The organism is Iodobacter fluviatilis, from assembly GCF_004194535.1.
GTDB lineage: Bacteria > Pseudomonadota > Gammaproteobacteria > Burkholderiales > Chitinibacteraceae > Iodobacter > Iodobacter fluviatilis_A.
Genome location: NZ_CP025781.1, coordinates 3,629,259 through 3,686,657, shown reverse-complemented (window position 1 = coordinate 3,686,657; position 57,399 = coordinate 3,629,259). Strand labels below are relative to the sequence as shown.

The following is a 57,399-nucleotide window of genomic DNA, read 5'->3' as shown; positions in this document are numbered from 1 at the left end:
AGGGCGATATGATGAATAAGATCATGAGCAGGTGCAAAGCCATGAGTAAGAATCCCTCCTCCCACCATAAACATTGCAATGGTGCCTACCACGGTCAGCGTTTTCATTAAATAGGGCGCGCCAACCAAACATAAGCGGCCCACTTTATGCTGCACTTGCAGCCACAGGCCTTGGCCGGTTTTTTTGCACAGATAAAGACCTGCGTCATCCAGCTTAACAATCCCAGCGACCAAACCATAGACCCCAACGGTCATTACAGCTGCAATCAGGCTTAATACGGCGAGTTGAGATGCAATCGATACCCCAGCAACAGTTCCAAGGGCGATAACAATAATTTCTGCTGACAACACAAAGTCAGTACGAATAGCCCCTTGAATTTTGTCTTTTTCATAGGCAACTAAATCGACCTCAACGTTATGTGCGGCAGCAAGCAGCGCTTCTTTATCCGCGTGCTCCTCACTACTATGCAAAAATTTATGCGCCAGCTTTTCAAAACCTTCAAAACATAAATAGCATCCACCCAGCATCAATAAAGGTGTAATCAGCCAAGGAGCCACGGCACTGATCCCTAATGCCGTGGGCACTAAAATCAATTTATTGCGTATTGATCCTTTTGCCACCGCCCACACCACGGGGATCTCTCGTTCCGCACGCACGCCAGAAACCTGCTCGGCATTAAGGGCTAGATCATCTCCCAGCACCCCAGCGGTTTTTTTAGCCGCCACCTTGGTCATGAGGGCTACATCATCTAAAACTGCGGCAATATCATCGAGTAATACTAAAAGGCTGCTACCGGCCATAAGGTGATCTCTACAAAATATCTAAGGGGATTTTTAAATAACGCTGACCATCAGCATCAGGAGAGGGAAACTCTCCCGCACGAATATTGATTTGAATAGCGGGCAAAATCAACTGCGGCATACCAAGGGTTTGATCGCGCGCCTCACGCATCGCAATAAAATCTGCCTTTACCACCCCAGCATGCAGATGAATATTACCCGCTCGCTGCTGCGCAACGCTACTTTGCCACTGCACAGCTTGGCGATGCTCTGGCAGATAATCATGACAAACAAATATCCTTGTTGCATCCGGCAGGGCTAACAGTTGCTGAGTTGAATCATAAAGCATCGCCGCATCACCCCCTGGAAAATCACAACGAGCAGAGCCAACATCAGGCATAAACAGCGTATCCCCCACAAACAGTGCATCCCCTACCCAATAGGCAATATCTGCTGGCGTGTGCCCCGGCACAAACAGCACTTTGGCGCTAAGCTCACCAATCTGAAACACGGCGTTAGCCGCAAACAGCACATCAAACTGACTGCCATCCACAGCAAAATCATGCCCCAAACCAAACATCGGCTTAAAAATAGTTTGCACTTGATTAATATGCTGGCCAATCGCCACCTTGCCGCCCACTTTGCGCTTTAAATATGCCGCGGCAGATAGATGATCGGCGTGAGCATGGGTTTCAAGGATCCATTGCACGGTTAATTTTTTTGCCGTGACAAAATCAATCAAACGATCAGCGCTATGAGTTGCAGTGCGCCCCGATTTAGCGTCGTAATCAAGCACAGTATCTACTAAAGCGGCGCAACCACCCTCGAAATCAAACACCACATAACTCACAGTACAGGTGGCAGAATCAAAAAAAGCTTCTACGTTTGGATGCAACATCAGCACACCTCATCAATAAATATATTTGAAAATATTATATACAAAACTATAATGATTAGAACCGTTACCAACACTGACCAAAAGAGCCGTTTTACCCATGAATTCAGAACAAATCACCGCCATGCGCCAAGCCGCCAACGGCGCAACACGTATTTTAAAAGTAATGGCCAATGAAGACCGCTTATTACTGCTCTGCCAAATGGTGGATAGCGAAAAATGCGTCTCTGACTTTGAAACATTGCTAGATATTCGCCAGCCCACGCTCTCGCAACAACTCACCGTGCTGCGCAAAGAAGGCTTGGTCAACACTCGCCGTGATGGCAAAAGAATTTACTACAGCTTAGCCAGTAATGAGGTACAGCAGCTACTGCAAGTACTGTACTCACTTTATTGCCCCTCTGATTTAAAGGACGCTAACGATGCAAATTGATTGGTTGCAGTTCACCCCGTGGAGCGCTTTATTAGGCGGCGCACTCCTTGGCTTAGCCAGCGGTTTACTTGCCCTGCTCGCAGGGAAAATCGCGGGGATTAGTGGCATTTTAGGCGGTCTACTCAATGCACAAAGCGATATGCAATGGCGCGCCGCGTTTTTATTAGGATTAATATTCACCCCGCTATTTTGGATGGCTTTTAAGACACCAGCCGATATTCAAATCACAGCAAATACACCAACGCTTATCATCGCAGGGCTCTTAGTTGGTCTTGGCACACGCTATGGCAATGGTTGCACTAGCGGCCACGGCATTTGCGGACTATCTCGGTTTTCTATCCGCTCCCTCGCCGCGGTTGCCAGTTTTATGACTGCAGGCTTTATCACAGTATTACTGACCCACCATCTTTTTTGAGGCCCACTATGCAAACAATCGTTGCCTTACTTACAGGGGTCATATTTAGCCTTGGCCTGATTATTTCAGGCATGGTCAACCCAGCTAAAGTCATTGGCTTTCTTAATTTAGCAGGGCAATGGGATCCAAGCTTAGCCTTAGTCATGGCAGGTGGCATTGCCACCGCCACACCTTTATTTATGTGGGCAAAACGCCGCCAACAAACGCTACTTACCCATGAAAAAATGGCGCTCCCCACAAGCACAATCATTGATCGCCCTTTAATCGGTGGCAGCCTGTTATTTGGTATTGGCTGGGGCTTAGCGGGTATTTGCCCAGGCCCAGGCTTAGTAGCCATGGCAATGGGTGAAAGCAAGGCGTTTATTTTTGTCATTGCTATGCTTAGCGGCATGTTTGTTTTCAGGCTACTCCCTAAATGACATCCCTCAAATCTCTAGCAAAGTTCTTCCCTATTTTGCAATGGCTACCGTCTTACCAAAAGCATAGCTTTGCTGGAGATTTAAGCGCCAGCCTGATTGTGGCCATATTACTCATCCCACAAAGCATTGCTTATGCTTTGCTTGCTGGCCTGCCACCACAAGCAGGGATTTATGCCAGTATTTTACCGCTGGTGGTCTACGCTTTCTTTGCCAGCAGCATGGTGCAATCGGTTGGTCCGATGGCGATCAACGCCATTATGACCGCCACGGCACTTGCGCCCTTGGCGGCAACGGGCTCCAGCCAATACATAGCCCTTGCCGCTAGTCTTGCCCTGCTCTCAGGGGTGTTTTTGACGCTACTAGGCTTATTTAAGCTGGGATTTATCACTCAACTCCTCTCTCACCCCGTCATTAATGGCTTTAGTAGCGGCGCGGCTATTTTGATCGTACTGGGGCAAATAGCGCCGTTACTCGGCGTATCGATCCAGGGCGAGCATGTTGGCCAGCTGTTACTGCAGCTTATGCTGGCTATTCCTGCAATGCAGCCCTTTGGCCTAGTCTGTTTAGGGCTACTCTGGCTGGCTGGCGGCCCTTTAGCCAAACGGCTACAGCATTTTAGCCACGGGCCTTTGCTGAGCAAAATCAGCCCCTTACTGCTCATGCTAGTCATCACCGCTACCGTCTATTTTTTGAATATCCAAACCAAGCTTATTGGGGCTTTTTCTGCCGGCCTACCCCGCTTATTTTGGCCACAGCTCAATCAAACTAACCTTGCCCAGCTTTGGTTGCCAGCCATCACCATTGGCCTAGCTGGCTTTTTACAGAGCATCACCATTGCCCAAAGTTTGGCCTTAAAAACAAAGCGCAGCATCGATAGTAATCAAGAACTGATTGGCTTAGGCGCTGCCAATATCGCAGCAGCAGCCAGTGGCGGCTTTCCGGTGAGCGGTGGTTTCTCACGCACCGCAGTTAACGCCGCATCAGGCGCAAATACGCCCTTGGCGGGAGTAATGACGGCGGTGTGGATTGCGCTAGCGGCGCATTGGCTCAGTGATTATCTAGCGCTACTCCCCCTTCCCCTTTTGGCTGCCACCATTATTTTAGTGGCGCTGCGTTTAATAGATTTTGATTTTTTCCTTAAGAGCTGGCGCTACGATAGCAGTGATGGCGCAGCCTTTATCTGTACTGCCATCGCTGTTTTAGCATTGGGAGCAATGTTAGGGATTGTAGCGGGAGTGGGCTTATCGCTATTACTTTTTTTATACCGCAGCAGCCAGCCGCATATCGCGGTGGTTGGCCGTATTGCTGGCACAGAGCACTATCGCAATATTCGCCGCTTTACTACACAAACGAGCGATCACATTGTGGCGGTACGCATTGATGAAAGCTTGTATTTTGGCAATATCGCCAAGGTACAAACCGAGTTAATCGATATTTTAAACAAGGCAAGCAATACGCAGCATTTACTCCTGATTATGTCAGCGGTAAATAGCATCGATTTTAGCGCTATGCAGGCCATCAGCTTGCTACAAGAAAACTTGCGAGCACGGCACATCAAAATCCACCTAGCCGAAATCAAAGGGCCAGTAATGGATCATTTACGCCGTAGTGAGATCTTAGAAAATTTAGATGGAGAAGTCTTTTTGAGCGCCCACTTAGCCATGCAAACGCTCAGCGGGATAAATGAAGATTTTTCTATTTAAACAATCAGAGCGGCTTGCTGCAGCTAGCATTGAAAAAGGCGCTGCAAACAACGCCCTGTTCAACTCATTAGATCTATTTAGCTGAAGCAGCTGGTGCAGCTGCCGCAGGCTTATCTGGCGTAGTAGGTAGCACCGCCACCTCATCTTTATTATCCGCCAAGATATTAAGCGTTACCCTACGGTTACTCGCCCGCCCCTCTGGCGTATCGTTGCTACCCTGTGGCCGAAACTCACCATAACCAATCGCCACCAAGCGCTGTGGTGCCACGCCCACGTCTACAAACAAACGCACCACACTGGCAGCTCTGGCGGCGGATAGCTCCCAATTAGAGGGAAACTGCCCCGAGCGCATCGGTAAATTATCGGTATTGCCTTCAATTTGAATCAGGTTATCGGTGTTTTTAACCATTTCTGCCACAGCAATCAGCGCGGTAGCCGATTCGGTGTGTAAATCGGCTTTGGCAGTATCAAACAAGACCGAATCGCTAATTTCTACAGCGATTCCACGCTTGGATTGCGTTACCCGCACCTTGCCTTGGTCAATCAAAGCACCCAACGATTTTTTTAAATCCCCAGCCATGCCCTGCATTTTTTGCGTTTGCTCAGCCACTTTGGGGCTTGGGGTTGGCGGGGAAACCGCATTAAGCACAACTAACTTATCTGGCGCTCCTGCTACAGGTTGATTTTGCTTGATGACTTCTTTGGTGGTGGGGGTTTGCTTAAAGGCATCGACCATCGAGTTCGACAGCACTTTATATTTGCCTTCATTGACCGAAGAAATAGCGTACATCACCACAAAAAAAGCAAATAAAAGGGTAATAAAATCGGCATAAGACACCAACCAGCGCTCGTGGTTTTCATGCTCCTCGTGCCTGTGTTTACGTGCCATGCTGAGTTCCCTGATTTGCAGAGTGGGCACGTGTTGTGCCCACGCGTAAAAGCAACATTGTGGGCACAAAGCCCACACCACCCGTTATCTAAGCTGTAAATTAAACTCAGAAACCAGCTTATTCGCAGCCGACACCCCAATCTGACGTGCTAGACGATCCGCATAGCTTGGGCGTGGCGTAAAATCAACGATGTCTTTTGCCTTAACCACATCACGTGCCACGCTATCTACCGAGCCTAAAGCATCCACCAAGCCTATTTTGATACTAGCAGCACCACTCCAAACCAAACCTGAAAATAAATCAGGATTATCTATCAGCTTATTGCCACGCCCTGCTTTGACTACGCCAATAAACTGCTGATGAATTTCATCCAGCATCACTTGCGCTTTATCACGCTGGCCTTGGCTCATCGGTGAATAAGGATCTAAAAAGCCTTTATTGGCACCAGCCGTGAGCAAACGCCGCTCAACGCCGAGCTTCTCCATTACACCGCTAAAACCAAAACCATCCATCAACACACCAATCGAGCCCACCATTGAGGCTTTATCTGCGTAAATCTTATCGGCACCAGCAGCAGCGTAATAGCAACCTGAGGCGCAGATTTCTTCAATCACCACATAAAATGGAATTTTTGGATGTAGTTTTTTCAAACGTGCAATTTCATCGGCCATCATCCCAGCCTGCACCGGGCTACCACCTGGACTATTGGCTTGCAAAATCACTGCCTTGGTATTTTTATCCTCAAACGCTGCCGTTAACCCCTCAATTAGCATTGAAGCATTCGCCTCTCCCCCCGCAGCAATGGCTCCCTCTAAACGCACTACTGCTGTATGTGGCCCAGTCATTTCATCGCCGGTTTTTTTGCCTACCCACCCCATCATCATGGCAATAACTAATATCACAATACTAAAGGTGACTAAGCGAAAGAAAATATTCCAGCGGCGCCTAATGCGGCGCTCTTTAATACCGGCATGCAGCAAACTTTCTAATTGTTCGCGTTCCCAAGATTCATTCATGCTGTGTTTTATCCTCAATCAAGCAAACTTGATCCGCGATTTCGCGAACCGGCAAAGAAATCAACTTGCGGCCAGGGCAAGGCCCGCCCAAGCAAAGACCCGTATTGGGCGCATAATATGCGCCATGAGTTGAACAAACAAGCCAAGAGCGGGATAAATCAAAGAGATCACCCGGATTAAAATCCATCTCAATTGGGATATGCGCACACTCATTGATATAAGCGTATACCCTGCCATCATAACGTAGGACAAACGCACTTCGCTCACGCCCTCCCCATTGTAGAGTAAAGCGCTGTGCCAAGCCGCGCTCAAGCAAATCACCACTCTGGCACAGCACACGATCAGGCATTGAGTAAAATCCAATCCCTTAAAGCGTGAAAATCATCAAAATGCGCCATAGGATGGCACGTTAATAATTCTGGTAACTTATGCGCGCCATAAGTTAGCGCCAAGCTTTGGGTGCCGGCATTCTGCGCCAGTTGCAGATCATGGGTGGTGTCGCCAATCATTACAGCACGACTGGCATCCACATGGCATTTATCCAAAATGTAATGCAGCATAGCCGGATGCGGCTTAGAAAATGCTTCATCGGCCGTACGCGTCATTTTAAAAAACGCCCCCAAGCCGCTAGACACCAAAACTTTATCTAAGCCAGCTCTAGATTTACCCGTAGCCACGGCAAGCTGAAATCCTGCCTCAATAAACAGTGGCAAGGCCTCAATTACCCCGTCATACAGCGCTATATTTTGGTCTTGCGCTAAATAATGGCGGCGATACACACTCACCACCTCGGTGATTTGGGTAGGCGTGGCATCAGGCGCAAGGTATTGCATTGCCTCATTCATGCCATACCCAATAACATATCGCGCTTCTTTATCTGATGGTATAGGTAGGCCTATATCACTAAAAGCCGCCTGGATAGCACGGGCAATAGTGCCCGTGCTATCCATTAAAGTGCCATCCCAATCAAACACCAGCAAATCAAACTGCTTAGGCATGCGGTTTATTCCCAAGAGATCGCTCAAGTTGATCGATATAAGATTGTAATTCAGGGGGAAGTGGCGCTTCTAATTCCAAAGGCTTGCCCGTAATCGGGTGATCCACAATTAAACGCCAAGCGTGCAAAAACATGCGGCGCAGCCCCTGCCTTGGTAATAATTTATTTAAAGCAAAGTCACCGTATTTTTCATCTCCCAAAATTGGATGATCGCTAGAGGCCAGATGCACCCGTATCTGATGGGTACGGCCTGTTTTAAGCTCACACTCCAGCAAGGAGCAATCTTTCCAGACCTGACGACGATTCACTACGGTGTGCGAAATCTTCCCTTCTGGCGAAACGCGTACACGACGCTCACCCTCTGCGGTGTTGTATTTCAGCAAAGAAAATTTCACGTGGCTGCGCGGATTCCCCCACACACCTTTCACCAAAGCTAAATAACGCTTATCAATACGATGATTGTCACGCAAGGCGTCTTGCAAAACGATTAAGGCAGAGCGCTTTTTCGCCACCATTAAAATACCGGATGTTTCCCGATCTAAGCGATGCACTAATTCCAAAAACTTTGCTTGTGGCCGCTGCGCACGAATCAGCTCAATCAAGCCAAAACTAACGCCTGAACCACCATGCACAGCCAAACCAGCTGGTTTATTTAAAATTAAAATAGCCTCATCTTCAAAGATGATTGGAATATCGATGCGATGCGATGCAGCCACAGCCGGTGCGGCGTCTGGTTTCTCTGCCACGCGCACGGGCGGCAAACGTAAAATGTCACCAGCCAGCAGGCGATAAGTCACATCACTACGGCCTTTATTTACACGAACTTCGCCACTACGCACAATGCGATAAATATGACTTTTAGGTACGCCCTTGAGATGTTTTAACAAAAAATTATCCAGCCTTTGGCCGGCATCTTCCTCATCTACAGTCAGGAACGTTACGGATGCTTTGCTACTGCCCTTCATCTTGACTTATACTCTCCGCACGCCACAACCCAGAAGGTTGTAGCAGGTTGGCCGTGGCGTTATAAACGCAACGGCAACGATTACCGCAAGGGCTTGTTTTGACATGGGTCTTTATAACAAACCCACCAAAACAAACACTGCGCAAGGTGGCATTGCCACTTTTAGGTCCCGCTCTTAAAGCATGCTGCCCGACGATACAGTCGGCGATTACCTTCCCGCCGTAGAGAAAAATACTCTACCCACTCCCCAAGGCTCAAAGCCTTTGTACAACAGGGAGCACAAGCGCGGGGCTCGCCTATCTGCCGTATGGCTGATGCAACAAGTTCCGGGAAGCGGTTATCTCGCTCACCGCAAAAAGCAGCGATGGTAATTGATTTATATATATAAAGCACTCATCGGATTCTTATTAGCGTACTGGCCTACTTTTACCGAGAAATAAGTAAAACCGCCGGTATGGACCGTTCGGCACCTGGTCACCTTGTAGCAGCAAAGACAAAATGGTGCAAAAAGTACCAGCAAGACAAGCGAGTTAAAATCCTAAATAAAAGCACCAACAAGGATTTTAGGCTCATTTCCAATGCGAGGTAGGACTTCAGCACCGTTTTGCAATACGCTGTAAAAAATTGCAAGCAATAGACTCATCGCCAGCGCCATCAATACCTTTTGAGCTTTAGCCGCAGACACAATGATGCCTGAGTTAAAGCTCCCCTCGGTTGCGCTGAGCTTGCCAGAACCTAATTCCAGCCGCGTGAGTGCGAGCCGGAGCACTGTTATGAAACGTATGTTATTTAATGCAACGCAAGCTGAAGAGCTGCGCGTTGCGATTGTTGATGGTCAAAAACTAGTCGACCTCGACATCGAAACCGTTGGTAAAGAACAGCGGAAATCCAATATCTACAAGGGCGTAATTACCCGTGTAGAGCCTAGCCTTGAAGCCTGCTTCATTGATTATGGCTGTGATCGTCATGGCTTCTTGCCGTTTAAGGAAGTGGCTCGCGCCTACCTGAACGACAATGGTGATGGTAATGGTCGCCCACGTATCGGTGATTCCCTTAAAGAAGGTCAGGAACTGATCGTTCAGGTAGAGAAAGACGAGCGTGGCAACAAGGGGGCTGCGCTGACTACCTATATCAGCTTAGCTGGTCGCTACCTTGTATTAATGCCAAACAATCCGCGTGGTGGTGGTGTATCACGCCGTATCGAGGGTGAAGAGCGCAATGAGCTTCGCGCCGTACTCGACCAACTCGAAACGCCAAATGGCATGAGCCTAATCGCACGTACTGCTGCGATTGGCCGTAATGCTGAAGAATTGCAGTGGGATTTAAACTACCTATTGCAATTGTGGCGTGCGGTTGAAGGCGCTGCCTCTACCCAGACTGGCGCATTCTTGATTTATCAAGAATCCAGCTTAGTGATCCGCGCAATCCGCGATTACTTCCAGCCAGAAATCGGTGAACTGCTGATTGATAAGCTCGATATTTACGAGCAAGCACGCCAGTTTATGAGCCATGTGATGCCGGCCAATGTAAACCGTGTGAAGTTCTATCAAGATGATGTGCCGCTGTTTTCGCGCTTCCAGATTGAGCATCAAATCGAAACAGCCTTTGCCCGCGAAGTGAATTTGCCTTCTGGCGGCGCAATTGTGATCGATAAAACCGAAGCGCTTTATTCTATCGACGTTAACTCGGCTCGCTCCACCAAGGGTGCCGATATCGAAGAAACCGCGTTGCGCACCAATATGGAAGCCGCTGACGAAATCGCCCGTCAGATGCGTCTGCGTGACGTAGGTGGTTTGATCGTGATCGATTTTATCGACATGGAAAACCCAAAGAATCAGCGCGAAGTCGAAAACCGCCTGCGCGACGCCCTGCACCACGACCGTGCTCGCGTTCAAACAGGCAAAATCAGCCGCTTTGGTCTGATGGAATTATCCCGTCAACGCTTGCAACCTTCCCTAGAAGAAACCAGCCACATCGCTTGTCCGCGCTGCCACGGCACGGGCTTCACACGCGGCATCGAATCTTCTGCGCTCAATATCTTGCGCATTATTCAAGAAGAGTCGATGAAGGAAAACACCGGTGCGATCCACGCACAAGTGCCGGTTGATGTTGCTACCTTCTTACTGAACGAGAAACGTGCAGAAATTTTTGCTCTTGAAGCTCGCTTGAAAGTAAGCGTGGTGCTGATTCCAAATACTCATCTTGAAACCCCAAACTACAACCTCTCGCGTCTGCGTCACGAAGACATCGGCAGCCATGAAGATATAGTGCCATCCTACAAGATGGTTGATCTGCCAAGTGAAACGGGCTATCAGCCAGGCAAGGTCAAAGAAGAGCAGACCAAACGTCAAGAAGCCATGGTGAAGGGTCTTACCCCTGATCAGCCTGCACCAATTTCGGCCCGTGATCGCATTGCTGCGCCTACCGATGTTGTTGCTACGCCATCGCTTTGGAAAAAAATTGTCACTTGGTTCCAAGGCGAGCCTGAGGCTTCTACAGAAGCACAGAAGCCAGTGGCTGCAGCACGCCCAAGCAATAACTCACGCAATCGCAATGATCGCGGCCAGCGCCCAGCGCGTGAACCACGTGAAGGCCAAGCGCCGCGCACCGAGCGCCCTGCTCGCAATGAAGAAACGCCTGCACAGCCACGTCGCGGCAATGGCAAGCCACGCATCGAAGAAGACCTGCAAAAAAGTCGTGAAAACCGTGAAGCGCGCGAAAACCGCGAGCCACGCGAACGCGCAGAACGAGGTGAGCGTAACGATAAAAACGAGCGTAGCGAAGCCACTGCCGAGCAACGCCCTCGCAATGAGCGCCCAGTCCGTCCAGAACGTCAGCCACGTAAAGAAGCACCTGCAGCCACTACAGAAGTATTGTTAATTACGCCTGCCGTAGAAAACAATAGCGATGAAGCTAGCGAGCAACAACGTAGCCGTCGCCGTCGCAGCCGTCGTGGTGAGCGTCGTGATCGCCCAGAAACTACAGGTGCGGAACCCGCTTTCACAGCGATCATTCCTGCGGCTCCGATCTTTGATATCAAGCCGATTACTCCTGTTGCAGCACCTGCCCATGTAGAAGCTTCTGCTCCTGTCTCCGCTCCAGCAGTAGAAATTACCGTGGTGGCTGGACCGGTAGCGACTCAGCTTGTTACCGTGGCGGAAGTGACCCCTGAAGTAGCCGTTACTCTAGCTCCTGTAACGACTACCCCAGTACATGTTGCAGCTCCTGCACCGATACCTGCTCCTGCTCCTGCTGCAGCGCCATCCCCAGTTGCAGCTTCTGCACCAATGCATGCTCCAGTTGCAGTATTTGCAGCTCCTGCTCCAATAAACTCACCGATTGAAGTGGCTCCGGTGGCAGTAGCAGCACCAGCTCAAGCAACCTTGGCGATTGGCACTCCAGAAGCAGCAGGCTTAGTCATGGTCGCAACGCGAGCCATAGCGCCAGAGAGCACACCAGTCGTTGAGGCACCCGCTCGCCGCCGCCGTCGCGACATTCAAACGACAACACAGGCCAATGCTGAAGTCTCCATGTTGCAGCAAGTTGAAACACAAACTACTGCAACTAGTATGGCCCTCGCTCCTGTTAGTGATGCGCCTGCACGGGCTAATCGACGTGATGTCACTGCTACACCAGCAGATACATCAGCCGAGCCGCTGGTACAGGTTCAAACTAAACAATTTTAATTTGAATTGAACCAGCAAAAGCCACCGATAAACACTCGGTGGCTTTTTTTTGCTTCAAATAAAATAATAAAAACATCGGTTCAAAAAATAACATGCTCAAATAAATAACCTATACATCAAGCTAAACCAGCAATGTGTAATCCCACCTATCCAAGTACATCTTTTAGAGCCATACCCCATACAATTAAATACCAATAAAGTTTTAAACATTTACCATTCATGCCCACGTAAAGAGTCATTATATAAATAGAAGATACTAGTTTTAATTACCAAACGCTTGAGCTTGTTTAAAACAGCCCAGATTAAGATTGCCAGTTGGGGAAATTCACAAGTATCGGCCATTATTATTCAAGGTTAATTTTCGCCCATAGATCTAGGGTCTGTTGAAGCGCTGAGCCGGAAAATGACCATTCACGGCGTTATGCTCCTCGACAATAACCCGTTATTGCCTTCGTCACATGCCTTGTGCTTGGCCGTTTTCCGGCTCAGCGCAATGGCGAATGAAACGTCAACAGACCCTAGTGTCTTATTTAATCGCATCTGCACTCCTCATATGGGCATACACACGTGGATATTTTTCTCCAGCAAATCTTTAACGGCTTGGTTGTCGGCAGTATTTATGCGCTGATTGCCCTTGGCTACACCATGGTGTACGGCATCATGCAGCTGATCAATTTTGCCCACGGCGAAATCGTGATGATCGGTGCTATGGTCACCATTACCTGTATCAACCTCCTACTTGGGCACAATGTATCGCTACCTGGCCCCATGCTGCTTTTAGTAGGCTTTATGATGGCCGTACCGGTGTCCATTATTTTGGGCTACGCTATCGAGAAAATAGCCTACCGGCCACTACGTAAAGCGCCAAGGCTTGCCCCCCTGATTACCGCAATTGGCGTATCCATCGTATTACAACAAGCCGCCATGCTGATCTGGGGCCGCAACTACCGCCCTTTCCCCGCCATTTTGCCAAGCACCGTGCATGAGATTGGTGGCGCAACCATTACCAGCTTGCAAATCGCCATTATTGGCCTCGCCCTTGCCTTAATGGCTGGCTTGTTTTTTCTGATTGAGCGCACCAAACTAGGCCGCGCCATGCGTGCCACTGCCCAAAACCCTGAAGTAGCGGGCCTAATGGGTGTGAATATCAATTCCATTATCTCGATGGTATTTATGATTGGCTCGGCACTGGGCGCAGTCGCAGGCGTGATGGTTGCCGCCAATTACGATCAAGCTCATGCCTATATGGGATTCTTAATCGGCCTGAAAGCCTTTACCGCAGCTGTTTTAGGTGGAATTGGCAATCTGGGCGGTGCCGTATTAGGCGGCCTGTTACTGGGCCTGATCGAAAGCTTAGGCTCTGGCTATCTGGGCGATTTAACCGGCGGTGCATTTGGTAGCAACTACAAAGACATCTTCGCCTTTATCGTACTGATTATCGTACTGGTGTTCCGTCCGTCCGGCTTGCTGGGCGAGCGCGTAGCAGACCGCGCTTAAGCCCAAGGGAAAAATCATGTTTCAAAAACTAGAAAATCCCCGCGCACGGCTGATCGGCATGGTTGTGCTGGCGGTAGTGATGCTCATCCTGCCCTTTGTATTAACGGGCAATTTTGAAAGCGGCAAGTCATGGATTCGCACCATTGACTTTGCCCTGCTCTATATCATGCTGGCACTTGGGCTCAATATTGTTGTGGGCTATGCAGGTCTATTGGACTTAGGCTATATCGCTTTCTATGCGGTAGGTGCTTATCTTTATGCCATCCTTAACTCGCCTCATCTAGCAGCAGTCTTGCCGACGTGGCTCATTTACCCTTCTTTTCCGGTCATGATTTTGTTAGCAGGCTTAGTCGCTGGTCTATTTGGCGTTTTACTTGGCTCACCCACCCTCAAACTACGTGGCGATTATCTCGCCATCGTTACCCTAGGGTTTGGCGAAATTATCCGCATCTTTATGAACAACCTTGATCGACCAATCAATATCACCAATGGCCCGCAGGGTATTAACAATATCAAGACCGTGCAAATTGCGGGTTACGATTTTGGCCGCCCTATTGAGTTTTTGGGCCTTTCGTTTGAAAAAGTCCACCTCTACTACTATTTGATTTTGGCCTTCTGCCTCTTGATTATTTTTGTCTCAATGCGCCTACAAAACTCACGGATTGGCCGTGCTTGGGTGGCGATTCGTGAAGATGAAATTGCCGCCAATGCGATGGGCATCAACACCCGTAATATCAAGCTACTGGCTTTTGCCATGGGAGCCAGCTTTGGCGGTGTATCAGGCGCTTTATTTGCCAGCTTCCAAGGCTTTGTTTCACCAGAATCATTTGTACTGATGGAATCCATCATGGTGCTGTGTATGGTGGTGCTAGGCGGGATGGGCCATATTCCTGGCGTAATTCTGGGTGCGATTATCGTATCGATCACGCCAGAGATTTTGCGTGATGTGATCAATCCACTACAACACGCCCTCGTTGGCCGCAAAGTGGTCGACCCAGAAAACTTACGTATGCTGATTTTTGGCCTTGCCATGATCGTGATTATGCTGCTGCGCCCTGAAGGCCTATGGCCATCACAACGCCGTAAAGCAGAGTTCCACGAAAAAGATGAAGAGGCAAAAGCATGAGCGAATTACTCCTAAAAATTGACGGCATTACGAAGCGCTTTGGCGGCCTGCATGCTTTGTCTGGCGTGGGCCTTACCATTAACAAAGGCGAGATTTACGGCCTGATCGGCCCCAATGGCGCGGGGAAAACCACCTTATTTAATGTGCTAACCGGCCTTTATCAACCCGACGAAGGCAGCTTTAGCTTTAATGGCTTGGATTTATTCCGTAAAAAACCCAATGTAGTGGTTGAATCCGGCATTGCCCGTACTTTCCAAAATATTCGCTTATTTGCCAATATGACGGCCCTAGAAAACGTGATGGTGGGCCAGCATGTACGTACGCACTCCGGCATTTTAGGCGCGGTATTCCACAGCCCTAAGGCGGTAAAAGAAGAAGCTGAAATCCATAGCAAAGCCGCCGAACTCCTCGCTTATGTTGGCATTAGTAAACACGCGAAAGAGCTAGCGCGTAATCTTTCTTATGGTGATCAGCGCCGCTTAGAAATCGCCCGTGCTTTGGCCACCCGCCCTATTCTCTTGGCGCTCGACGAGCCTGCGGCGGGGATGAACCCCAAAGAGACCGACGATCTTAAAAAGCTAATGGAAAAAATCAGAAAGGATGGTGTCACTATTTTGCTGATTGAGCACGACGTTAAGCTGATGATGGATCTATGTGATCGTATTGCGGTACTTGATTATGGTAAGAAAATTGCCGAAAACGTGCCAAGCATGATTAAAAATGACCCACGCGTCATCGAGGCTTATCTAGGCGTTGCCCCAGAATGAAACAGCCAGCCCAAACCAATAATTCGCGTGTTATGTATCAAGGAGTTGCACGAGCATGAGCGGCCCATTACTCCAAGTAAAAGACCTAAAAGTGGCCTACGGCGGTATCCACGCAGTAAAAGGCATTGATTTAGAAATTCATCAAGGCGAGCTAGTCGCGCTGATTGGTGCCAATGGTGCGGGTAAAACCACCACCCTAAAAACACTGATCGGCATGTGCAACCCTAGCTCAGGCGAAATCCTATTTGACGGCAAATCGACCGCTAAAAAGCCAATTTACGATTACGTTAAGCAGGGCCTGATTATGGTGCCTGAAGGGCGAGGTATTTTCAGCCGTCTGACCGTCGAAGAAAACCTCTTAATGGGCGCCTATACCCGCAACGATAAAGCAGGCATTTCCCACGATATGGAACGCGTTTACTACCTGTTCCCGCGCCTAAAAGAGCGAATGAAACAACTAGCCGGCACGCTTTCTGGGGGCGAACAACAGATGGTCGCAATTGGCCGAGCCATCCTTGGCCGCCCTAAGCTCTTGCTGCTGGATGAGCCTTCAATGGGCCTTGCGCCAATTATTGTGCATAAGATTTTTGAGATCATTAAAATGATCGCGGCCGAAGGCGTTACCATGCTATTGGTAGAGCAAAATGCCAAGTTGGCGCTGCAAACGGCCAACCGAGGCTATGTGATGGAATCGGGCCAAATCACCTTGGCAGATACGGCAGAAAACTTACTCGCCAATCCCAAAATTCAACAGGCCTATTTGGGCGAGTAATCGTATTAGCGCAAAAACGAGCCACATTGCTGGCTCGTTTTTTTTTATGCGCAGACTTTACCCCACGCACACAACTAGCTCGCCGCTTGCAGGCTAAGGCGCAGAGATAATCTACTAAAAATAACGCCATCACTAAACAATATCCCGTGTGATTTGCTTAGAAAACGTCGTTTTGCCAATACTGCCGTGAAACATCAGCGATATAATCCCCCACCTTCACAGCACTAGATCATTATGCACTTCGCCGTTCTCGCCAAAAATACGATTGCCGCATGGCTGCTTCCACCTGGGCTTTTTCTACTGCTTATTGCAGTTGGGCTAGCACTACTTTCCCGTAAGCCACGACTGGGGAAGGGGATCATCACGAGCAGTTTGATTACACTTACCCTCTTATCAATGCCTATCGTTGCCAATGCTTTACTTCGCCTAATTGAGCCGCCAGCGCTCACATCGATACCAAAAGATGTTGTTGCCCTTGTTTGCTTAGGTGGCGGCAAGCGTTTTGCGGCTTATGATCAAATCGAAGGCGAAACCATTAACAACGCCACACTTACGCGGCTGCGCTACACCGCCCAGCTTGCAAAACAAAGCCAGTTGCCGATTTTAGTCAGCGGAGGCAAGCCACTAGGTGGCATCAGCGAAGCTGAGCTGATGGCAAAAATATTGATCAATGAATTCAACACTCCTGTGCGCTGGATTGAAAACAACTCCGTTGACACACAAGAAAACGCTGAATTTAGCGCCCAGCTGCTACCCAAAGGGGCAAAAATTTTACTGGTTACCCAAGCAGTACATACGCCACGCGCAAAAATTGCATTTGAGCGCGCAGGTTTTAAAGTGGCCATAGCCCCCACCGACTATGCCAATCAAGAGCCTTTTTCTATCTTGTCCTTGATGCCTAAATCAAGCGCCCTCATTAACAGCAGCTTTGCCTTGCATGAGCTACTTGGCATGCTCTGGTATAAATTTCGCTTTAACGCATAAGCTAAATTTAGCTTCAATCTGCATCACCCATACCACGCCCAAAGTCTTATTCTATAAGGCCTTACTCCCCCCCCCCCCCTTTTTTTTTCAGGGGGATGTTGCTTTTTCCTCTCTCCGTTAAATATACAACAAAAAAGTAAATAATACGGTATTTCAATAAATTACCAAAATTCACAAAAATGCGCTAAACAATCAGCAAATCTAAAAAAATATCCATATATCCTATTTATTTGAAATTTTATATTAATAATTTTTTATTTTTGTGAAAAATTATTTATTGATAGCAATCAATAAACGTACTTAATCCAACATACTAAACAAAATACTGAGGGTAGAATCCGCATCAACTTATCAAGACAAGAAATTTTTATCATGCGTATCTCGATAGACCTAGACGCCCTTTCAGAGTTTCTCTCACAAGTGATGGGAGACTCGGTAGAAATTGCGGTGCACGATATGACCGAGCTAGAACGATCACTGTGCATCATAAAAAACCCCATTTCTGGCCGACAAATTGGTGCTCCAGCCACAGATTTTGCACTGCGTTTACTGCACGAATGTCAAAGCAGTGCTAAAGCGCCATTTCGCACTAATTACCTAGGTAAAACTCATGATGGTCATCGCATGCGTAGCTCTAGCATGTTGTTACAAGATGCAGCAGGCCAGCCACTTGCCATGCTCTGCATCAATCGCAACGACCATCACCTAAAGCATGCTGCCGACTTACTGCGTAATTATTTTCAACATGAGGAAAACAGCCCTAGCGAAGAATTACTCAGTCATTCAGTAGAGCAACTAGGAGACGACATTATCAACCAAGCGCTAGCTAGCTACCCCATCGAAGCCAAGCGCTTAAGCAGTACCGACAAAAAAACCATCGTGCAAACACTGGAACAAAACGGGGTATTTCTAGTGAAAGGATTTATTGCAAAAACAGCCTCTTTACTTGCCATTTCAGAACCCACGCTTTATCGCTATTTAAAAAACAACACCCACTAGAAAGATAAAAAACCAAGCACTCAACACACAACTAACCGCACTTAAAACAATTATTTTTATTTAGAGAAAACATCATGTCTGATACAACACTCAATGATCTAGCCATAACAAAGGGCAGCGCTTCCAATTGGACTAAGCAAGACACCGTCTGGATGCTTGGCCTTTATGGTACTGCAGTTGGTGCAGGGACTTTATTCCTGCCAATTAATGCGGGGATTGGTGGTTTATGGCCGCTGATTATGATGGCGCTTTTGGCCTTGCCTATGACCTTTTTTGCGCACCGTGGACTAAGCCGCTTTGTGCTTTCTGGCTCAACCAAAGACGGCGATATCACCGAGGTAGTAGAAGAGCATTTTGGTAAGGGCGCGGGCAAACTCATCACCCTGCTTTATTTCTTTGCCATCTACCCGATCCTCTTGGTTTACAGCGTGGCGATTACCAACACGGTGCTGTCCTTCCTTACCCACCAAATGCATATTGCCGTAGGCACTGATCTCGTCACTCGCGGCATTTTTGCGCTGTGTTTGATTTTAGGACTGATGTCTATCGTGCGTTTGGGTGGTGATTTCATTGTTAAAGCCATGAGTATCTTGGTCTACCCTTTTGTGATTGCTCTAATGGTTTTAGCGGTTTATCTGATACCTAACTGGAACAGCTCCGTACTTGATCACGCAGGTAGCTTAGGCGATGCACTGAGCAGCAGCTCTTTTTACAAAACCCTGTGGCTAGCGATTCCGGTGATGGTGTTCTCGTTTAACCATTCACCTATTATTTCTTCTTTTGCTGTAAGCCAAAAAAAGCTACATCCGGGCAAAGAAGACCAAGTAGCTTCTAAAATCCTACTCCGCAGCCACATCATGATGGTGTTGTCGGTGATGTTCTTTGTATTTAGCTGTGTATTTAGCTTGGCTCCTGCCGATTTGATTGCTGCTAAAGCACAAAATATTTCGATCTTGTCCTACCTTGCTAACCACTTCGATAACCCAGTTATTGCGTGGATGGCTCCAATCATTGCCTTTATCGCCATTACTAAATCCTACCTTGGCCACTATCTTGGTGCAAAAGAAGGTCTGCATGGCTTGGTGATCAAGCAATTGCGTGAAAAAGGTAAAACCATTTCAACACCTAAGCTTGAGCGTTACACCGCGATCTTTATGCTAATTACCACTTGGTTGGTCGCTACCATCAACCCAAACATCTTGGGAATGATTGAAACCCTCGGTGGCCCAGTGATTGCGGTACTACTATTTCTGATGCCGATGTATGCCATCCATAAAGTACCTGCCATGCGTAAGTACTCCGGTGTTGCCAGCAATGTGTTTGTTGTGCTGATTGGCCTGATTGCCATCTCTGCGATCTTCTTTAGCCTCTTTGCCTAAACATCCTCTGCTTTATACACAGCCTGCTTTTCAATAGATGGCAGGCTGTTTTTACAAGGAAATAGCCATGTTCAGCACTTTAGATATCTACAAAATTGGTATTGGCCCATCTAGCTCACACACCATTGGCCCCATGAAAGCTGGCCATCAGTTTTTAGCCACATTAAAAGAAACAGGTCAATTTGGTGCAGTTAATAAAGTGATCGTTGACTGCTATGGCTCCCTCTCTTTAACCGGCAAGGGCCACTGCACGGATCAAGCCATTATTCTAGGCTTATCCGGCAACTTGCCTGAAACCGTTGATTTAGAGAGCGTAGCGGGCATCGTACAAGACGTAGAGCAAAGCGGCACAATCTGCTTAGGCCGCACCCAACAACGTGTTGCTTTTAAGCTTGAGTTTCAAAATAGCAATCTAGCCCTGCACGAAAACGGCATGACCATACGTGCTTTTATTGGTGAAACCTGCTGCCTTAGCAAAACCTATTACTCGATTGGCGGCGGTTTTATCGTTGATGAAGAACACTTTAATGTGGGCAGTTGTAATGATCAGCCCGTGCCTTATCACTTTTTAAGTGCAGATGATTTGCTAGAAATGTGCGAAGAAAGCGGCTTATCCATTTCAGCCCTCGTGCTCGAAAACGAAAAAGCCTTCCACGACCAGCAAGATATTCATAGCCATTTCGCTAAAGTCTGGAAAGTCATGCAAAGTAGTATCGAGCGTGGCATGAAAACGGAAGGCAACCTGCCAGGCCCCATGCGTATTCCACGCCGTGCCCCTGCCCTGCACCATTTATTGACTAGCTCGCTCGATATCGCTAATGATCCGCTCAATGTGATGGATTGGGTGAATATGTATGCAATGGCGATGTCAGAAGAAAACGCCGCAGGTGGGCGGGTCATTACCGCCCCAACTAATGGTGCTTGCGGCATCGTTCCGGCCGTGATGTCTTACTACAATCACTTTATTCAACCGCTTACTGACGATAGCGCTCTACGCTTTTTCCTTGCGTCTGGAGCCATTGGCTGCCTATATAAGCTCAACGCCTCTATATCAGGCGCTGAAGTGGGTTGTCAGGGCGAAGTAGGCGTAGCCTGTTCTATGGCAGCAGCGGGGCTGGCAGAGCTAATGGGCGGCAGTCCTGCGCAAGTCTGTATGGCTGCCGAAATTGCGATGGAACACAATCTGGGCCTCACTTGTGACCCTGTAGGTGGCCAAGTGCAAATTCCTTGTATTGAACGCAACGCAATTGGCGCAGTAAAAGCCATCAACGCCGCCAGAATGGCCATGCACCGCAGCAGCACACCCAAGGTATCTTTAGATAAAGTCATTGCCGCTATGTACGCCACAGGTAAAGACATGGATGCTAAATACCGTGAAACCTCATGCGGCGGACTCGCCTTGCTCATCACAGCTCCTGCTGTAAAAACCATCGTATTTAAAGATAAAGCCCCTGCGTAATTGGGTTAATTACCCCATAAAAAAGCCCCGCTAGTTATTTAGCGGGGCTTTTTTATGGGCAGTCGATTTATAAAAAAATCGATAAGCACTCACTGAGTTGATTACTCAACTTTTGCTTTAGCGCGTAATTCTTCAACCATTTTTTGCACACGTTGGCCTTGCAACTCACGCATCAGTTCTGGTTTAACTTCTTCAAATGAAGGGCCTTTAGCTTCACGTTGATCATCTAATTTGATGATGTGATAACCAAATTGAGTCTTCACTGGATCAGAAATCTTACCCTTAGGCAATTTAGCCAACGCTTCACCAAATTCTTTCACGTAGTTAGCCGGTGTAGACCAACCTAAATCACCACCATTTACTGCGCTACCCTTATCTGAAGATTTTGCCTTAGCAAGATCTTCAAACTTCTTGCCTTTTTTTAGATCAGCCAAAACAGCCTTCGCTTCTTCTTCAGTTTTAACCAGAATATGACGTGCTTTGTATTCCTTGCCGCTGAAGTTGACTTTAATTTTGTCGTATTCTTTCTTCAGGTCTGCATCGCTTACTGGGTTTGCTTTTGCGTAATCATTCACATAAGCGCCAACCAGAATTTGTTGCTTGGCCATATCAAGACGTTGCTGTACTTCTGGGGTTTTTTCCACGCCTTTCTTTTGCGCTTCTTGAAACAATACTTCGTTGCGGATCAATTCTTCCTTGATACGTGCACGCAGTTCTGGGCTATCTTTCTGACCACGTTCTGCCACTTGCTTTAGAAAGAAATCAACCTTGCTATCAGGAATAGCAACGCCATTAACGGTTGCTACATTAGCAGCAGTTGCTGCAAATGAAGCGGACAAAAAGCAAGCAGTTAAAGCAAGAGCAATACGGTTCGGTTGGCGCATGTGTTCAGTCCTTTGTTCTCAAGTCAGTAAAGCTTCGATAGATTTCACAATTCATCCGGCGTCAGTGTTTTTTTAATACTGAGCGCATGGATTGGATGTGGGATTAAATCTGCAAATAAAGCCATCACCATTCGATGGCGCGCCAAAGTATTTTTACCCGCAAACGCAGATGAGACAATAGTTAAATCAAAATGCCCACCACCTGCCACGCTTCCTGCGTGCCCAGCATGTGCTGCACTATCATCGTAAACATCCACGTATTCCGGCTTCAATACAGCAAGGCGTAAGTGTATTTCTTCGCTAATCATTTGGCTAGGGTAAAACATGTAGAAAGGGCTTTGCAATGATACTTGCATAAACCCCTGCTTTTACATAAGGATCATTGTCAGCCCATGCCTGTGCAGCTTGCTGTGTATCGAACTCAGCCACAATCAAGCTCCCCGTAAAACCAGCAGGGCCAGGGTCAACGGCATCAATGGCAGGAAAAGGCCCCGCCAACACTAAACGACCTGCATCTTTTAGCACTTCTAACCTTGCCAAATGCGCCGGACGGCTTTGCGAGCGCGCTGCAGCTGTATCTGGATACATTTCAGCAATCATGGCGTAAAGCATTAGGACTCTTCCTTTTTTGTTGCTACATCATCAGTAAGATACCGTGAAAGCACAAAGGCTTGCAGTAGTACAAATACCAGTGTCAGCGCCAATGTACCAAACATTTTAAATTTCACCCATAAATCTTCAGGGAAATTAAAGGCAACAAAGAGATTAAGTATGCCCATACTCACAAAAAACAAGACCCATGCCAAATTAACCCGATCCCAAAGTTTGTCAGGCAGCGTCATTTGCTGACCCATTAATTTTTGCATCAGGTTTTTTCCGCGTAGATAGCGAGAGCCACACAAAATAACGGCAAATACCCAATATAAAACGGTGGGTTTCCACAAAATAAACATTTTGTTATGCAATAGCAGTGTTGCCCCCCCCAAAACGGTAATCAAGCCAAAGCTTAGCCATAACATGGCGTCAACATGGTGGTGCTTAAACCAAGACCATGCCACTTGCGCTGTAGTGGTAGCAATAGCCACCCCTGTTGCAGCGTAAATGCTTTTGGTAATTGAGTAGGTTACAAAAAATAGGATAACGGAGAAGAGATCAAAAAGGGCTTTCATCAGCATCGTCGCAATATAGATGCCGCATTATGCTGACCCATTTTTACGAAAACAAGTAAATGAAGACAAAAAAAAGCGCCGCGACAGTGCGCGGCGCAAAATTACCACTGGAGATACACGAAGCATCAGCTCGCGTGACAGCCATTCTGGCGCAAAAGTGTATTTAGTGTATTGATATAGATCAATCGCCACATAGGCACTGCATATTAAAAATAGACGTAAAATAGCGGTTAATTTTTTTTAAATTAATACAAGGGAGATAAATCGAGATAAAACGATAGTGAAATATTACATCACTAAAAAGGGGAGGTGGCGAGCCTAACCCTCGGCACTAGCATCAAAAGCTGTGGCTGCTTCCTTCCGGACCTGACCAAGTTAACCTTCTAGCTATGCGAGGAGACCCGCCGTCGAACATTGGGGCGCACTATAGCACAGCAAAACAAAAATGCCAAGTCAAGCCCACTAAAAAGCTACTCTGTGCGATCACCCATCATCGGCTGCAAAAATAAAGCTCGCTGTTCTGCTCTGCCTAAATGCTTAGCTTGCACGTAATAGAGCTTAGCTAAGGCAGCCTCAGGCGTCATATCTGCACCATCGAGCACCCCCATCGCGGCCAAACTACCGCTTACGGCATAGCGACCCATTTTTACCCGCCCTGTTAAGCAAGGCGTGCAATTCACGACCAAGTTTTTCTCTGCCAAAGTGGATAAAGCCGCCATTAAAGCGGGCTGGCTACCTGCATTCCCCGCACCAAAGGTTTCTAACACCACCCCATCCACACCCTGCAAAGAGGATGCCAGCCATTCTGCACTAAAGCCTGGGGCAAGTTTGGCGGCAACCACTTTTGCCGTATCCGCAACACACTGCAGGCGAAATGCTCCATTTGCAGGCGGCAAGCTGGCTGCCATACCTAACATCTGCCAACGCCCTTCCGACCACTCCCCCAGCACAGGATAATTGGGAGATGCAAATGCAACCATGCCATCACAGTCGATTTTCCTGACTCGATTGCCGCGCAGGCACAAGCCAGCAAAGACTACAGCAACCTCGCAAAAATCAGGCATAGCCGCCAAGGCCAATGCAGCCGCAACGTGTTCTAGCGCATCTGTGCCCAGCTCACACCAAGGAATCTGCGACCCTGTCACCACCACTGGCTTACCTAGGTTTTCTAAGCTATACGACAAAGCAGCCGAGGTATACGCCATGGTATCAGTGCCATGCAACACCACAAAACCATCGTATTGATCATAATCAGCGGCAATGTCAGCAGCAATGCGATTCCATAGCGCAGGGGTCATTTCGCTAGAATCTAGCAAAGGCGCGTACTCCAGCACCGACAAACCAGAATAGCGTTCTTGTAGTTGATTCTGTAAGTAATTAGGCGCTGGTGCATAACCTCCTTCGCTCGGCAGCATGCCAATTGTGCCACCTGTGTAAATAACGCGAATTTTCCGCATAAGTGTGTCCCTGTGTTAAGTGTTAGAATCAAACTTTAGTGAAACAAAACCGGACTCATTACGATGTCAATCGTCGATAATAAAAAGGCCTTTCACGACTTCTTTATTGAAGAACGTTTTGAAGCAGGCCTTATGCTAGAAGGTTGGGAAGTTAAAGCAATTCGTGCAGGGCGCGTACAGCTCAAAGAATCCTATGTAGTTTATCTACGTGGTGATTTTTGGCTAATGGGAGCGCATATCTCCCCGCTCACTAGCGCATCGAGCCACGTTTTAGCTGAACCAACACGCTTACGTAAACTCTTACTTAATCAACGTGAAATCGAAAAACTATCGATTAAAGTTGAGCGCGCGGGTTACACCGTAGCTGCGCTCAATATGCATTTTAAGAATGGCTTTATTAAGCTGGATATTGGTTTAGCCAAGGGTAAAAAGCAGCACGACAAGCGCAACACAGAGAAGGACCGCGAATGGGTGCGCGAAAAAGCGCAAATTGTTCGTGCCAATAACAAGTACTCCTGAGCCACCAACGTGGCCATATCGGAAAAAAAGGGCAGCCGTAGCGCTGCCCTTTTCCATGCTTATGGCTTTTTCAGCGTTTGCACGCGCATCATCCAATCCTGCAATGCAAGCTTTGCCCGCTCAATTTTCACCTCTTTTTGCTAAAACTGAGAAAGCTCTGTCTAGAATGTCAAACCATTAGCCACGTGAATCACCTGAACTAAAGGCGCGCTACTCCTTACCAACTTGCTCACCGATCTGCCCTTCATTACCCATTAAAAGATCTCTGATGTTTTTTTGATGCCGCCAGATCAGTAATATTGAAATCACAACAACCGCAGCAAACTGTGCAGTAGATACCAACCAAATCCACGCCAAAACTGGGGCCAATAAAGCGGCCAATAGCGCGGCCAAGGAAGAGATTTTTAATCCTTTAGCCACGACCAGCCAAACCAGCAAAGTTACCAAACCAAGCCGCCAATCCAACGCCAACAAAATGCCTGCAGCCGTAGCCACACCCTTGCCACCTTTAAAACTAAAAAACACCGGCCACATATGCCCAACCGTGACGGCGATAGCGGCCCAAGCCACCACTTCTGGGCCCAACCCCAAACGCGTTGCCAACCATTGCGCCAAGGCAATCGCCAGCCAGCCCTTTAAGGCATCCCCCAACAAAGTAAGTGCAGCAGCCTTTTTATTGCCACTTCTCAGCACATTTGTGGCCCCTGGGTTTCCTGAGCCATAACTGCGCGGATCGGCCAATCCACTGGCTTTAGAGACAATCACGGCAAAAGAAAGGGACCCAATTAGATAACTTACTAAAATTAGAATTAACGGTGTCATACCTAAATCCACTACAATCGTAAGCTTCCGATTTTAAGCTAAATGACCGCTGCTGGGTTAAACCCAATCAAGTCACCCCATCATGGACATCATTTATCTACACACCGTGCGTGCAAGCACCCTTATTGGCTGGTATGACTGGGAGCGTGTTTCGCCCCAGGTTGTTGAGCTCGATTTGGAAATTGGCATCCCTTCTGCAAGAGCCTGTATATCCGACGATCTTGTCGACACCATTGATTACGATGCCGTGGTTAAACACATCCGCACAGTACTCGAAGAGCGCCATTTTTTGCTGCTTGAAGCTTTAGCTGAGCATATTGCCCAGCTTATTCTTCAAGACTTTGGCGCGCCTTGGGCTAAGGTCTCTGTCACCAAGCTGGGCATCTTGCATGAAGTAGGCAGAGTTGGCGTCACCATAGAGCGCGGCCACCGCGGCTAAAACGCCATCATCTACACGACATTAATTTGCACTCTGCCCCTAAGAAAAAAACACCTTAGGGGCACTTCCTGCTGGACCAAAAATTGAGAGCAGCATTAAACGCACTTTCTACCTCTGGGCGTCACCAGCAGCAGCTTCCTGTAACATTTTCGCAAAACCAAACCGCGATAAGAATAATTACGACGGAACAACATCAAGTACATCTCAAACAAGTGATCAAACAGCGCCCCCAGACTCTTGCAATATTTTTAAAACTTGCCCAATACTGCGGCCCTTAATCAAGTCATTTTGCATTTTTTTTGCAAAAGACTTGAACTTGTTTGCCTCCACCCTCACTAATAGCAATGAATCTTTCACTGAAGGACTTGGCATGAGCCAATTTAGTCGTACTTTTATGGTTACCCTACTCACTGCGTCTTTATTTGCTAGCGGCATTGCCGAAGCAAAACGAGTAGGCGGTAGCCGCTCCAGTGGCATGCAGCGTAGTCAAACCACACGTCCGGCTGCGCCTCCTCCGCAACGCAATGTCGCTCCAGCACAACAGCCAGCGGCCCCACAACCGCAGCGTAGCGGCATGGGATCGATTCTTGGTGGCGTTGCTGCGGGTGCATTGGGTGGCTACCTACTGGGTAACTTATTAAACTCTAATCACGCATCAGGCACGTCTGAATCATCTGGCGGCGGCTTCCCTTGGGGCCTGCTACTGCTACTAGGTGCTGGTGGCTATTTTGCGATGCGTATGATGCGTAAACGTAAAGAAGCAGCCAGCCCAGCCTTTGCTGGCATGGCAAACTCAATGCCACAACAAGACAACAACCCTGCGCAAGATCGTGTTTTTCGCATGGGTGATCAAGCAGCGAGTGCAGCACCAGTTTCTACAGCGATCACGCGCTTGCCTGATGGCACCGAAACAGCCGCATTTTTGCGCCAAGCACGTGGTAGCTTTATGCATATGCAAACCTTGCACTCTCCTGAGCAAGTTAATGAAATGCGCAAATACCTCACGCCTGAGCTATTTAATGAGCTAAGCAAAGATATCAGCGGCAATGAAGAGCCGGCAGAATTCCCAGAACTCAATGCCGAACTGGTTGATTGTGCTACCGAAGATGGACGCATGATTTCTAGCGTACGTTTTTACGGCAAGGTCAGCGAATCATTACATGCAGCACCTGAGGCATTCCAAGAGATTTGGCACTTTGTACGTCCAATCAACGGCGATCCACGCTGGATGGTGGCGGGGATTCAACAGCTATAAGTTGCCTATTCATTAGCACCTTACAAAGACCGACTCACCGTCGGTCTTTGTTTTGCTAGAAGATAAAGCTTAAACAGACCGTTGATTTTTCACTTACACTGAGAATAATGAAAATACTGTTGGCATACCAACCATGCAAATAAGCCAAATAATTAAGCTCTTTATTGTTTTTGCAGCATTAATTGCCCTGAGTGGCTGCGACAAAGTCATGGAAGTCGTAAATAAACAGCAGGCGAACGGCAAGGCAATAGGTGCCGCTTGCCGCCATAGCGGGCGAGCACTGGAAGATTGCTATCGCCGCAATATAAGAGTACCCAAAGCAGATATTTTTGCTGGCTGGAAAGATATGAATGAGTATATGCAACAAAAAAAAATAGACATTATTTCTCCGCCCGAGGATGCCGCCATTCCGGCTGCGACTGCTGGGGCAAAAAAACCAGAAAAGCTTGATGCATCCGAAGAAAAACCCGCAGAAGCCGATAAAGCAGAACACTGATGAGCACCCATTTAACGCTTCGCCAATTATTAGCGTCAGTCCCCTTATTTACGGACTTAGACGACGATATTTTAGCGGCAATTGAAAAAATTTCTAATCGCCGCACCCTTAACAAAGGGGCATTACTCTTTGCTGAAGGCGATATTGCTGAATCGATGTATGTACTTATTGAAGGGCGATTACGCTGCTTTTCTAGTGCAGATACAGGAAAAGAATTTGTTTTTTATGTGGCACAAGCAGGCAGCAGTTTTGGCGAGATGGCTCTGGTTGACGAAGAGCCGCGTGCACTTTCGATTGATGCCGCCGAAGATTGCCAATTGCTCAGTATTAGCAAAAATGCATTTCTTGATTTACTGGAAAAAACACCGTTACTGAACAAAAATTTATTACGAAACATGATACGCACCAATCGTTACCTAGCCGGAATGGTGAAGTCGTTAGCATTAAAGGATGTATATGGCCGTATGCGCCTATTACTGGAAGGTTTAGCTATAGAAGTAAACGGCCACCGCTATATTGAAGAAGCCCTTTCTCAACAAGCCATCGCAGACCGCGTTGGCTCATCCAGAGAGATGATTGCAAAACTAATGCGTGAACTGGTGTTTGGCAACTACATTCGCATTAAAAACCGCCGAATTGAACTGCTACAAAAACTACCTGAACATTTTTAACACCTAATACTTTTGCCAGAAATAGGCATAGCGCCAGGAGATATAATCGTCATGGACCATCATTTACTTAAAAATTTTCTATCGCAAACCGCTATTTTTCAAGACTTTGCTGATGAAGATTTAGACATCGTTTTAAATGCCGCCGTAAAACGCCACCTACCTAAAGGCACCTTTCTCTTTCGTGAAGGCGACCCTGGCGAAGCCATGTACATCCTTTTAGAAGGCCGCACGCGCTCGTTTACCAGCGACAATCAAGGCAAAGAATTTGTCTTTATGATTGGTGAAGCAGGCGATGTATTTGGCGAAGTATCGCTAATCGACGACGAGCCACGCTCATGGTCTACCCAAACGGAAGACGACTCATCATTCTTGATGTTCTCTAAACAAGATTTTCGTGAAGCGCTGGGTGCTTTGCCAAATGCGAAAGACCAACTAATCATGAATTTGGCTCGAATGGTACGCCGCCTCTCGCTGACCATGAAAAACTTAGCCTTGCTAGATGTTTATGGCCGTGTTCGCGCGCTATTTGAAGGTATGCTCACCGAAGCCGATGGCCAAGAAATGATTTCTGAACCACTCACCCAGCAAGCAATTGCGGATCGAGTTGGCTCATCGCGCGAAATGATCGCCCGTATTCTGAAAGAACTGGTATTTGGCGGCTATATCCGCCTAGAAAACAAGCGAATTATCTTGTTGCAAAAACTGCCAGAACGCTTCTAAAAGCCATCTAAGCGGGGTTACATACCTCACTTTTACTGCATAAGGGCGGCTCACCCTTGCCAGCAAACCATTGCTGACAAGGGTGAGCCGCCCTTATTTTTGCACCCTACTGTCCATGTCCTTGACATTACTTTTGCCTATCTATTTAATAACTAACCAGTTAGTTATTAAATAGATCATACCTCAATGCAGATTAATCCACTCCCTCGCCAAAGACGTAAAGAAGCACGACCCGCTGAAATCATAGAAGCGGCACTGCTACTATTTCATCAAAAAGGCTATTCCGCTACCAAACTTGATGACATTGCCCACTTTGCGGGCGTCACCAAGGGCACGGTTTATCTGTATTTTTCTAGCAAAGAAGCACTGTTTAAGGCCGCCATCCTCGAAACAATTCAACCTAATCTTGATCGAATTGAAGAAACCGCTATGAACAGCCAAGCCTCTGCCACGCAACGCTTAAAGACCGCGATGAGTAGTTGGGCCAGCTCAATGAATGAATGCAAAGGTAGCATCACCAAACTGATGATAGCGGAAGCAGGTAATTTTCCTGAACTCAGCGATTTTTATATTGAAACAGTGGTTAAACGCTCACGCCAACTGCTCATTCACCTCATTCAGGCGGGAATAGACAGCGGTGAATTTCGTCCAATTGACGCACATATGCTCGCCATAACCCTATTTTCCCCTATTTTGCTGACAAGTATTTGGCGGCATACCTATGCCAATCTCGATCCAATTACTTACGATTTAAATCAATTATCCGACTTTCACCTTGATATTGTATTCAACGGCATCGCCCTTTCGAAGCAGTCATGAGCACGACCCACACAGCGGACAAAATAATGAGCACAAAACCAGCCTCCCCTGCACGCAATATTTTGCTACTTATCTTACTGATTATATTATGTTTTTTGAGCTATCGCTGGTGGTGGGGAAAACACCATGTAAGTAGTGATAACGCTCAACTAGAAGGGCATATTGTGCCCATTGCCGCGCGTGTTAGCGGCTACGTAAAAGCGGTACCGGTAAGCGATAACCAAAAAATGGCACACAAATCTTTACTGATTGAGCTCGACCCGCGCGATTATCAAGTCAAAGTGGCGCAAGCTGAAGCAGACTATCGTCAGGCCCTCTCCGCCGCTGGCCACGATAAGCAGCCAGGCGAAGCACTGGCACGGATCGCCGCCGCAGAAGCCAATGCCGCCGCAGCCATCTCACAATCGCAAACGGCTGAAGCACAAATTACTGAAGCACGCGCCAATGCAGTTAAAGCGCGCAAAGACTTGGCACGTAGCAAGGAGCTAGCGGCACAAAAAATGTTGAGCCAATCGGCACTAGAAAGCGCAGACACCCTACTCAAAGCTGCCGAAGCTAGAATCGCCGCACTGGAAGCGGCCTTACGTACGTCCAAAGAAAGTGCCAATGCAGCTGGCCAGCAAGTCGCCGTTTCATCGGCAGGGCTAAAATCTGCACAAGCCAAGGCGCTAGCCGCAGAAGCCACTCTGCAATTTGCCCGCAATCAACTGATCGACACCCAAGTCTATGCCCCTGCTACTGGCATAGTCAGCAAAAAAGCAGTAGAGCCGGGGCAAATGATTCAAGCTGGGCAAACGCTCATGTATTTAGTGCCAACTGATAAATTTTGGGTGATTGCCAATTTAAAAGAAACTGAATTAAAACAAATAAAGCTAGGCCAAGAAGTAGACATTGAAGTAGATGCCTTTCCTGATTTAAAACTAAAAGGCAAAGTGGATTCATTTAGCCCAGCCACAGGCGCACGCTTTACCCTATTACCTGCTGATAATTCAACCGGCAATTTCACTAAAGTAGTGCAGCGCGTGCCAGTTAAAATTGTTTTAGATGACTTACCAAAAGGCTCCCCATTGCGCCCTGGCTTATCCGTAAATGTCACAATTTATACGCCATAAGAACTATCTCAGTCCAAATTAAAACGTTTAATGATTCTGCGGCATGCCGCATTCATAAGGCTAAATAGAATGAAATCAAGGGCGATATGAAAGATATTTTGCCGGGATTATCCCGCTCGGATACCCCAGAAAAAATTTATGCTAATCGCTATATTATTGCGATTACGGTGACGCTCGCCTGCGTATTGGAGCTATTAGACACCAGCATTGTTAATGTTGCCGTCCCCCATATGATGGGAACCCTTGGTGCAACCCTAGATGAAATTACCTGGGTATCCATTGGCTATGTCGTTGCCAATGTGATTGTTTTACCTATTTCTGGCTTTCTATCGCAATTATTTGGCCGCAGAAATTACTTTATTTTATCTATTGCGCTATTTATTTTCTCTTCTTTTGCTTGCGGCAATGCCACCACCCTAGGTAGCCTTGTATTTTGGCGAATTGTGCAAGGCTTAGGCGGTGGTGGGCTGATTGCTACAGCGCAATCCACGCTATTTGAAACCTTCCCCAGCAAGGAAATGGACACGGCCATGGCTATCTTTGGCATGGGAATTATGACTGGTCCCATGCTCGGCCCCACCTTAGGCGGCTGGTTAACCGATCAATATTCTTGGCCATGGATTTTTTATATTAATTTGCCACTAGGTGGCATTGCGCTGTTTTTAACCCTGATTTACATGCCTGACTCTAAACATCAGCAAGTAATTAAAAAAATTGATTATATTGGCTTACTGCTTATGGCCGTCGGTATTGCCGCATTACAGCTTATGCTAGAACGTGGTGAGCGGTTAGAGTGGTTTACTTCTCCAGAGATTATTAGCTATGCGCTAGTGAGCTTTTTCTCTTTAAGTTTTTTTGTGATTCGCCAATTAGAAATAAAATATCCAATTGTCGACTTAGTTATTTGCAAAGACTTGCAATTTTCCGCAGGGCTAGTAATGACCTTTTTATTGGGCGCATCCCTTTTTTCTACGGTATTTATTTTCCCTGTTTACGTACAAAGCCTAATGGGTTACACCGCTTGGCAAACAGGCCTGATGATTTTACCTTCTGCAGTAGCATCAGGCATGATGATGCCTATTTCCGCGAAGCTAGTCGCAAGGGGTTTATCTGCCCGCATTTTAATTGCAGCTGGTGCCATGCTATTCATGTATGGAATGTGGCTACACTACCATTTCACCACGGATTCGGGCATGAGTGATTTCATATGGCCAATGATTATTCGCGGCATGGGCTTGGGGATGATTTTTATGCCACTGAATACTTTAACTATGGCTAATATATTGCCACAGCAAATTCCTAATGCAGCGGGCCTCTATAATTTAACTCGCCAATTAGGTGGCAGCGTAGGCATTGCGGTTTCCGCCACCTTATTAGCACAATTAGGCGATGCAAAACGGGCGGCACTCAATGAACATGTAATTGCCAATAGCGCGCAAACCATTGAGCGGCTGGCCGGATTAAAAAGTAGATTACTGCTTATAGGCACTCCCGAAACGCTCGCCCCAATCAAAGCCCAAGCACTGCTGGCCCAGCAAATTGCCAAGCAGGCACAGATGCTTTCATTTGCACACCTTTTCTTACTCTTTGGCCTAGCTATGCTCTGTGTAATGCCGCTGCTATTTGTAATGAAAAACCAGCAGATGAGTGCAGGCAGCGATTTATTGCATTAAAACAGTGGGTGATGGGCAAGCAAGGTTGCCCCTTCTTGCCCTTCAGTTAAAGCGCTTGCAACTGCTCTTCCGACAAAGCCAATTCAGTATTGCGATTCACGCCAATACCACGCGTAATCACATTGCGTGCAATGCCCTGCGCTTCTTCAAGTGAATGCATCATAAACGTGCCACACTGGTACTCGTTTAGCTCAGGGATTTGGCTTTGCTCTTTTACCGTTAATACGTCTTCCATCGCTAGCTGCCAAGCACTGGCAACGCGGGCCTCACTTGGCGCCCCGCATAAGCTCATATAAAACCCAGTACGACAGCCCATAGGCGAGATATCAATAATCTCTACCCCATCACCATTCAAATGATCACGCATATAGCCAGCAAATAAATGTTCTAGCGTATGAATACCACGCTCAGAAAGAATTTCTTGATTAGGCACACTAAAACGCAAATCAAAGACAGTAATTGTGTCTTTACTTGGGGTCTGCATAGTTTTTGCAACGCGCACGGCAGGCGCCTGCATACGGGTGTGATCAACGGTAAAACTATCTAATAAGGGCATTTCATCATCCTTTCTGATGCTTTTTTGCTGTAACTATCCACTGGGGCACGCGTTATATTAAGGCAGAGTACGGTTGATATCATGACCCGTAAAAGACTTATCTATCCTGAGCATATAACTGAAAACCACAATTTCAGCGCCAGTAAGAATGGCCCAGTACTATGCGCTACGCTCCGCCCTTCGCGTAACCTGCGCATCAAGGTATAATTGGCTCTTTTGCTCGAAAATACCCATGACTCACAATCTGGATCAAGCCCTAGCCCTCCTGTCTGCTGGAGAGCTGGTCGGCATCCCAACAGAAACTGTCTATGGCTTGGCCGCAGATGCTGCCCAGCCTTTAGCCGTGGCTAAGATCTTTGCCGCAAAAGGCCGCCCCAACGATCATCCAGTTATTGTGCATATTGCAGGAAAAGAACAACTCAGCGATTGGGCTAGCGATATTCCAGCCGCCGCTTGGCAATTATGTGATGCCTTTTGGCCAGGCCCACTCACGCTTATTCTGAAAAAACAAGCCCATGTATCCCATGCCGTAACAGGCGGCCAAGATACAGTTGGCTTACGTGCTCCTGCCCACCCCATTACACATGAACTATTAAAACGCTTTGGTGGCGGCCTTGCTGCGCCTTCAGCAAATCAATTTGGCCATATTAGCCCCACCACTGCCCAGCACGTTCGCGATGAATTCCCCCCCGAAATACTTTCTTTAATCTTGGATGGTGGTGCCTGTGATGTGGGCGTTGAATCAACCATTGTAAGCCTAGTTGGCCCCAAGCCCGTACTACTGCGCCCAGGTGGCGTAGCACGCTCAGCCATTGAAGCCATACTTGGCCAAACCATTGAGCACAAAAAAACGACCAGTTCCGCAAATATCCGAGTATCTGGTTTATTGGATTCACACTATGCACCGCACACCACCTTGCTAACGGGGACTCATGCACAAATTGAGGCCGAAGCAATGCGGCGCAGCGGGCAAAAAATAGCCATTGTGCATATTTTTGCGCTTACGCAAAACATCAGTGCACAGAGCGTAGTTATGCCTGATAACGCCAATGATTATGCTCAAGTTATCTATGCCACCTTGCGTGATTTAGACCAGCAAAACTTAGATGCTATCCTGCTGGCGCTCCCTCAGGCAGATCCGGCTTGGCTTGCCGTGCATGATAGACTTGGCCGTGCAGCACATCACAAGTTAAGTGATTAAACGTTTTAATTTGCCAATTTAAAAATCTCCTTCAACTCGTACTGCCCCAATCTGGACTTCATCCTGAGCCTGAGCCTCCATAGGCACGTTCACCTTGCCAATTGCACACAGTTTGACGGCAGCAGCGGCGGCCGTGCCACCCTGCTGACCCATCAAACAATGCGAATAATATTCAGGCGAGCTCACAAAGTTATCCAGGTTCGAGTTATACCCATCACCTCAATGGCAGCCTGCAGGTATTGGGAGCGATGACCGTCAATGCCCATATTGATTGGCATTAAAAATGAGGTTTTTTTATAGTCAATCAGGTGATTGCGCACACACCCCAAACTCCGGCTCACTGGGCTCAATCAATGTAGCAAATTAACCATCCCCCACCTCCTGCAAAATCATTGGCAACACGGCTAAAGTCACACCGTGATAGAAATCGCCTCCAACCACTTTTATGTTTGGCCCCTCCTCACAAGCGCCCATGCAAGGCAGTCGCATAATGCGTAAATTTGGCTGGCTTAACGCTATGTTTTCTAAGGCTTGAGCCAGTGTTTCACTGCCTCTGGCGGCACAAGATGCACGTCCACTTAAACGACGATTCACACACACGGTAATTGTTTTCATTTTTGGTCACATAGTGAAGCATTTTAGGATTAATATACGCGACTTTCCGGCTTTGCCGTCCTTTGTACTGTCTGTGAGTTTGCAAGGATTTTACCCATGCGTTTTTACTTTCCCATCATCATCATCGATGAAGATTTCCGCACCGAGAACACCAGTGGTTCCGGTATTCGTGAATTAGCGGCAGCCATTGAGGCCGAGGGCAGAGACGTAGTGGGTTACACCAGCTACGGCGATCTAACGTCCTTCGCCCAGCAGCAAAGCCGTGCTTCCGGTTTTATTTTATCGATTGATGATGAAGAATTCGGCGGTGGCTCGCCCGAAGAAACCCACGAAGCGCTCACCAGCCTGCGCAGCTTTGTGGCCGAAATTCGCCGCCGTAATCCTGACATCCCTATTTATATCTATGGTGAGACGCGCACTTCACGCCACATTCCTAACGATGTGTTGCGCGAATTACACGGTTTTATTCATATGCACGAAGACACACCCGAATTCGTCGCCCGCCATATTATCCGCGAAGCCAAGAGCTACTTAGATACGCTGGCCCCGCCGTTTTTCCGCGCGCTGACCAATTATGCCCAAGATGGCTCTTATAGCTGGCACTGCCCGGGGCACTCAGGTGGCGTGGCGTTTTTGAAATCGCCGGTTGGGCAAATGTTTCACCAATTCTTTGGCGAAAATATGCTGCGCGCTGACGTATGTAATGCGGTAGAAGAACTCGGCCAATTGTTGGATCACACCGGCCCGATTGCGGCTTCCGAGCGCAACGCGGCGCGTATTTTTAATGCCGACCACTTGTTCTTTGTGACCAACGGCACCTCCACTTCTAACAAAATCGTTTGGCACTCAACGGTGGCTCCAGGTGACGTGGTGGTAGTGGACCGTAACTGTCATAAATCGATTCTGCATTCCATCATGATGATGGGCGCTGTGCCGGTGTTTTTGATGCCAACGCGCAATCATTACGGCATTATTGGCCCGATCCCGAAAAGCGAATTTGAGCCAGAGAACATCCGCAAAAAGATGATGGATAACCCATTTGCGCGTGAAAAGCTGCTGGCCGACCCTAACTTTAAGCCGCGTATTCTGACCATTACCCAGTCTACTTACGACGGCATTATGTATAACGTCGAAGAAATTAAAGGCATGCTCGATGGCGAAATCGACAGCTTGCACTTTGATGAAGCTTGGCTGCCACACGCCGCTTTCCACGAGTTTTATGGTGATTACCACGCCATTGGCGAAGATCGCCCACGCTGCAAAGAATCGATGGTGTTCTCGACCCAATCCACGCATAAGCTGCTGGCAGGCTTAAGCCAAGCCTCGCAAATTCTGATTCAAGACCCAGAAAACCGTAAGCTAGATCGTGATTTATTCAACGAAGCCTACTTAATGCACACTTCCACCAGCCCGCAATACTCCATCATTGCTTCTTGCGATGTGGCAGCGGCCATGATGGAAGCACCGGGCGGCACGGCTTTGGTTGAAGAATCCTTGGTTGAAGCACTGGATTTCCGCCGCGCCATGCGCAAAGTGGACGAAGAATACGGTGATGAATGGTGGTTTACCGTCTGGGGCCCTGATGATCTAACCGACGAAGGCTTGGATCACCGCGATGCTTGGATGCTGAAATCTGGCGACAATTGGCATGGTTTTGGCGATATCGCCGACGGCTTTAATATGCTGGACCCAATCAAGGCCACCATTCTGACGCCAGGCCTTGATTTGGACGGCAAGTTCTCTGACGAAGGGATTCCTGCCAGCATTATCACCAAATACCTTGCAGAACATGGCGTGGTGATTGAAAAGTGTGGCCTGTATTCCTTCTTTATTATGTTTACCATTGGCATTACCAAAGGCCGCTGGAACACCTTGCTTGCAGCACTGCAGCAATTTAAAGACGACTACGATAAAAATGCCCCGCTATGGCGCATCCTGCCGGAATTTATTGCCCAATACCCACAATACGAGCGGATTGGCCTTAAAGAGCTGTGTCAGCAAATCCATGGTATTTACCGCGCCCACGATGTAGCTCGCCTAACTACGGATATGTACTTATCCAATATGGAGCCGGCTATGAAGCCCGCCAAGGCTTTCGCCAAAATGGCACACAGAGAGATCGACCGCGTAGCCATCGACGAGCTAGAAGGCCGCATTACTGCCGTGATGCTGACTCCATACCCGCCAGGCATTCCGCTATTGATTCCGGGCGAAGTATTTAACAAGACCATCGTTGATTACCTGCGCTTTGCCCGAGACTTCAACAAGCGCTTCCCCGGCTTTGAAACCTATATTCACGGCTTGGTGGCAGACAAGAGTACCGGCGAAACCCGCTACTTTATGGATTGTGTAAGGTTGTAATAAAATGGGGAGTGGGGAGTCGAATGCCCCCTACTCCCCGCCATATTTCTGTACACCATCGCAATCAAAGGCTACAAACAAGGAAAGCGATTTCCTTTCTAATCCCTGAACCTGGGATATTGCGATGCGTTTTCAGCCCTCTGAATTACAAACTCTTCTCTACTTTCTTGCCGCCAGCTTTGTTCTAGGCTGTCTACTCTATTACCGTGTGCGCACCAGCCGCCATCGCTTATTCAATAGCATTTTGCTACTGACTTTTAGCTGTCTTGGCCTTTACTCCAGCACCTTACTAGAAAGCTATCAATTTGCCAGCGCGGCCAAAGCAGTGCATGAAACCTTTATGGTGGTGCTTGGTTTTGCCATCATCCGCTATTGGGGCATGCTGCTTTTCCAACTACTTGCCCCCTTAGTTAGGCTCAATCCGCCACGGATTCTCGAAGACTTGCTCGAAGCCGTTGCCATGATCGCTTGGGTCTTTTATCGCCTGCATTTGGCGGGGCTGCAATTGGGGCAACTGGTTACCACTTCTGCGGTGATCACCGCCGTGCTCGCCTTTGCCATGCAAGACACACTGGGCAATATTCTGGCTGGGCTGGCGCTGCACTTAGACAATTCGATTGAGCAAGGCGATTGGATTAAGCTAGGGGAGCTTACCGGCCGAGTGGTCGATTTATCTTGGCGAGCCACCCGCGTTGAAACGCGCAACGGCGAAACGGTAATGATTCCCAACGGCATGCTGATGAAAGGCCAGTTTCAGCTACTCGGTAAGCGCGTTGATAAGCCACTGGCTTGGCGGCGCTGGGTTTGGTTTGAAGTGGGGCTGGACACCCTGCCCACGCAAGTCATGCTCTTGATCGAAACCGCCATTCGCGAAGCCGCCCCGCCCAATGTGGCGCAAGACCCGCCGCCTTCATGCTTGCTAATGAATGTAGAAAAAGGCAATGCCCGCTATGCCGCACGCTACTGGCTCACCGATATTCTGAATGATGATCCTACCGACTCACAAATCCGCACTCTCATCGACGCTGTGCTACGCCGCAACAGCCTGCGTTTAGCTGCGCCGCAATATAAAATATTCGTCACCCAAGAAAACGAGCGCTACTTTGAAGGCCGCCACAAGCAGCACACCCAAGAGCGCCTCGCCGTCTTGCAAAAATTAGAGCTGCTAGTTTCCTTAAAAGAAGAAGAACTACACACCCTCGCCGACAAACTACGCTTCACGCCCTATGTGGCTGGGGACGTGATGATACGCCAAGGCGAAAAAGTAGAATGGCTGTACATCATCATCAAGGGGGAGGCCGAAGCATGGGTGCAACCCACCCGTGGCGAGCGTAAATTACTCACCACGCTGGGGCCAGGCAGCTTTTTTGGTGAGATGGGACTCATGACCGGTGCAGCCATCAATACCACCGTGGTGGTCAGCAGTAATGTGGAGTGCTATCGCATCGATAAAGAATCCTTCCAGCAAATCCTCCTCTCCCGCCCAGAGCTGGCTGGCGTGTTTTCTGAAGTGCTGGTCAAGCGCCAAGCCGAAGAGCAGGCCCTACTTAATGATGAAAGTAATGTCATCGTCCCCGCCGCCCGCTCAGAAATCCTCGCCAAATTACAGCATTTTATTGGGTTAAATCGCGGGGTATAGGCCAAAGCCATATCAAAAAATCACATCGCGGCCACCTACTTGAAGAAAAGCCGCTAAATTTTATAATTAATATTCATCCCCCGCATAAAAATTAAAATCGCTCTCTGCCATATAGACCTTTGATTTAATAATGAATAATTGAATTAGCCCAATCTTAATTTAGCGACTAGGCATTTTTCATAAAAAAAAATGTAATGAATACTTGTACATACACTGAGGATTGAGTATTATTCGGCCTCTTCTCGCGGAGAGATGGATGAGTGGCTTAAGTCGCACGCCTGGAAAGCGTGTATAGGTTAATAGCCTATCGGGGGTTCGAATCCCCCTCTCTCCGCCACCAATACAAAGCCTTGATCTATCAAGGTTTTTGAAAAAAGACCGAGCTCCAATGAGCCGGTCTTTTTTTTCGGGGACAGCCTAGCAGCCTGTCGGACTTAAGCGATCGTAGCGAGGAAAAGGCCGGTTTGAGACAGATTTCGCGGGTTTTTGATGCGAATAGCTGGCTATTCAACGAGAAAATGCGTGAAATATGACCAAATCCGGCTTTTCCGTAGTAGATCAGTCTTAAGTCCGACAGGCTGCTAGGGATATCTATACCGACTTTTTAATCGCGACCTGTGGGCAAGCAACGGCGACGGGTTTGGCCGAGGCATTGGATCAAGAAATCAGTCACGATCAAGTGACCCGATTTTTATCTGTACGCGAATACACATCACAAGATTTATGGCTGAACGTTAAAAAATCCGCCCGCAAGATTGAAAGCCAAGATGTATCGATCTCCGTGGCGTTTGAATGGGTAAAGTCGAATGCATCACTGGCGAAATCGCCGACGCGCCGAGTCATGACGCAAAACAACCATGTATTTATGTCGATCTACGCGCTGTTCAAGCTAGAAAGCTTAAAGATCAAGCACAAAGCCAACCACGTTGCGCTACGCGCCAAGCTCTTTATCAAAGCAACCCAGCAGGCCTTGGCGGAACTGAAAAACCTGCGGGCTGCGTAACATCAGTTATTAAAACTTTCTCATCAATCCATGCCCCTACTTCACCGGAATCTTCACCTCACCCGCCGACACCGCCGTCACGCTGTTTTGTGGGCTACCTTCGATTAAGCGGTCGGAATAGGTTAGGTAAACCAGCGCATTGCGCTTTACATCCACCATGCGCACGACCTGCACTTGTTTAAAAAACAGCGATGCCGATTCAGAAAACACCTCTTCTTTCAATGGCAGCGGTTTTTTAAAGGAGAGTTTACCGATCTGGCGGCAGGCAATAGAGAACTCGGCTTTATCCTCGGCAAGGCCAAGCGAGCCTTTTATGCCGCCGGTTTTAGCCCGCGACATATAACAGGTCACGCCTTCTACCTTTGGATCATCAAAAGCATCAACCTGCACGCGGTGATTGCGGCCGATCAGTTTAAACGCGGTGCTCACCGAGCCTACTTCTTCGGCTAGGCTCACGTTACTGATCATTAAGCTAGCTAAAACCAGCCAACATTTATTCATTAAATGCCTCCATAGATTGCCAAGCCCCTATTGCCGCGCTTTGTTGCGCCGCTTCTAGCACCTGCATAATAAGTACGCCTTCTTCTGCTGTAACTGGGTTTTTAGCCAAGCCCAGCGCGGCATCGCGAACCGCAGCGTAGTAATTTGTATATTGCCCCAAAGGCATGACAATCTCTTCACTACTTACCAGATCATTGACGCTGTGGTGCAATAGCCCTGGCACTGGATCTAACCCAAAACCTACGGCCCCTGGCAATAAACCGGCTTTAAGCTGGCTTTCTTGCATATCCAAACCCTGCTTTTCAAAACTCGCCAAGCTACCGTGCAGCATATAACGCGGCGCGCCACCACTCACTAGGCAGCTGGCCGATAATTTTACCCGCATAGTTGGATAGCGTAGCAGCACATGAAAATCGTCCACCGCTTGTGCACCGGCTCTGCGCTGCTGTAAATCGGCAAACACCGCTTGTGGCATGCCAAATAGCTGTAAAGTTTGATCAATCAGATGCGGGCCAAGATCAAACCACAGGCCGCTACCTAGCTCGGTATTTTCGCGCCAGCGATCACGCGTTTGCGGGCGATAGCGATCAAACTGGCTATCAAACTGGGCGATCTGCCCAAGGCGGCCACTGGCAATCAATGCTTTTAAGCCTAAGAAATCAGCATCCCAACGGCGATTATGGAAGATCGACAAGATCTTCCCTGAGGCTTGTGCCCGCTGTGCTAGCTCTGAAGCCTGAGCCACGGTTAAAGTGAATGGCTTATCCACCACCACATGCTTGCCCGCATCCAAAGCTTCACAAGCCAAGGGATAATGGCTAGCATTCGGCGTGGCCAACACCACCAAATCAATCTGAGGATCTTTAATCAGCATCAGCGCATCGGGCAACACCCTCGCTGCAGGATAGTGATCTAGCACCCGCTGCGGCTGGCTAGATGCGACCGCACACAAATCTAAACCTAGCGTGGCCGTAATCAGCGGCGCATGAAAAGTCTGCCCCGCATAGCCAAAACCAACCAAGCCTACTACTAAATTCTGTTGCATGTTTTTCCCCTTATTTTGCCCACGCAGCCGCCTAAGCCCTATTCGCTGTGGACGAGTAGGATCACCCCACCCTATTCAAACTACACAGCGCATAAAACGGCAAAATTTAAGCCCAAAGAATAGCTTACCTTATGACTAAAAAATAAAAACACAATCTTTCACCATTAAAACAAACGCCCACAGCCGTCACTTCGTAGGCAAAATGGAGGGGTGCCACTTTATATTGGGCGCAGCAAGCAACTGCCGTTATCTTTAGCTGTGTTTTTGCTTTGCTTGGTGGATAGCCTACTTTATATAATCTGCCCCCTCCTTTACGTATAAGTAAGCGCTCATCGCGATTATTTAATTAGCAGTTAGCAGCCTGTCGAACTTAGACGGTCGAAGCGAAAAATCGCATGGTCGAGACCAGATTTTGCCGGATTTGCAGCGCCAATCACGAGTTATTGGTCAAAAATCTGGTGGAATATAGGCCGATCAGGTGATTTTGCAGCTGACTGATGCTAAGTCCGACAGGCTGCTAGGTTCAGCCCCACAATCACCCATATGGAAACGGCATGATTCGCCTTCACTCGCAGATTACAGAGTTTACATCCGCCGAATGGGATGTACTGGCTGGCACACAACCTTTTGTAAGCCACGCCTATCTAGCCGCGCTAGAACAAACTGCTGCGGTGGGTGAGCGTAGCGGCTGGGCTCCTTGTCATTTAGCCCTGAGGGATGAAGCACAGCGGCTGATTGGTGCAATGCCCTTATATCGAAAAACCCATTCCTATGGTGAATATGTGTTTGATTGGGCTTGGGCCGATGCGTATCAACGCCATGGCTTAGATTATTACCCTAAACTCATCAGCGCCATCCCCTTTACGCCCATTACTGGCCCTAGGCTGCTAGCAAAAGACGATGCCACGCGGCAAATTTTGCTCGCCGCCGCCGTGGCCATTGCGCAAGAAGCCGGCGACTCATCGTTTCATCTATTGTTTCCTGAAGCCAATCAAGCCGCTCTGGCGCAGCAAAGTGGCCTTATCCCGCGCTGCGATGTGCAATTTCATTGGCTACGTGGCGATTGGCGGGATTACGCCGATTTTAGCGATGCACTCACCCGCGATAAGCGCAAAAAACTGCGGCAAGAGCGGCGCAAGGTGAGCGATGCAGGGGTAGAGATCATCCGTAAGCGCGGCAGCGATATCAGTGAGGCAGACTGGCATTTCTTTTACCGCTGCTACAGTAATACCTATCTGGAACACCGCTCCACGCCCTATTTAAGCTTGGCTTTTTTCTTACAAATAGCCAGCAGCATGCCGCAAGCGTGCTTACTGGTATTGGCCTACCAAGCAGGCCAGCCCATTGCAGCAGCGCTGAATATTATTGGCCCAGATCGGCTCTATGGGCGTTATTGGGGCGCAGCATGGGGGCCAGCGGGATTTGTAGCCAATCTACATTTTGAGCTGTGCTTTTACCAAGGGATTGAGTTTGCTTTAGAGGCGGGCTTAGATGCTTTTGAAGGAGGCGCACAGGGCGCGCATAAACTGGCCCGTGGCTTTGCGCCGGTTAGCACCCAATCGGCACACTGGCTGGCCCACGCAGGCTTTGCTGATGCCATTGATCAGCACTTAGCCAAAGAGCGGCAAGCCGTAAGCCAATGGCAGAGCGAGCTAGAGCAGCACAAGCCATTTAAGCGTTGAACATTCATTGCTAGCAGCCTGTCGGACTTAAGCGATCGTAGCGAGGGAAAGACCGGTTTGAGACAGATTTCGCGGGTTTTTGAGGCGAATAGCTGGCTATTCAACGAGAAAATGCGTGAAATATGGCCAAATCCGGCTTTTCCGTAGTAGATCAGTCTTAAGTCCGACAGGCTGCTAGCGCATCCCAAATACGCCGAGACCACCTTATGGCGGAGCAAAGTCGTCGACGATAAGTTGCCCTGATCAGCAACTTCGCTCAGTAATACTTAACTCCGAATAAAAGACGCGCCCCTTTACTTAGCCAGGCCTAAATTGCTGATGGCAACGGATGCAGGCGTTTTCTACAGCCTTGTAAGATGCACGAATACCCTCAGCTTGCCCAGATTGAGCAGCAGCCTCTAAAGCCGCGCTTTGCTGCTGCATATTTTCTGCTGCAGCATGAAAATCCTTAGCATCTGCTTGCTGCTTGCTTGTGGATTGCTGAGTAATAGAGAATTCAGCGAAGTAAACCCAAGGCTGTTGCGACTTTTGCTTAAGCTTAATCGCCTCTTTAAGTAATTCATCTTGCTTGTAAGGCTTATCGCCATTCAACATAGCATGCATCGCTTCGCGCGATTTAAGCATTTCTTTGAACGTGGCTTTGCGTAAAGAAACAGGGGAGTTTGGATCGGTGCGCTGGCAGGCAGTGAGTGCCAATAGGCATAATAAAATCAAAGTAAATCGCTGCATATCCAACCAATAGCAAAAGGGGAGCATCTTACTCCCCTTTTTATCAGCCAATAAATACGCCGGATTAATCCGTAATCGTTCAATCTAAGCTCCCCACTTTAACTAAAATCGTTTTCGATTTTTCAGTTGCTTTTTGCGGCGGTACATTACCCTCTAAGCGGGTTATTTTTCTGAACTCCGCTTTCAAACCTGCCGCGGTCAACTCGACCACAGTAAATCCCTGTGCATCGGTATCAGCGTATTTAATCCAAGGATTATTCGCCGCCGGTGCCGTGCCTGCCGCCTGATTGGCAAATGGATTCAGGCGCTTAATCACTTCTACTGAAGGTACGCTTGCAGCAGGAATCTTCAGCGCGTCAGCTAACTGCCCCGCCACCATGCCATACAGCGTTTGCGCAGTGATTGATTTTTTGGCCACTGCCAGCGCAGCAATCTACCCACCAATTAACTCGCCCATTTGCCCAGCCAGCGTTTCATTAAAGGTATTGATCGCAGCGCTAGATAAACCGGCTGTTGGCGTTACCACTACTGCTGGTAATAGGCCTTTAGCGATTGCCCCACCTACTGCCGCCTTAATCGCTGTGGTATTGCTCAAATCTGTAACCCCAGCTTGCATGGCGATCATGGCAAAGCGCTCGTGCACCGTTTTCGCCAGCTCAAAACCTTATAACCAATTGATAAAATTACACTAAAAAATAATGCCTTCTAATAAAAAAGCATCCAACAACACGCCTTTAAGCCGCATTTTTGCTAGGGCCTCTTTCTACTTATTAGAACCGCCCATCAAAAGATCTACTGAGATCTTTTCAGCAGATACCAACATAACCAAGCCCAATGTGCATTAATTACATCAACTTACCTAGCCAATACACCCTACCTCTTATTGTGGCTCTAGTAAGCAAAGATTAAGATTAGTGTACTAATTTTAATCTCTTATAGGTAGCAAGCATGAAAAGAGTAATACGCTTAGGCGACCTAACCAGCCACGGCGGAGTTGTAATAAGTGCTGCATCAACAAGCAATATGTTTGGCAAACCTGTTGCTCTCCTTGGGGATCAAGTTAGCTGCCCTATCCCTGGCCACGGCGTTTGCCCAATTATTGAAGGTGACCCCTCGTGGAACGTTGGCGGTAAACCCGTTGCATTAGAAGGTCATATGACTTCATGCGGAGCGGTTTTAATCTCATCCATGCCAGAAATCGGGCGCTCGTATGAAGGAAGCGGTGCGGCCTCATCTGGTGCATCTAGCAAAGCAGGAAAGGCGATTGCAGCGGCGGCGGCTGTAGCGGCCACATCTAAAATAATTGACAGCCTATTTAATGATAAATTTCAATTATTAGATAGCGAAACAAAAAAACCAATTGCTAATCACCTTTATGCAATTGTACGAGAGAGTGGTCAAATTGAGCATGGAGAAACAGACGAAGAAGGAAACACGCATCTTCTTGATTCCATCAACAAATCTGAAAATATAAAAATCTATTTAGAGGGTTAATAGATGCCAAACCAAAGTATACAATCTCCATCTGGCAAAGAGATGTTTCTTGTCACCAATAGAACAACTACAAACATAGAAAACAAAGAAATTAAAAAGATATTTGTATCACGCGAGCGCATAGAAATATTAATTAGTGATTCACGTTTAATATCCATTGGATCACAGTTTGGGCATACCTCGATGGCAATAGATGGAACGGTATACGGTCGGGCGCATGGTGGATGGGATATTGATACCCGTGAAAACTATTTATTCCGACAGCAAGTAAAAATGCACCGTGACACCTGGGGATACTCACTAGCAATATCGAAGATTGAAAAAGAAAATATTCTAAAAGAGATAAAGAAAAGAGCTGCGGAAAACAAGCCATATAAATTAGATAGCAATAGTTGCTCGTCTAATATTGCTGAAATACTAGAGTTTGCTGGAATTCCAGCCTATGACCCTAGATATGGCCTACCCGTGGTTTCGCCAGCAGATTTAATGGTAGGTCTTAGTCACTCTAAAAGATTAACTAAAAAAGAAACATACCCAAAAAAATGAAAACCTTAATACTTACTAGCTTATGCCTTGTTCTATTTGGATGTGAAAAAGCACCTAAAGAAATATGGCAAGCAAACAAGAACGTTTCTGCATACGCAAACGTGAACGCGGCACAAGGTAAAGCAGCATTTACCATAAAAAAAGGTGAAAAATGCGAAGCAGGGGAAACAGCCTACGGAAAAGTAGACGCGTACACCAAATTAAACTGCAAGTCTGGGTCAGGGTGGGTAACTGAAAGTGAACACTTCACAAGATTACCAACATCAAAGTAAGCAAGGAAACTCTTTGTGCGGCTCTATCTTATCGTGGCTTAGCGCCCTATCAAGCATCCTTCTAATGCTGTTAGTTTGCTGGTACGTCTACTACTTAACTGGTGCGAATAATACGAATAATAACTGGGGTCAGAGTAATAACTGGGGTCAGAGTACAGTTAAATCCGCTTTCTTTGGCTCTAAAAGCATTAAGCATAGTAGGATTTAATTTTGGTAGAGTAGAGAGCAGGTTTTCACCTGCCCTCCCTCATCAAACCGTGCATGCGATTTTCCCGCACACGGCTTTCCGATGTTCTTCACATCAAGCATGCGCTGATTTCCAACCTGCTGCTGTCGGTAATGAATACAAACCATATCGCTCATTTAGCACCCGCCTTGGATAACGGAGCATGCTCGTTTTCCAATCGCTGACTTTGTGCCGTTTGCGAAGATGTATCCTTAGCCGTTCTTCTGAATGACGCTTCACTTTATAAAATTGCTTGGATGAATTCCGGTAATGGAAGTAACTCGACCAACCGCGTAATGCTTGATTTAAATCTCGCACCACCTCTTCAATTGGTCGCCATGTTTGGGTTCTTCCAGTAATTTCATTTAGTCGCGTCTTGATTTTCTCTACCGATTTAGCTGAGGCCTCAATATAGGGATAGCGAGTGCCTTTAGCGGATAGGTTCGTGCGCAAATCAAAAACCTATGGGGTCAGGCCTTACATTTGACATGAAGAAATTAATTTAACCTGTATTGCAAACCACTGTAATAACTGGGGTCAGAGTACAGTTAAATCCGCTTTCTTTGGCTCTAAAAGCATTAAGCATAGTAGGATTTAATTTTGTTCTGACCCCAGTTATTTTCATGTAAAATGTAAGGTCTGACCCCATGCTTTTAAATAGTCATGGGACTCAGTTTTTTCATACACCTATTAGTGGTGGTTTTTCTACCATTTTAGGTGGTTTACATATTCGTTATGTTTGCCACGTAAATATACTTACTATCCAAAAGGCACTGAGTTGTATGAGAAAGTTGTTTGTTGTTGGCGTTTGCTCCTGGTCAGCATTTGTTTCCGCTGCAGAATATGCAACTCCTACTTGTTATGAAAATATTCCCACATCTTGCTCGTTCAATGAAATGACTCTGTCCTTATGCAACAAGGAAGGTAAATCAAAGAAAGTGGTGTTCTTGTTGTCACAGAGAATTCACATACCTAGTGGCAACAAGTTTAACAGTGCTGATGGAAGCAAATTTTGTACTGTTCAGGGAATCAAAGGCACAGATCCAAAACGGTACACTGTAGTAATCAAATAAACATCATAGCTAACTTTCATAAACACGGCCCCATTGGGTAATCCCCCCTCGAAATAATCGTAGAAAAGTGAGGATATTTAGTGTGCAATGGCAATGCGCCTAATATGACATTCAAGCAAACTAGCCGGAATATGCGTTGTTGTTAACCAATTGCAGCGTAGGCAAGCTGCTTATTTTTGACATTAGGGCTTAAGGAGATGATATGCCAGACATCCTATCAATAGCATCCGCAATGGAATCATTCAAGACCATAACGGAAATTGTTCGAGGAATTAAGCAAGCTGCAAAATCTTTAGAAGACGCACAGATTAACTACCAAATTGCTGAATTAACTAATGCATTAGCGGACCTAAAACTGGCTTTGGCTGACGTCAAAGAGGAAAATATTACTCTCCGTGAAGAAATAAATTCTCTTAAAAAATCAAGAGACCTTAGGTCTTTGCTTACCATAAAAGACAATGTCTATCTTCCAGTATCCGGTGAAATAGATGACTATGGAAAAGGGCCCTGGTGCACAAATTGCTATGACTCCAATAGCATATTGGTCACGTTGCATCATAAATCATCGATAGTTGTTGGCGATTATATGAGTAACAAATTTGAATGCCCAAAGTGCAAATCCAGTACTAGTGCACAAAAAAACAAGCGGTGCTAACAATACAATTAAGCTAATGGTTTTTATTTCTTAAACGATTAAATAATCGGGGTAAGAGTAAAGTTAAATCTGCTTGCTTCGGCTCTGATAGTATGAAAAATCACGGGGTTTAAGTTTGCTCTAAAAACCTATGGGGTCAGGCCTTACATTTGACATAAAGCAATCACTTCAATCTACATTGCAAACTACTGTACATTTTATCTGATGTGAAATGCAAGACCTGACCCCATTGCTTGCATTGCTCTTTGTAACGCAATATCTGCGGCTTTAGATGAAACCACATTATCTGCATCGCTAGGCACCACGCGGGTCCATAGCATGATGCTGGTGGCAGCCGGATCACCCGAGGCAATACTTTGTGGAAATTTACAAGGAATCTGCGCCACGGCAGGAATTACAGCATCATCGTCGCTGCTATTACAGCCCACCAACAACGCAGGGCCTATGGTAGAAACAGTCACAAAGCCGGTCAATTTTAAAAACTGACGACGATTCATGCTGCGCATTCCAAAGAGTAAGAAGAACAACATAACGTTACAGTATGACAAGCAAGTCAAAACAAGTGTTTCATTCAAGAAATACCCGCTCAGCCTTAATGTGCTGCCGCATCCCTCGTCATTAAACGAGGGGATAAATCATATTGCAGAGGAATATCCTGCAGAGCCGTGCCCTTTTGATGCATTGCAATAATTTTAGCGGCCAACTTGCCTTGCACCTGATAATCGCCAACGGTTCCTACACTGCAATGATAAGGAATAAAGGCACCAACGCTACAAATAGTCTCAATATTAGCCTCATTCAGCGCTTGCATTAATTCTGCTGCAATTGAAATCAAATAACTATCTGCAGGGATAAACACCACGCTACCTTTAGCATCTTTTTGTAAACGGAGTAGTTCTGAATTAAGCAATGCTTTATCTGGGTTAATTCGCCAAGTTTCTAATATCCAATGGTGTTGTGCTGCTACAGGCGTTAATTGCTCCCCAATCAACTGCGTATTTTGCTCACGCGGATTCACAGGAAACAGCATCTTGCTCCCCTTAGGTAAATACTTACGGGCATTAGCAATCTGCAGCGGTAGCGAAATCATATTACTTACCCCTGCCAGCATTTTATTATCTTGTTTATTTGTCGACAGCAAGCCCGCACCATAAGGATCGGCAACCACATTAAATATCAAAGGTTTTCGCCCTTTTAAAAACTGCTTAGTCATCTGACTAGCCGTCGTACCAAAGCTATATACATAATCATATTTAGCCAAATTAGGCTCTAACTCGGTGCGTAATAATGTGGCCAAGGTGGCGCGATCCTGATCAGCATTAAAAACTGTAATTTCGGGATTCAAACCCAGTTTTTTCATTTCCTCCCGAAAGCCTTGCTCTGCTGGAGTTTCTCCTCGCCATAACACCATGGCAATTTTCAACGCATAGGCATTGACATGAATAATGCATAGCGCACAAAATAATAACCCTCGCAACATACCCCCCCCTAAAACCCAACCCCTTACTTAACTTAGACTATCCCCACAAATGCACGCTCCTAAATTGATAGCACGGTAGTATTTAATCCGCTAAGCCCTAGGGTCTGTTGACGTTTCATTCACGGCTGCGTTTGGCTCATTTTTGGGGCTGAACAAGGAGAAAATGGCGACATGGTACGAGTACCATGAGCGATTTTTAACGCAGTGCAGCCCCAAAAGTGGGCTAAACCCGAAGGGCTGTGCCGGAAAATGGCCATTCACTGCGTTATGCTCCTCGACAATAACCCGTTATTGCCTTCGTCACATGCCTTGTGCTTGGCCGTTTTCCGGCTCAGCGCAATTGTGAATGAAACGTCAACAGACCCTAGCTTTAGCCAAAAAAAGCCGCTCAGCGTTTTATCTAAGCGGCTAAAACTAGCAATCACTATTTATAAAGTAACTAAATCATCACTCAAATACTGCTGGTTTTGCGTGCGGCCACGGCCTTGCGGAATAGACGAGAGCAATTTGCGTGTATAAATAGCCTTAGGATTCAGATAAATTTCATCCGCATCAGCCTGCTCCACCACTTCACCCTTGTTCATCACCATCACTTGATCTGAAATATGCTTCACCACCGCCAGATCATGCGAAATAAACAAGTAAGACAGCTTAAATTCATCTTGTAGATCTTGCAGCAAATTCAACACCTGCGCTTGCACCGATACATCCAAAGCCGATACTGATTCATCACAGATCAGAATTTCTGGCTTCATCGTTAAGCAACGCGCAATAGCAATCCGCTGCCGCTGCCCACCCGAAAACTCATGCGGATATTTAGCCAGCGCTGTAGCAGGCAAGCCCACTTTATCCAGTAGTTCACGCGCTAATTTAATTCTATCCATCGCGCTGCTGCCAATACCGTGAAGCTGCATAGGCTCTGTGAGAATTTGTTCCACGGTAAAACGTGGATTAAGCGAGGCGTATGGATTCTGAAAAATAATCTGAATGCGCCGTTTGTACTCATTAAATTCACGCGCGCTCATCGCAAATAAATCTTTGCCATTAAACAACGCTTGGCCGCTTGTGGCTTGATGTAAGCGCACTAAAGTTAGCCCAACCGTGGTTTTACCAGAGCCTGACTCGCCCACAATACCCAACGTTTTACCACGCGCTAATTTAAACGATACATCTTTCGCCGCATGAAATACTTTCTTACCAAATAGGCCTTCACGGGATTCAAAAGCTTTGCCCAGGCCTTTTACTTCCAGCACAATTTCATCGTCTTTTTTATAGCCGCGTACACGATCGGCTGGCTCTACATAGCCACCTGGCGTTAAGAAATCGTCAATCACCGCAAGGCGCTCTGGGCGGTGATCCAAGTGCGGGCGGCAAGCCAGCAATGCCTTGGTGTAGCTGTCTTTCGGCGAATCGAAAATCTGCTCTACCGTACCCGTTTCGCGGATTTCGCCATGACGCATCACCACCACATCATGAGCAAACTCACCGACCAAGCCCAAATCATGAGTAATAAACAGCACCGACATACCATGCTTTTTTTGCAACTCGGCAATCAATTGTAAAATTTGCTTTTGGATGGTGACATCCAGCGCCGTAGTTGGCTCATCCGCAATCAAAAGCTTAGGCTCGCAAGCAATCGCCATGGCGATCATTACACGCTGCTGCTGCCCGCCAGATAATTGATGTGGATAAGCCTTGGCTTTTTCACTTGGATTAGGTAAACCCACTTCAAACAACAGCTCAACCGCGCGCTTGGCAGCGGCACGGCGGCCCAATCCAGCGTGTAGCATCAAGGTTTCTGCTACTTGATCGCCCACGGTAAATACGGGGTTTAACGAGCTCATCGGCTCCTGGAAAATCATCGCAATATCTTTGCCGCGCATTTTCCGCAGCTCGCTAGCGCTTAAACCTAATAGATTTTTACCTTCAAAGAGAATCTGGCTATCAGGGCTAATTTCAGTATTATTTGGCGGCAATAATTGCATAATCGCCATCGAAGTCACGGATTTACCCGAGCCCGACTCACCCACTAAGGCTACGGTGCGATTTTTAGGGATATCGAAACTTACACCTTTAATGGCATTAAATTTTTCGCCATCTTCCTGACGAAAATTCACCACTAAATTACGCACCGATAATAATGTTTCGGTATTTTCAGCAGAGGACATGTCGCGATCTCCTTATTTAACTTTTGGATCAAGCGCATCGCGCAAAGCATCCACCAACAGGCTAAACGCCGTCACCAAGACCGACATCGCAATCGTCACAGCAAGCATTTGCCACCAGAAGCCCTGCACCAATTCAGCGGGCGTTTCTGCCAGCATCGAACCCAAGCTCACTTGGCGCACACCCACCCCAAAGCCAAGGAAAGACAAAATAGCTTCGTATTTGATCAACGCCACCGTCATCAAGGAAAACTGCACCAAAAGCAAATGGCTGATATTTGGCAAAATATGCACAAACATACGACGGTAATGCGAAGCGCCAATCGCATCGGCAGCTTGCACATACTCGCGGTTTTTCAGCTTCATATACTCGGCACGTACCAAGCGATAAGTACCTGTCCAGCTGGTTAGCGCCATCACCATAATAATGGTGCTAATCCCACGCCCGCTTACCGCAGCAAAAGATAGCAGCAAGAGCATATCGGGAACAGAAGTAAAGATACTGTAAAACCATGTAAAGAAATCATCGACTTTTCCACCAAAATAGCCAGAAACCGCACCTAAAGTCGTGCCAATACTCAGCGCCAACACCGCACCAAAAATACCAACAAAGATAGAAGTTGAAGTCCCTTTAATGGTTTTTTCAATCACGCCACGGCCACGTAAATCCGCACCAAACGGCATGGTTTCTAGCTTAGCTGGGCTATTATCCGCATACTTTGCCGTGTTTTTCTGCGCGGCTTCCAGCTCTTGAGCCAGCGGATCCTCTGATGGCAGCATGGTTACAATTGGTTGAGCTTCAACCACCGTTGCCGTTTTTGCTGGTAACTGCTCGTCTTTACCCTTAGTGATCCAAGAAGGTGGAGCGTAAGGCACGGCTACTTCTTCGGCCCAATTGCTTGCAACAATATTCAGCCAACCACCTACGGCAATCAACAAATAAGCCACGACCACCCATAGCGCAATAAAACCAACCTTATTACGCTTTAAGCGCTGCCAACCCAATGCCCACAAACTTTTAGATGCCGGTTCAATCTTCAACCCCGGCACAGCTTCAACAATTGCATTCATAAGTTTCCCCAGGGTTTATTTAAGTTGAACGCGTGGATCAATTAATTTGTAAACCAAATCGGCCAACAAATTAAAAATCATCGTTGCAATCGCAATATAAATAGTGACAGCTTTAATCACTGGAAAATCGCTTTTATTTACGGCCAGCAATACTTCATTACCCATACCAGGAATACCAAAGAAGCTTTCCAGAATCAGCGCCCCCATCATTAAAAACGGCAATGCCATCATCACATTAGTGACGACAGGAATCATCGCATTACGCAGCACATGCTTAAGCATAATTTTAGATTCTGATAAACCTTTAGCCCTAGCCGTACGCACATAATCATTATTCATTTCTTCAATAAAAAAACTACGATAAAAACGAATATCTGGGCCAATAGAAACCATTAAACCCATTAATAATGGCAAAGGCACATAAACCATTAAATTGGTGAATAAGGAATCACCCCAGCCACGCACTGGAAACCAAGCCAATTCATAAGCAAGGAAATACTGGCCCACCACGATATACACCAAGGCGCTGATCGACATCGCCACGGTACACGCAATCGTCACAATGCGATCGGTTACACCGCCCCTAAAGTAAGCCACCAATGCGGCCAAAGGAATGGATATCAGCAAGCTTACCGCCAGTAAAGCCCCGGTTAAGGTTAAAGATGGGCCAACGCGGCTAGCAATCATCTGCGATACCGGCTGTTGGGTAGACCAAGACGTGCCAAAATCTAAAGTCAGTACTTGCTTAACAAAAATCAAGAACTGCTCTGGCAGACTTTTATCTAGCCCTAATTGGGTACGAATATTATTTAATACGTCCTCGGTTAAATGCTTACCGCCCAAGATTAAACTTGGATCGCCACCCACCACAGAAAATAAGATAAAAACCAATAACATCACCCCGAAGATAGTCGGGATCATTTGTAAAACACGGCGAGTAATATATGCGAGCATTATTTTTCCTTAGCCACAAAATATGCAAAATGAGTCATTATTTTTGAATATCCAAATAACGCCACAGCGTATTAAATTGTGGATGGGGTTTATAGCCCTTAATCCAAGCATGCGTTAAGTAATTATTAAACCGCGTATCGGCCATAACCCAAGGCGTATCTGCCATCATCACTTTATTCATCTGATCATACAGCGCATTACGCTCTGGGCTATCAACCATTTTTTGTGATGCTTCATATAATTTATCGTATTTAGGCGAGCTATAGCAGGCGTAATTTTCGCTACCAATATTCTTGCCATAGAGCATCATGGTGAAATTATCGCCATCGGGGTAATCTGCCAGCCATGCCGCACCATCCATACCATAGGTGCAGGTACGCAATGATTTAACTTGCTCATTCCATTGCATTTGTCTAAATGCCACTTTAACTTTAATTAGGTCAAAAGCTTTTTGCCAATATTCATTCCACTGTTTATCAATACCTGTAGTGCCGGTAATAAAATCAACCACCAAGGGCTTGCCATCGGGCAGATCACGTTTACCATCCACACCTAATTTATAACCAAACTCATCGAGCAAGGCATTCGCTAAAGCGGGGTTATATTCAAATGCCGCTCTAAAGTTAGGATTATGCCCAGCCACATTCGGCGGGATAATATATTGCGCTTTTACCGCTTGATTACGGCGAATATTACGAATCGTATCTGTAGTATTAAAAGACATTGCAATTGCGCGGCGTAAAGCAATTTTCTCTTTACCCAAGCCCCCCAAGACAGGGTCTTTCATATTAAACACATAGTAGGTAATTTCTTCAGCCAAATCGCGGTGAAGCTTAATCCCTCTTTTCTTTAAATCTGGTTTTAAATCAACACGCCAAGGATCACTAGGGTCGAGTAACATAGAACCACGCACCAGCGGCTGAGGCATACTACTTAAATCTAAGTCCCCATTTCTAAAAGCCAACCATCTTGGCTGCTCTTCTTGAATGATTGAAATTTCAATTCGGCCTACTTCAGGAATAGTTTTACCATTCATTTCTTTAGCGAGCTGCTGATCACCAATATCATCGCCCGCCTTATAGGCAATTATTTTTTTTCTATAATTAGGATTTGCCACTAGGGAAATATGCGTGCCTGGCTTCCACTCACTTACCATGTAAGGGCCAGTGCCAACAGGGTGCGACATCGTATTATCGGCGTAAGCCTCTATAACTTCACGTGCAACTGCACCCAAATGCGGCATAGCTAATACATACTGTAATGCAGGATAAGCATCTTTAAGCGTTAATTGCAAAGTATAGCGATCAAGGGTTTTAATCCCCTCAACGGTAACGTCGTAATTTAATTTGCCATTCTTGGCCGTTTTAACCCATTCATCTAAGCCAATAAATTTACCAGCAATTAAATAGCCAGTTGGGGAGCCAGTAGTAGGATCTACCAAGCGCTTTAATGAATAAACATAATCAGCCGCAGTTAATTCACGCGTTTGGCCTTTAAATACCGGATCAGGCGCAAAATAAATACCTTTTTTAAGATGGAAAGTTAATACCTTGCCATCTTCACTGACCTTTGGCATTTCAGCCAGTGTATTCGGGATGAGCTTGGATGGTCTTGCCATAAAATCATAGGTGAGCATGGGATCGAATACGTTTTCTGTAATCGAGCTGGAGTACACATCAGATACCTTAGCCGGATCAAAACCGGTTTCAGGCGCAGGAAATGCCACCCGCAATACCTTGCTCATATCCGCCGCCAATACTGGCTGGCTTAATAGCGCCCCCGCTATGGCGATGCTTAATCGTTTTTTCATCACCGTCTCCTCTTTTAATCTGTCATAAGGCTGTGGCAAATGTTTTATCTTATAAATAAATACATTCGCATCAATTTAAGAATGTGGCTCAAAATAAATCCCGCAGGACTTATCAAAACAAAACCGTCATCCCCGAGTGTTTTTGTCGGGGATCCAGTAGCGCCACTGGATTCCCGCCAAAGGCCTGCGGGAATGACGATATGTTAAAAGTGAGAAATGAATACAGCCAAGTCCTAAGTCGTCATTGCAACAAGCTATTTCTTAGCTGTCTTTGTAGATGCACCACGCTGACCACTAATTTCTTGAAAGAAGGCATCGGCATTAGGTTTGCGGCCAATAAATTCTTCAACTAATTGCATCGCGGGGCGTTGGCCGCCATTTTCTAAAATCAATTCGCGGTAACGCTTGCCCTGCTTCACATCCATCACATTGTTGCCATAAGCCGATAACATATCCAACGCCAATACTTCAGACCACATATAGCCGTAATACCCTGCCGCATAGCCACCCACGATATGCCCAAAAGTGCCAGGAAATTCAGTGCCAGCCACATAGCCCAGCGGTGTTTTGCCTTCCATCTCTTGCCATACTGCTTGTGGATCACCGGCATTTTTAGCCGCTAAAGCCATATCAAATGCAGAATAAAGCACTTGGCGAGCGTATTTAAGGCCTCGGCCAAAGCGGCGGGCGTCATCCATTTTTGCAATCAATTTTGGATCAATCGGTTTGCAACTAGCGCAGGTATCATTGAAGAGTGCTTCCGCTTCTGGACGACGCGCCCATTCTTCGTACATTTGTGATGGGGCCTCAACAAAATCACGCTTCACCGACGTGCCCGCCTGCATGCTGTAACGGGTTTTAGACAGCACGCCATGCATTACATGACCAAACTCGTGGAAGAGCGTCTCTAATTCATCCTGATTAAAGCCTTCACGGCTAAAGTTAGTAACCAGTACGCTTACAGGGGTTTGCCCGCCCAGCACGCTTACACCACGCACAGGAAAAGCGGCTGCGTGCTTATATTTGCCATCACGCGGGAATAAATCAAGATAAAAACTGGAGAGGTATTTTTGGCTGGCTTTATCAAATACATCGTAAGCGCGCA

General features: G+C 47.2%; 61 protein-coding genes, 1 tRNA gene and 1 other RNA gene (2 of these 63 running past the window's edge). 32 read left to right on the top strand and 31 right to left on the bottom strand.

Going from position 1 to position 57,399, the window contains the following annotated elements:
- Nucleotides 1-800, bottom strand: partial view of a DUF808 domain-containing protein gene (locus C1H71_RS16340; protein ID WP_130107506.1) — the 5' portion only. The gene continues 157 nt to the left of window position 1, outside the view; the window shows 800 of its 957 coding nt (coding positions 1-800); the start codon lies at nt 798-800; the stop codon falls past the left edge of the window.
- Nucleotides 801-810: 10 nt separating this feature from the next.
- Complete coding sequence (locus tag C1H71_RS16335; protein WP_308418288.1) at nt 811-1,677, bottom strand: MBL fold metallo-hydrolase; 867 nt, start codon at nt 1,675-1,677, stop codon at nt 811-813.
- A 97-nt stretch (nt 1,678-1,774) separates the two neighbouring features.
- Here C1H71_RS16335 and C1H71_RS16330 point away from each other — a divergent pair, with 97 nt between their 5' ends.
- Genes C1H71_RS16330 through C1H71_RS16315 form a run of 4 tightly spaced genes read left to right on the top strand, consistent with a single transcriptional unit; the run spans nt 1,775 to nt 4,644 of the window.
- A complete protein-coding gene (locus C1H71_RS16330) occupies nt 1,775-2,107 on the top strand; it encodes an ArsR/SmtB family transcription factor (protein ID WP_130107505.1) in 333 nt (110 codons plus the stop codon).
- Nucleotides 2,097-2,522: a YeeE/YedE family protein gene (locus tag C1H71_RS16325; RefSeq protein WP_130107504.1), complete on the top strand. Its 426-nt coding sequence runs from the start codon at nt 2,097-2,099 to the stop codon at nt 2,520-2,522. Before C1H71_RS16330 ends, C1H71_RS16325 begins: the two co-directional genes overlap by 11 nt.
- Nucleotides 2,523-2,530: 8 nt before the next feature.
- Entirely contained in the window at nt 2,531-2,941 is a 411-nt protein-coding gene (locus tag C1H71_RS16320; protein WP_130107503.1) for a DUF6691 family protein, read from the top strand.
- Entirely contained in the window at nt 2,938-4,644 is a 1,707-nt protein-coding gene (locus C1H71_RS16315; RefSeq protein ID WP_130107502.1) for a SulP family inorganic anion transporter, read from the top strand. The genes C1H71_RS16320 and C1H71_RS16315 overlap by 4 nt, the downstream gene beginning before the upstream one ends.
- A 73-nt stretch (nt 4,645-4,717) precedes the next feature.
- Here C1H71_RS16315 and motD read toward each other — a convergent pair whose 3' ends face one another.
- The 6 genes from motD to C1H71_RS20770 all read right to left on the bottom strand — a co-directional run bounded on the left by motD (nt 4,718) and on the right by C1H71_RS20770 (nt 9,196).
- Nucleotides 4,718-5,533: a flagellar motor protein MotD gene (motD, locus tag C1H71_RS16310; RefSeq protein WP_130107501.1), complete on the bottom strand. Its 816-nt coding sequence runs from the start codon at nt 5,531-5,533 to the stop codon at nt 4,718-4,720.
- 84 nt (nt 5,534-5,617) lie between these two features.
- Entirely contained in the window at nt 5,618-6,550 is a 933-nt protein-coding gene (locus tag C1H71_RS16305) for a S49 family peptidase (protein ID WP_130107500.1), read from the bottom strand.
- Nucleotides 6,543-6,899 carry a Rieske (2Fe-2S) protein gene (locus C1H71_RS16300; protein WP_130107499.1) on the bottom strand — a complete coding sequence of 119 codons (357 nt, stop codon included), beginning with the start codon at nt 6,897-6,899 and terminating at the stop codon, nt 6,543-6,545. The genes C1H71_RS16305 and C1H71_RS16300 overlap by 8 nt, the downstream gene beginning before the upstream one ends.
- A complete protein-coding gene (locus C1H71_RS16295; RefSeq protein WP_130107498.1) occupies nt 6,892-7,548 on the bottom strand; it encodes an HAD-IA family hydrolase in 657 nt (218 codons plus the stop codon). Before C1H71_RS16295 ends, C1H71_RS16300 begins: the two co-directional genes overlap by 8 nt.
- Nucleotides 7,541-8,512 carry an RluA family pseudouridine synthase gene (locus C1H71_RS16290; RefSeq protein ID WP_130107497.1) on the bottom strand — a complete coding sequence of 324 codons (972 nt, stop codon included), beginning with the start codon at nt 8,510-8,512 and terminating at the stop codon, nt 7,541-7,543. The genes C1H71_RS16295 and C1H71_RS16290 overlap by 8 nt, the downstream gene beginning before the upstream one ends.
- A gap of 537 nt (nt 8,513-9,049) precedes the next feature.
- Nucleotides 9,050-9,196, bottom strand: coding sequence for a hypothetical protein (locus C1H71_RS20770; RefSeq protein WP_188053364.1), 147 nt, complete (start codon nt 9,194-9,196; stop codon nt 9,050-9,052).
- Nucleotides 9,197-9,284: 88 nt separating this feature from the next.
- On the opposite strand from C1H71_RS20770, the gene C1H71_RS16285 reads away from it, so the two are divergent.
- From C1H71_RS16285 to C1H71_RS16245, 9 genes are all read left to right on the top strand, one after another.
- Entirely contained in the window at nt 9,285-12,197 is a 2,913-nt protein-coding gene (locus tag C1H71_RS16285) for an Rne/Rng family ribonuclease (RefSeq protein ID WP_130107496.1), read from the top strand.
- Nucleotides 12,198-12,764: 567 nt separating this feature from the next.
- Nucleotides 12,765-13,694: a branched-chain amino acid ABC transporter permease gene (locus C1H71_RS16280; protein ID WP_130107495.1), complete on the top strand. Its 930-nt coding sequence runs from the start codon at nt 12,765-12,767 to the stop codon at nt 13,692-13,694.
- A gap of 16 nt (nt 13,695-13,710) precedes the next feature.
- A complete protein-coding gene (locus C1H71_RS16275; protein ID WP_130107494.1) occupies nt 13,711-14,820 on the top strand; it encodes an ABC transporter permease subunit in 1,110 nt (369 codons plus the stop codon).
- A complete protein-coding gene (locus C1H71_RS16270) occupies nt 14,817-15,587 on the top strand; it encodes an ABC transporter ATP-binding protein (RefSeq protein ID WP_130107493.1) in 771 nt (256 codons plus the stop codon). Before C1H71_RS16275 ends, C1H71_RS16270 begins: the two co-directional genes overlap by 4 nt.
- 55 nt (nt 15,588-15,642) lie before the next feature.
- The gene (locus C1H71_RS16265) at nt 15,643-16,359 is read left to right on the top strand and encodes an ABC transporter ATP-binding protein (RefSeq protein ID WP_130107492.1); all 717 of its coding nucleotides are present in this window, start codon (nt 15,643-15,645) and stop codon (nt 16,357-16,359) included.
- 234 nt (nt 16,360-16,593) lie between these two features.
- A complete protein-coding gene (locus tag C1H71_RS16260; protein WP_130107491.1) occupies nt 16,594-17,343 on the top strand; it encodes a YdcF family protein in 750 nt (249 codons plus the stop codon).
- A gap of 372 nt (nt 17,344-17,715) precedes the next feature.
- Nucleotides 17,716-18,342 (top strand): helix-turn-helix transcriptional regulator, encoded by a 627-nt coding sequence (locus tag C1H71_RS16255; RefSeq protein WP_130107490.1) that lies wholly within the window; start codon nt 17,716-17,718, stop codon nt 18,340-18,342.
- A 74-nt stretch (nt 18,343-18,416) separates the two neighbouring features.
- Complete coding sequence (locus C1H71_RS16250) at nt 18,417-19,721, top strand: HAAAP family serine/threonine permease (RefSeq protein WP_130107489.1); 1,305 nt, start codon at nt 18,417-18,419, stop codon at nt 19,719-19,721.
- Nucleotides 19,722-19,788: 67 nt separating this feature from the next.
- The gene (locus C1H71_RS16245; protein WP_130107488.1) at nt 19,789-21,180 is read left to right on the top strand and encodes an L-serine ammonia-lyase; all 1,392 of its coding nucleotides are present in this window, start codon (nt 19,789-19,791) and stop codon (nt 21,178-21,180) included.
- 101 nt (nt 21,181-21,281) lie between these two features.
- Here C1H71_RS16245 and C1H71_RS16240 read toward each other — a convergent pair whose 3' ends face one another.
- From C1H71_RS16240 to C1H71_RS16215, 6 genes are all read right to left on the bottom strand, one after another.
- The gene (locus tag C1H71_RS16240) at nt 21,282-22,064 is read right to left on the bottom strand and encodes a peptidylprolyl isomerase (RefSeq protein WP_130107487.1); all 783 of its coding nucleotides are present in this window, start codon (nt 22,062-22,064) and stop codon (nt 21,282-21,284) included.
- Between the two features lie 44 nt (nt 22,065-22,108).
- On the bottom strand, nt 22,109-22,420 hold the full coding sequence (locus C1H71_RS16235) for a BolA family protein (protein ID WP_262488313.1): 312 nt from the start codon (nt 22,418-22,420) through the stop codon (nt 22,109-22,111).
- Nucleotides 22,377-22,676, bottom strand: a complete 300-nt coding sequence (locus C1H71_RS16230) for a YciI family protein (RefSeq protein WP_130107486.1) — start codon at nt 22,674-22,676, stop codon at nt 22,377-22,379. The genes C1H71_RS16235 and C1H71_RS16230 overlap by 44 nt, the downstream gene beginning before the upstream one ends.
- Entirely contained in the window at nt 22,676-23,233 is a 558-nt protein-coding gene (locus C1H71_RS16225; RefSeq protein ID WP_130107485.1) for a septation protein A, read from the bottom strand. Before C1H71_RS16225 ends, C1H71_RS16230 begins: the two co-directional genes overlap by 1 nt.
- Nucleotides 23,234-23,541: 308 nt before the next feature.
- An RNA gene (ffs, locus tag C1H71_RS16220) (signal recognition particle sRNA small type) lies at nt 23,542-23,639 on the bottom strand.
- Between the two features lie 64 nt (nt 23,640-23,703).
- A complete protein-coding gene (locus C1H71_RS16215; protein WP_130107484.1) occupies nt 23,704-24,690 on the bottom strand; it encodes an asparaginase domain-containing protein in 987 nt (328 codons plus the stop codon).
- 63 nt (nt 24,691-24,753) lie between these two features.
- On the opposite strand from C1H71_RS16215, the gene smpB reads away from it, so the two are divergent.
- Nucleotides 24,754-25,209 (top strand): SsrA-binding protein SmpB, encoded by a 456-nt coding sequence (gene smpB / locus C1H71_RS16210; protein WP_130107483.1) that lies wholly within the window; start codon nt 24,754-24,756, stop codon nt 25,207-25,209.
- A 210-nt stretch (nt 25,210-25,419) separates the two neighbouring features.
- Here the strand turns inward: smpB and plsY are convergent, their stop codons facing one another.
- The gene (gene plsY / locus C1H71_RS16205; RefSeq protein WP_130107482.1) at nt 25,420-26,031 is read right to left on the bottom strand and encodes a glycerol-3-phosphate 1-O-acyltransferase PlsY; all 612 of its coding nucleotides are present in this window, start codon (nt 26,029-26,031) and stop codon (nt 25,420-25,422) included.
- An 82-nt stretch (nt 26,032-26,113) separates the two neighbouring features.
- On the opposite strand from plsY, the gene C1H71_RS16200 reads away from it, so the two are divergent.
- The 8 genes from C1H71_RS16200 (at nt 26,114) to C1H71_RS16165 (ending at nt 33,216) form a co-directional block, all read left to right on the top strand.
- On the top strand, nt 26,114-26,470 hold the full coding sequence (locus C1H71_RS16200; protein ID WP_130107481.1) for a dihydroneopterin aldolase: 357 nt from the start codon (nt 26,114-26,116) through the stop codon (nt 26,468-26,470).
- 370 nt (nt 26,471-26,840) lie between these two features.
- Nucleotides 26,841-27,725, top strand: a complete 885-nt coding sequence (locus tag C1H71_RS16195) for a Tim44 domain-containing protein (protein ID WP_130107480.1) — start codon at nt 26,841-26,843, stop codon at nt 27,723-27,725.
- Nucleotides 27,726-27,858: 133 nt separating this feature from the next.
- Nucleotides 27,859-28,221, top strand: a complete 363-nt coding sequence (locus tag C1H71_RS16190; protein ID WP_130107479.1) for a hypothetical protein — start codon at nt 27,859-27,861, stop codon at nt 28,219-28,221.
- Nucleotides 28,221-28,892 carry a Crp/Fnr family transcriptional regulator gene (locus C1H71_RS16185; RefSeq protein ID WP_130107478.1) on the top strand — a complete coding sequence of 224 codons (672 nt, stop codon included), beginning with the start codon at nt 28,221-28,223 and terminating at the stop codon, nt 28,890-28,892. Before C1H71_RS16190 ends, C1H71_RS16185 begins: the two co-directional genes overlap by 1 nt.
- 51 nt (nt 28,893-28,943) lie before the next feature.
- The gene (locus C1H71_RS16180; RefSeq protein ID WP_130107477.1) at nt 28,944-29,612 is read left to right on the top strand and encodes a Crp/Fnr family transcriptional regulator; all 669 of its coding nucleotides are present in this window, start codon (nt 28,944-28,946) and stop codon (nt 29,610-29,612) included.
- 186 nt (nt 29,613-29,798) lie between these two features.
- Nucleotides 29,799-30,431, top strand: a complete 633-nt coding sequence (locus tag C1H71_RS16175; RefSeq protein WP_130107476.1) for a TetR/AcrR family transcriptional regulator — start codon at nt 29,799-29,801, stop codon at nt 30,429-30,431.
- 26 nt (nt 30,432-30,457) lie between these two features.
- Nucleotides 30,458-31,543 (top strand): HlyD family secretion protein, encoded by a 1,086-nt coding sequence (locus C1H71_RS16170; RefSeq protein WP_188053362.1) that lies wholly within the window; start codon nt 30,458-30,460, stop codon nt 31,541-31,543.
- An 86-nt stretch (nt 31,544-31,629) separates the two neighbouring features.
- A complete protein-coding gene (locus tag C1H71_RS16165) occupies nt 31,630-33,216 on the top strand; it encodes a DHA2 family efflux MFS transporter permease subunit (protein WP_130107474.1) in 1,587 nt (528 codons plus the stop codon).
- A 46-nt stretch (nt 33,217-33,262) separates the two neighbouring features.
- On the opposite strand, the gene luxS is transcribed toward C1H71_RS16165, so the two are convergent.
- Entirely contained in the window at nt 33,263-33,772 is a 510-nt protein-coding gene (gene luxS, locus C1H71_RS16160; protein ID WP_130107473.1) for an S-ribosylhomocysteine lyase, read from the bottom strand.
- Between the two features lie 232 nt (nt 33,773-34,004).
- Here luxS and C1H71_RS16155 point away from each other — a divergent pair, with 232 nt between their 5' ends.
- Nucleotides 34,005-34,973, top strand: a complete 969-nt coding sequence (locus C1H71_RS16155; protein ID WP_130107472.1) for an L-threonylcarbamoyladenylate synthase — start codon at nt 34,005-34,007, stop codon at nt 34,971-34,973.
- 18 nt (nt 34,974-34,991) lie between these two features.
- Here the strand turns inward: C1H71_RS16155 and C1H71_RS20765 are convergent, their stop codons facing one another.
- Together C1H71_RS20765 and C1H71_RS16150 are read right to left on the bottom strand one after the other, a co-directional pair.
- Entirely contained in the window at nt 34,992-35,159 is a 168-nt protein-coding gene (locus tag C1H71_RS20765) for a hypothetical protein (protein WP_188053360.1), read from the bottom strand.
- A 177-nt stretch (nt 35,160-35,336) separates the two neighbouring features.
- Complete coding sequence (locus C1H71_RS16150; RefSeq protein WP_130107471.1) at nt 35,337-35,588, bottom strand: (2Fe-2S) ferredoxin domain-containing protein; 252 nt, start codon at nt 35,586-35,588, stop codon at nt 35,337-35,339.
- Nucleotides 35,589-35,684: 96 nt separating this feature from the next.
- Here C1H71_RS16150 and C1H71_RS16145 point away from each other — a divergent pair, with 96 nt between their 5' ends.
- The 4 genes from C1H71_RS16145 (at nt 35,685) to C1H71_RS16130 (ending at nt 40,591) form a co-directional block, all read left to right on the top strand.
- Nucleotides 35,685-37,949: an arginine/lysine/ornithine decarboxylase gene (locus C1H71_RS16145; protein WP_130107470.1), complete on the top strand. Its 2,265-nt coding sequence runs from the start codon at nt 35,685-35,687 to the stop codon at nt 37,947-37,949.
- Nucleotides 37,950-38,073: 124 nt separating this feature from the next.
- Entirely contained in the window at nt 38,074-39,588 is a 1,515-nt protein-coding gene (locus C1H71_RS16140; RefSeq protein ID WP_130107469.1) for a mechanosensitive ion channel family protein, read from the top strand.
- Between the two features lie 246 nt (nt 39,589-39,834).
- Nucleotides 39,835-39,925 (top strand) — tRNA-Ser (locus C1H71_RS16135).
- A 303-nt stretch (nt 39,926-40,228) separates the two neighbouring features.
- Nucleotides 40,229-40,591, top strand: coding sequence for a hypothetical protein (locus C1H71_RS16130; RefSeq protein WP_374704442.1), 363 nt, complete (start codon nt 40,229-40,231; stop codon nt 40,589-40,591).
- 36 nt (nt 40,592-40,627) lie between these two features.
- On the opposite strand, the gene C1H71_RS16125 is transcribed toward C1H71_RS16130, so the two are convergent.
- Entirely contained in the window at nt 40,628-41,092 is a 465-nt protein-coding gene (locus C1H71_RS16125) for a CreA family protein (RefSeq protein WP_130107467.1), read from the bottom strand.
- Nucleotides 41,085-42,137 (bottom strand): oxidoreductase, encoded by a 1,053-nt coding sequence (locus tag C1H71_RS16120; protein WP_130107466.1) that lies wholly within the window; start codon nt 42,135-42,137, stop codon nt 41,085-41,087. The genes C1H71_RS16125 and C1H71_RS16120 overlap by 8 nt, the downstream gene beginning before the upstream one ends.
- A 554-nt stretch (nt 42,138-42,691) precedes the next feature.
- Between C1H71_RS16120 and C1H71_RS16115 the strand changes: the two genes are divergently transcribed.
- A complete protein-coding gene (locus C1H71_RS16115) occupies nt 42,692-43,819 on the top strand; it encodes a GNAT family N-acetyltransferase (protein ID WP_130107465.1) in 1,128 nt (375 codons plus the stop codon).
- 297 nt (nt 43,820-44,116) lie between these two features.
- On the opposite strand, the gene C1H71_RS16110 is transcribed toward C1H71_RS16115, so the two are convergent.
- Genes C1H71_RS16110 through C1H71_RS16100 form a run of 3 tightly spaced genes read right to left on the bottom strand, consistent with a single transcriptional unit; the run spans nt 44,117 to nt 45,191 of the window.
- Nucleotides 44,117-44,575, bottom strand: a complete 459-nt coding sequence (locus C1H71_RS16110; protein ID WP_130107464.1) for a c-type cytochrome — start codon at nt 44,573-44,575, stop codon at nt 44,117-44,119.
- Between the two features lie 52 nt (nt 44,576-44,627).
- Entirely contained in the window at nt 44,628-44,966 is a 339-nt protein-coding gene (locus C1H71_RS16105) for a hypothetical protein (RefSeq protein ID WP_130107463.1), read from the bottom strand.
- Nucleotides 44,967-44,981: 15 nt separating this feature from the next.
- Nucleotides 44,982-45,191, bottom strand: a complete 210-nt coding sequence (locus tag C1H71_RS16100; RefSeq protein WP_130107462.1) for a hypothetical protein — start codon at nt 45,189-45,191, stop codon at nt 44,982-44,984.
- Nucleotides 45,192-45,496: 305 nt separating this feature from the next.
- Between C1H71_RS16100 and C1H71_RS16095 the strand changes: the two genes are divergently transcribed.
- Nucleotides 45,497-46,042 (top strand): PAAR domain-containing protein, encoded by a 546-nt coding sequence (locus tag C1H71_RS16095; protein ID WP_130107461.1) that lies wholly within the window; start codon nt 45,497-45,499, stop codon nt 46,040-46,042.
- A 3-nt stretch (nt 46,043-46,045) separates the two neighbouring features.
- Nucleotides 46,046-46,588 carry a hypothetical protein gene (locus tag C1H71_RS16090; protein ID WP_130107460.1) on the top strand — a complete coding sequence of 181 codons (543 nt, stop codon included), beginning with the start codon at nt 46,046-46,048 and terminating at the stop codon, nt 46,586-46,588.
- Between the two features lie 573 nt (nt 46,589-47,161).
- On the opposite strand, the gene C1H71_RS16085 is transcribed toward C1H71_RS16090, so the two are convergent.
- The gene (locus tag C1H71_RS16085) at nt 47,162-47,539 is read right to left on the bottom strand and encodes a group II intron maturase-specific domain-containing protein (protein WP_130107459.1); all 378 of its coding nucleotides are present in this window, start codon (nt 47,537-47,539) and stop codon (nt 47,162-47,164) included.
- 194 nt (nt 47,540-47,733) lie between these two features.
- Between C1H71_RS16085 and C1H71_RS16080 the strand changes: the two genes are divergently transcribed.
- Nucleotides 47,734-48,159, top strand: a complete 426-nt coding sequence (locus C1H71_RS16080; RefSeq protein ID WP_130107458.1) for a hypothetical protein — start codon at nt 47,734-47,736, stop codon at nt 48,157-48,159.
- A 202-nt stretch (nt 48,160-48,361) separates the two neighbouring features.
- Complete coding sequence (locus C1H71_RS16075) at nt 48,362-48,814, top strand: hypothetical protein (RefSeq protein WP_130107457.1); 453 nt, start codon at nt 48,362-48,364, stop codon at nt 48,812-48,814.
- A 197-nt stretch (nt 48,815-49,011) separates the two neighbouring features.
- On the opposite strand, the gene C1H71_RS16070 is transcribed toward C1H71_RS16075, so the two are convergent.
- The 7 genes from C1H71_RS16070 to C1H71_RS16040 all read right to left on the bottom strand — a co-directional run.
- On the bottom strand, nt 49,012-49,311 hold the full coding sequence (locus tag C1H71_RS16070) for a hypothetical protein (RefSeq protein WP_130107456.1): 300 nt from the start codon (nt 49,309-49,311) through the stop codon (nt 49,012-49,014).
- A gap of 95 nt (nt 49,312-49,406) precedes the next feature.
- Nucleotides 49,407-50,294: an ABC transporter substrate-binding protein gene (locus C1H71_RS16065; protein ID WP_130107455.1), complete on the bottom strand. Its 888-nt coding sequence runs from the start codon at nt 50,292-50,294 to the stop codon at nt 49,407-49,409.
- Nucleotides 50,295-50,722: 428 nt separating this feature from the next.
- Complete coding sequence (locus C1H71_RS16060; protein ID WP_130107454.1) at nt 50,723-52,462, bottom strand: ABC transporter ATP-binding protein; 1,740 nt, start codon at nt 52,460-52,462, stop codon at nt 50,723-50,725.
- 12 nt (nt 52,463-52,474) lie between these two features.
- On the bottom strand, nt 52,475-53,530 hold the full coding sequence (locus C1H71_RS16055) for an ABC transporter permease (protein WP_130107453.1): 1,056 nt from the start codon (nt 53,528-53,530) through the stop codon (nt 52,475-52,477).
- A gap of 15 nt (nt 53,531-53,545) precedes the next feature.
- A complete protein-coding gene (locus C1H71_RS16050) occupies nt 53,546-54,484 on the bottom strand; it encodes an ABC transporter permease (protein WP_130107452.1) in 939 nt (312 codons plus the stop codon).
- Nucleotides 54,485-54,521: 37 nt separating this feature from the next.
- A complete protein-coding gene (locus tag C1H71_RS16045) occupies nt 54,522-56,294 on the bottom strand; it encodes an ABC transporter substrate-binding protein (protein WP_130107451.1) in 1,773 nt (590 codons plus the stop codon).
- Between the two features lie 254 nt (nt 56,295-56,548).
- Nucleotides 56,549-57,399, bottom strand: partial view of a M3 family metallopeptidase gene (locus tag C1H71_RS16040; protein WP_130107450.1) — the final stretch only. 1,150 nt of this gene lie beyond the right edge of the window; the window shows 851 of its 2,001 coding nt (coding positions 1,151-2,001); the start codon falls outside the window, past its right edge — the gene reads right to left on this strand; its stop codon occupies nt 56,549-56,551.

Coding starts and splice junctions, on each gene's coding strand:
- C1H71_RS16335 (WP_308418288.1), bottom strand. CDS start 1,677: ATGTTGCATCCAAACGTAGAAGCTTTTTTTGATTCTGCCACCTGTACT.
- C1H71_RS16330 (WP_130107505.1), top strand. CDS start 1,775: ATGAATTCAGAACAAATCACCGCCATGCGCCAAGCCGCCAACGGCGCA.
- C1H71_RS16325 (WP_130107504.1), top strand. CDS start 2,097: ATGCAAATTGATTGGTTGCAGTTCACCCCGTGGAGCGCTTTATTAGGC.
- C1H71_RS16320 (WP_130107503.1), top strand. CDS start 2,531: ATGCAAACAATCGTTGCCTTACTTACAGGGGTCATATTTAGCCTTGGC.
- C1H71_RS16315 (WP_130107502.1), top strand. CDS start 2,938: ATGACATCCCTCAAATCTCTAGCAAAGTTCTTCCCTATTTTGCAATGG.
- motD (WP_130107501.1), bottom strand. CDS start 5,533: ATGGCACGTAAACACAGGCACGAGGAGCATGAAAACCACGAGCGCTGG.
- C1H71_RS16305 (WP_130107500.1), bottom strand. CDS start 6,550: ATGAATGAATCTTGGGAACGCGAACAATTAGAAAGTTTGCTGCATGCC.
- C1H71_RS16300 (WP_130107499.1), bottom strand. CDS start 6,899: ATGCCTGATCGTGTGCTGTGCCAGAGTGGTGATTTGCTTGAGCGCGGC.
- C1H71_RS16295 (WP_130107498.1), bottom strand. CDS start 7,548: ATGCCTAAGCAGTTTGATTTGCTGGTGTTTGATTGGGATGGCACTTTA.
- C1H71_RS16290 (WP_130107497.1), bottom strand. CDS start 8,512: ATGAAGGGCAGTAGCAAAGCATCCGTAACGTTCCTGACTGTAGATGAG.
- C1H71_RS16285 (WP_130107496.1), top strand. CDS start 9,285: ATGAAACGTATGTTATTTAATGCAACGCAAGCTGAAGAGCTGCGCGTT.
- C1H71_RS16275 (WP_130107494.1), top strand. CDS start 13,711: ATGTTTCAAAAACTAGAAAATCCCCGCGCACGGCTGATCGGCATGGTT.
- C1H71_RS16270 (WP_130107493.1), top strand. CDS start 14,817: ATGAGCGAATTACTCCTAAAAATTGACGGCATTACGAAGCGCTTTGGC.
- C1H71_RS16265 (WP_130107492.1), top strand. CDS start 15,643: ATGAGCGGCCCATTACTCCAAGTAAAAGACCTAAAAGTGGCCTACGGC.
- C1H71_RS16260 (WP_130107491.1), top strand. CDS start 16,594: ATGCACTTCGCCGTTCTCGCCAAAAATACGATTGCCGCATGGCTGCTT.
- C1H71_RS16255 (WP_130107490.1), top strand. CDS start 17,716: ATGCGTATCTCGATAGACCTAGACGCCCTTTCAGAGTTTCTCTCACAA.
- C1H71_RS16250 (WP_130107489.1), top strand. CDS start 18,417: ATGTCTGATACAACACTCAATGATCTAGCCATAACAAAGGGCAGCGCT.
- C1H71_RS16245 (WP_130107488.1), top strand. CDS start 19,789: ATGTTCAGCACTTTAGATATCTACAAAATTGGTATTGGCCCATCTAGC.
- C1H71_RS16240 (WP_130107487.1), bottom strand. CDS start 22,064: ATGCGCCAACCGAACCGTATTGCTCTTGCTTTAACTGCTTGCTTTTTG.
- C1H71_RS16235 (WP_262488313.1), bottom strand. CDS start 22,420: ATGCAAGTATCATTGCAAAGCCCTTTCTACATGTTTTACCCTAGCCAA.
- C1H71_RS16230 (WP_130107486.1), bottom strand. CDS start 22,676: ATGCTTTACGCCATGATTGCTGAAATGTATCCAGATACAGCTGCAGCG.
- C1H71_RS16225 (WP_130107485.1), bottom strand. CDS start 23,233: ATGAAAGCCCTTTTTGATCTCTTCTCCGTTATCCTATTTTTTGTAACC.
- C1H71_RS16215 (WP_130107484.1), bottom strand. CDS start 24,690: ATGCGGAAAATTCGCGTTATTTACACAGGTGGCACAATTGGCATGCTG.
- smpB (WP_130107483.1), top strand. CDS start 24,754: ATGTCAATCGTCGATAATAAAAAGGCCTTTCACGACTTCTTTATTGAA.
- plsY (WP_130107482.1), bottom strand. CDS start 26,031: ATGACACCGTTAATTCTAATTTTAGTAAGTTATCTAATTGGGTCCCTT.
- C1H71_RS16200 (WP_130107481.1), top strand. CDS start 26,114: ATGGACATCATTTATCTACACACCGTGCGTGCAAGCACCCTTATTGGC.
- C1H71_RS16195 (WP_130107480.1), top strand. CDS start 26,841: ATGAGCCAATTTAGTCGTACTTTTATGGTTACCCTACTCACTGCGTCT.
- C1H71_RS16190 (WP_130107479.1), top strand. CDS start 27,859: ATGCAAATAAGCCAAATAATTAAGCTCTTTATTGTTTTTGCAGCATTA.
- C1H71_RS16185 (WP_130107478.1), top strand. CDS start 28,221: ATGAGCACCCATTTAACGCTTCGCCAATTATTAGCGTCAGTCCCCTTA.
- C1H71_RS16180 (WP_130107477.1), top strand. CDS start 28,944: ATGGACCATCATTTACTTAAAAATTTTCTATCGCAAACCGCTATTTTT.
- C1H71_RS16175 (WP_130107476.1), top strand. CDS start 29,799: ATGCAGATTAATCCACTCCCTCGCCAAAGACGTAAAGAAGCACGACCC.
- C1H71_RS16170 (WP_188053362.1), top strand. CDS start 30,458: ATGAGCACAAAACCAGCCTCCCCTGCACGCAATATTTTGCTACTTATC.
- C1H71_RS16165 (WP_130107474.1), top strand. CDS start 31,630: ATGAAAGATATTTTGCCGGGATTATCCCGCTCGGATACCCCAGAAAAA.
- luxS (WP_130107473.1), bottom strand. CDS start 33,772: ATGCCCTTATTAGATAGTTTTACCGTTGATCACACCCGTATGCAGGCG.
- C1H71_RS16155 (WP_130107472.1), top strand. CDS start 34,005: ATGACTCACAATCTGGATCAAGCCCTAGCCCTCCTGTCTGCTGGAGAG.
- C1H71_RS16150 (WP_130107471.1), bottom strand. CDS start 35,588: ATGAAAACAATTACCGTGTGTGTGAATCGTCGTTTAAGTGGACGTGCA.
- C1H71_RS16145 (WP_130107470.1), top strand. CDS start 35,685: ATGCGTTTTTACTTTCCCATCATCATCATCGATGAAGATTTCCGCACC.
- C1H71_RS16140 (WP_130107469.1), top strand. CDS start 38,074: ATGCGTTTTCAGCCCTCTGAATTACAAACTCTTCTCTACTTTCTTGCC.
- C1H71_RS16125 (WP_130107467.1), bottom strand. CDS start 41,092: ATGAATAAATGTTGGCTGGTTTTAGCTAGCTTAATGATCAGTAACGTG.
- C1H71_RS16120 (WP_130107466.1), bottom strand. CDS start 42,137: ATGCAACAGAATTTAGTAGTAGGCTTGGTTGGTTTTGGCTATGCGGGG.
- C1H71_RS16115 (WP_130107465.1), top strand. CDS start 42,692: ATGATTCGCCTTCACTCGCAGATTACAGAGTTTACATCCGCCGAATGG.
- C1H71_RS16110 (WP_130107464.1), bottom strand. CDS start 44,575: ATGCTCCCCTTTTGCTATTGGTTGGATATGCAGCGATTTACTTTGATT.
- C1H71_RS16095 (WP_130107461.1), top strand. CDS start 45,497: ATGAAAAGAGTAATACGCTTAGGCGACCTAACCAGCCACGGCGGAGTT.
- C1H71_RS16090 (WP_130107460.1), top strand. CDS start 46,046: ATGCCAAACCAAAGTATACAATCTCCATCTGGCAAAGAGATGTTTCTT.
- C1H71_RS16080 (WP_130107458.1), top strand. CDS start 47,734: ATGCTTTTAAATAGTCATGGGACTCAGTTTTTTCATACACCTATTAGT.
- C1H71_RS16075 (WP_130107457.1), top strand. CDS start 48,362: ATGCCAGACATCCTATCAATAGCATCCGCAATGGAATCATTCAAGACC.
- C1H71_RS16070 (WP_130107456.1), bottom strand. CDS start 49,311: ATGAATCGTCGTCAGTTTTTAAAATTGACCGGCTTTGTGACTGTTTCT.
- C1H71_RS16065 (WP_130107455.1), bottom strand. CDS start 50,294: ATGTTGCGAGGGTTATTATTTTGTGCGCTATGCATTATTCATGTCAAT.
- C1H71_RS16060 (WP_130107454.1), bottom strand. CDS start 52,462: ATGTCCTCTGCTGAAAATACCGAAACATTATTATCGGTGCGTAATTTA.
- C1H71_RS16055 (WP_130107453.1), bottom strand. CDS start 53,530: ATGAATGCAATTGTTGAAGCTGTGCCGGGGTTGAAGATTGAACCGGCA.
- C1H71_RS16050 (WP_130107452.1), bottom strand. CDS start 54,484: ATGCTCGCATATATTACTCGCCGTGTTTTACAAATGATCCCGACTATC.
- C1H71_RS16045 (WP_130107451.1), bottom strand. CDS start 56,294: ATGAAAAAACGATTAAGCATCGCCATAGCGGGGGCGCTATTAAGCCAG.